A 54,665-nucleotide genomic window follows, 5' to 3' on the forward strand; every position below is an offset into this window, starting at 1 on the left:
GCCATCGCTCTGGTCGGCGTGCCGGGGCTAATCGCTGCGATGCAGGCCTGAGCGCCCCGCGCTAGCACGCGCCGCTATCAGCGCTGCTCGACCACCGTTCTCACACAGCCTCGGTGGTTAGCTGCCATTCCCGATTTGCATGTTACAAGCGTCTATATCGGCGTCCCAAGCGCCACCGCGATCCAAACACCGGTCGATTGCAACGAAGCCGCGACCAGCCCAACCTGCTGAAATGCCAACGAGCAGGATGACAAGGACAGCGATCAGAATGCGGCGCTTCATACCGCCAAAGCTGTCGATTTTCGGAAGAGCCGTCAATGTCCACACATAGGAGCTTTGGGTCCGTCGGCTTATGCCTCTCTCGTTCGACCTGACATCGGAAGTCCGCAATCAAGAAGCGGCGGCCAACCCAAACGACCTCTGACGCGGTCGTTGTCGATTAATTCTCATTAGAAGCAGTAGGCTCTCCGCGACCAAGCCGAATAGCTGCAACAGATAAGACGGCTGCGGTCACGACAACTGCCACCGCGTTAACGTCTTCCGGGAGCTGTAACGGTCCAAGTACTACTACGGCAGCACAGCCAGCTTGCGCAAGCGATACTGGGCTATTATCGCTGATATGGCGGTTTCTGGGCATTAAAGACCAGGCCAAAAACGCAAAGCTTGCCAGCACGGCGCTTAAATAAGCGGCAGTATAGATGACTGACCCCAGTACCCCAAAGAAGGCAACCGCCGAACAAACCGAGGTTAGGGCTGCTAGATAAACTAGACTCTTTGTCATCTTATTCACCTGTTCCGTGCAACAGAAAGCCGAGAACACCAAGCCACGGCCTATCGCAGGCCGCAACGTTCTTCGCCTGAGCGTGAGCGTTAACGCGTCAGGAAAAGGCTGGTAACATAACGGGGATTAGAGACAATTGAATTTGCCATTTTCCCGACAAGAGTGTCTTTTATCAGCTTTTAGTCGTTCCAGTAATCAAACTACCGATGGCCGAACCGTAATTTGCCGCTTCGGCATAGAGCCCCGCGGTCGCGGCAACTCGACCGAAAGCCTTCGCCGTCATAGGCAAGACCCGGCGAGTGACGGGCGGCTACCGACAGGCTGCTTTCCTCCAACAATAGCTGCCGGTCAGCTTTCGGGCGTGCCGACCGTCAGGCGTGCAGCTGATCGTGGCGACTTGAAGGATAGCTGCCGATCGGCGGACACCGACTAACCCCCGCTCGCTGCCGCGACGATCAGCAAGCACGTCGCTCCAGCGCCAAAAATCAAAACCTCAATCACGAGCGCCAAATTTCCTTTTCTGAACTTGCTATGGAACGCGATCCAGAGTGCGGCCGCCGTCACGACGGCAGGCACAACGACGAACGCGATAGTGACAAGGCCCACCGGGGGGTCAAAGGCAAAAGTCAGAGCGAGCATAACAACGAAAAGCAGACACCAAACCGCCCCAGCGCCTGTGCCAACAACTTTTGTAGCGGAGGTCATGAAGGCATGATGACACTGCGCAACGATGTCTGCAATTGGGCGTTAGCAGAAGGTCCGCTATTGGTGCTGCTAGCTGCTTATCTGCTCGAACAGCATGTCGAGGATCCGTGAGCGCTCGCTGTTGGTGAGGCCAAGCAGGGTTCGCCGGGCATAGCGCACAGGCTTGGCCTTCGCAGCTGGCCGGTCCTGGCCACCCTCTTGGTGGACGCTCGCGATCTCGGCGGCTCGGCCGCTGAAGCCGATCCACGCCTCGCGATCGGTCGCGTCGGCGCGCAGGTTGCGCGCCTGGCGCAGCTTGCGGAACATCGCCTTGTTGCGGATCCTGCCCTGGCGGCGAAACTTACCGGCGCCTTTGTTCTGCTCGGCCGGGTCGACCGGCAACCATTTATCGACCTGATCCCAGAAGAAGCTGCGGATGCCGCCCGCCTCGATGTCGTAGCCGGTGAGCAGCGGGCCGTCGTGCACCCAGCTTTTCATGAGCACGAGGCGGGCATTGTCGCCGCGCGGGTACAGAAATTTGACCGTATGATTGCCCGGCCGTTCTTCTTTCTTCGAGCGGCGCGCGGCGAACTTCTGCCCATCGGGATCCTGCTGCCGCCCGATGCGCGCAGACTGGCTTTTCTGAATGTCGCGCGCAATGCGGCGCAGCAGCGTGCGGCGCTCGCTCGAGCCGAGCCCGCGCAGCAGCGCGCCGGCGATAGCCTCGATCTCGGCCAGATCGTCGTTCATTCGGGAATCGTGGTGACGGACGGCTCAATTTCGTCGCGCAACAGCAGCTGCCACAAATTTGCGGTCTCTTCGACGCCGGGGAATGCATCGCACCGGCTGGGTTCCGGCACGTGCACGACGTCGAAGCCGCCGCCCGGCTTGCGCTCTACGAGCACGACCTCGGTCAACTCGATGTCGATCGACACGTCTGCGGAGTTGGCGTCCATGAGCTCGGAATCAAACGAGAAGGGTTCCCGCTCGCCCCGCTCGAGCAGATCCGGCTGGTATTGGGAAATCCAGGCGAGGATTGGCACCATGATATCGTCGATCGCGCCGGCGTAATCCTGCACGACGAGGTTGAGCTTATAGCGGTATTCGAACGCGAGCTTGCGCGTGCCGCGCGCCGCCAGCCGCCCCTGATCGATGAACATCAGGAGGCGTTCGGGATTGTCGCGCAGGTTCGGGACGGTCGATAGCAGCAGCCGTCGCAGGCCGTCGGGCTTGATCACGCTATTTTCCCTTCGCGCAGCTGCCCGGCGCATTCCAGTTGATCAGGCGATCGAGCTGGGCGGCATTGACTGCGAACGACTTAGCGAGGCGGATAATACCGCCACGAACGGGCGTGGGGATCTGCGCGAGCAGCGCGGGATCCTCGGGCAGGCCGGCAGGTCGGTCGGCGCAGCGGGTCAACTCGGCCGGGGGCGTATCCTTGATGGCGATCGCCACCGGCACCGGCTTAGCGACCTCCACTTCCACTTGGCGCGCGCAGCCCGGCAACGCCGTTGACAGCAGCAAACCACTCATGATCGACAATGTTCGTGCGTTCAGCCTGGGCATCTGCCAGCTCCATCCTAAGTGCCGCGTCGCGCGCGGTTTCCGCTGCCAGTCGGGCAGCCGCGGTGTCGGTGTTGTTCTTGGCGTCATGTGCAACGAGCGCATCGGCGAGCGTCTTGGCCGATTCCTCGACCGTGGCAGCCTTGAAGCCGGCGAGCTGGGCGACGTAGCGCTGACAGATCGCGCCGCGCGCGTGGTTGACCGTGACCGGCTTCCCGTCCGTGGTCTTCTCGATCGTTGTCGAAGGCGCGAAGTCGGCGCCGGCACCGGCGCAGATTACCTCGGCCGAGTGCAGGGCGGCATCGCGATCGGCGCTGACCTGGGCGAACTGGACATAGAGGAACGCGCCGACCGCGCCGACCGCGACCAATACCAGCCACCCGGTCTGCTCACCGATCCAACGCGCTGCGAACGAAAATAGCTTCTTGATCATGCGTCCCTCCCGGTCGCCATCATTGCCTCGAGACGCACGGCGCGATCGCCGACCTGACTGTGCCAGCGCGATGCCTTCATGCCGCGCGCAGCGGCGACGTAATCGCCGCGCTGGACCATGCCGAGCGTGTTGCGGAAGCCAAGCATGCCCTTGATGCCGAGATTGAACGTCATGTTGAGCAGCACGCGTTGGCGCACGCCGTCGAGCTTGCGCCACCAAGCCAAATCATGGTCGAGCTGCGCCTCGATGGTGTCGATATCGCTATCGAACAGGTAGTTGGCCTGCTCGCGCGTGATGCCGCGCGCGATAGCACCGGCCTTGGTGATACCGAGCGCCTTCGCTTCGTGCGGCCGGATGCCGACGTCGTCGAGGTTGCGGCCGATGCCGATGGTCAGTTTGCCAGCGGTGCAATGGTAAACCCGCAGGCGCAGGCCTTCGTCACGGGTCAGCTCGCTACGCAGCCGGGGCCGATCGTAGGTCATTGTCCATCCTTCTTTTTGGGCAGCCAGGAGATTATGCGGTCACCAATTTCGCGGGGAAGGGCGCCGACCGCGTCGACGGCGCTGCCTATGAATTTGGGCGCGGCCTTGAAAGCGATCATACCGAGGGTGAAGCTGATGCCTTGCAGCACAAAGGGATCGAGCGTGGCCAACGCGCCGATCGCGCGGGACGCGAAGAAGCTGACAACGGTACCGACCGCGAACTGCACGAAGCGTTCGCCCCAGGTGAGGCCCTTTTCGTACGCTAGGCTAACCGCAGCGCCGAGCGCAGCCGGCGACAGGCCGGCGAGCAGGCCGATCAGCGTGGCGATCAGATCTGGGATCGTATGCTTGTCCATGATCAATCCCAAAGCTGTACGAGGTCGAGCGTCCGCGGGGCGGCGCTGGCGGCGTCCGGCACGATGACCGGCGTGGAGAGCGGCAGCACCGAACCGAGCTGGGCAAGGCCCGGATTGGCCTCGAGGACGATCGGCAGCGCGGCCGGGCCGAGGCGACGCTCGCGCCACAGCAGCGCGTCGAGCGTGTCGCCCTGTTGGGCGTGAAGGGTGTCGGCCATCAGATCAGCTCGACGTTGGTGCGGGTTTGACCGAGCAGGTCGCGCACGGCGTGAAGCGCATCGCGGCGCAGCTCGCCGACCGAGATATCCAGCTCGCCGACCTGGCGTTGCCCGGCGCCGGTCGTATCCATGTCGCGATAGTGTTCGACCAGGTCGGCCTTGGCCGACGCGCTGATCGCGCGGCGATAGAGGATGACGTTGCGGCTCTCTCCGCCGAACTGGCGCGACGGCACGGCCGCGAGCATCAAGTGGCCGGCCTCGATCTGCGCCGCGCGATAGCCCTCGAGCGCAAGATTGATCTCGATCATTGCTGCCAGGACGGCTTCGCGCAGCCGCTCCAACGTTACAATGTCACGGACGCGGTTCTGCTTGCGGAAATCGGCCGGATCGACCGCGGGAAACCAACCGTCGTTCTCGATCAGCGGCTCAGCCGAGACAGCCGGAACGGTCGGCGTGCCGATGTTAAAGCCGCTCACGTGATAATCAGCCAGTGACAGAGCGACGACGCGCCGGTGATGAACAGGGCCAGGCCGAGCGCGCTTGCGCCGCTGGCAACCGCGATCCGCGCTTTGTCGACTGCAGGATCGCCGAGATCGATCGCCAGCATGACGGTGCCCGCCACGATTAGCAGGAGCCCGACGCAAAGCGCGGCCGCGAGGGCAAACAGCGATGCGACTTGGGCGAGGGCGGCGAGCATTGCGATTCCTGCAGTGGGAGTTCCCGGGGTGGGGATCGGATCAGCGACGGCCCTCAGCCTTGCGGCCCTCCCGTGCTGTGCGATCCGCCCCGAGCGCCGGGGGCGAGCTGGTTACGAGGCCGGGACCGGTGTCGCGGCGTCCTTGCGGAGCTTCTCGAGTTTCTGTTTCAGGCCGATGCGCGCATCCAACGCGACGGCGCGGGCGAAGTGCGTGATAGCTTGGTCGCGCGCGGCTGCGACATGTTCTGCCGTCGCTTCGGGATAGAGCGCCGGGTCCATCACTGCGGCGAAGTCGAGCCCTATCGCCTTGTGCAGCTTGGCGCGGACTTGGTCGGGCATGTCGTGCTCGGCCGCCAGTTCGGCCAGCCGGTCGAGGATCCCGGACGGCACGAGCTGTCCCTTCTCGAGCGACGCGATGGCATTGACGCTGATTTCTTCGATGATCAGCGTCGCGGCCTGGCGCTCGTAACGGGCGGGGATGGCGATGCCGTGCTGCAGCACATAATCGCCAAGTTCGATTGCGCGTGCCCAGTCGTTGGTGTCGATCGCCCAGACCATGATGGTTGGCAGCACTTCGCCCTGGGCACCTTCGCCGCTCGCGCGCGCCGCATCGAGCAGGCCGTCGATCCACGGCCAATATTCGGGCAGCATCTCGCGCTTCGTTTCGATCTTCTTCTCGATCGACTGGATCTGCTTCAGGCGTTGCAGATCATGCCGAAGCCGCAGGGTCATCTGCGCTTCGGCACGATTGACGGGCGTCCGTGCGATAGGCGCGCCGGCATTGTTGAGGGAAAGCCCGCCCTCGACGTCGACGGATGCCGCGGCTTGTGCGGCCAGGGTGCGTTCCCGGTGCTTGCGAGCGAGGCTCATTGCGGATCCAGACGAAGTGAGGGCGGACTAGGGGAGGGGGCGGAAGCGGGCCGATCAGGCGGCCGGCTTCTTGCCCATGACGATGTTCTCGACCAGCGCGGCCTTACCCATGTCCTCGACCACGTACGCCTGGTTGACGCTCTCGTAGTTTTCGATCTGGTCGCGCTTTGCGTTGTCCTCGATCTTGCGGCGCTCGGAGCTGATCTGCTCGTAAACCGACAGGTTCGCGAGGGTGGTGATCAGCATGGCGTTCTTCGGGAACTTCGGCACGCGAACGGCCTGCAGGCCACCCAGCTTCTTGTCGGAAAGCAGGACGTCGCGGGCAAGCTGCTCGGTTGCCGTGTCGCCCGAGGCGTTGACGATCGAGAAATACTTGTCGTGGACCAGGTCGCGGCCAACGATCACGACCAGGTCGGTATCCTCGCGATAATTTTCGTCGAGCAGCTCGATGGCGTCGTAGACCAAGGCGTCGACGTTGACGAAATCGACTTCCTCGCCAACTTCGCCGGCGCCGATATAAATCTTACCCGGCGTGGTGACGACGCCCTGGCCGTTGCGGATCGCCGGCGTCAGTTCGCCTTCGGCCAGCACGCGTTCGGGCGCGTCGTTGCGCAGGTGCTGCAGCCAGCCGATGTTGACGTCCTGCAGGAGCGGATAGGCGTCCGCGTCGGTTTCGACGGCGACGTGCGTGCCGTTGAAGCCGATCGTAATGATGTCGAGCGCCTTGGCCTTCACGATCGCGTCGCGGATCAGCACCTGGAAGTTCGGCTGGTGTGCCCAGGCGTCGAGCGTCTCGTACCGGATCAGCGTATCGAAGTCGGTCTTCTCGCAGCGGTAGCGCGTCTCGTCCAGATCACCGGGGTAACGCGGCTGGCGGTCGTGGATCTTGGTGTTGGTGCGGCTGGCAATCGTGCCCTTCACGCCAACGCCGACCTTGTCGCCTTCCTGCGCCACCACTGGAATGATATTGATCTTGCTCAGGAAGTCGCTGCTCGACTGGATCTTCGCGCGCAGGGTCTGTGCGACGGCCGGAGCGACGGTGAACGAGCGGCTCGGATCGATGACGCCGTTCAGCTTGCCGATCTTGACGGTGTAGGCATCGAACTTCAGGCGGGTGGAATTCAGCATGGGGGGCGGCTCCTGGATGGATCGAAAGGGCGGGGGGTGCTGATCTGGATCAGCAGTCGGTTTCGGGTTCGCCATCCCCGCCCGACGCCGGCGTGCGGCTGAAGCCGGGGGCCTCGGTCTTGGCGAGCTTGGCCTCGAGCGCGGTGAATCGCGCATCGGATGCTGCGGCTGCGTCGAGCGCAGGTTTTACGCCCGCGGTGATCGCCTTCGAAACGGTGTCACCCATCGCCGCGGCGAAGGCCGCAACGTCGAAATTGTCGTTCGCGGCCTTGGCCTTTGGCTCTTCCTTGGGCTTCTCGGTCGCGGCGCCCGTGAACTTGGCGGTGAGCGCAGAGAAGAAGCCGGCGATTGCGCTTTCGGCCGCAGCCGCCGGCGCAACATCGAACTCGAGCGTCACGGCATCCGGCGACGCGGCAAACACGGTGCCCGGCGCGGTGCGCGAAAACTGCAGGCGCTGGGTGCCGATCGACGCCGGCGTATCGGTGAAGGCGAGCCCGATCAGCCCGATCTTGTCGGTGCCGGCATAGCTCGGGGTCAACTCGACCGACGGGAACGGCTTCTGATCTGCCGCGGCCAGCGCGACCAGCTGATCGTTCGCTTCGACCTGGCAATACAGCGCCATGCGCTTTTCGGTCTTGCCGTCGATGGTGAAGTCGTCGGACTGCGCCTTGACCGCGATCACGTCGCCATAGCCATTGAAGGGAGGCTCGGGACTGAAGCCCGACAAGTGCTCGATATTGATCCGCGGGCTATAGGTCTCGGCGTTGAACGTCGATACGACCTGGCCGATCATGTCGTCGGTGATGACGCGACCGTCGCTGATCGTGGCACCTGCGACGAAAGCGCGGAAGAACTTGCTCTTGGCCATGGCGATACTGGTCCTCGGTCGAAATGGTGGCGGCTGGCGCGGTTGACCGGGCGAAAAGGCACCTAAGAGGCCTAACTTCTCAAGCGGGTGCTCTTGTAGAAACGGTTTCTACAAGAGCGGGCGGTCGGCCCCGGGACAGTGGCGTGGCTAGGTTCGCGGCCGATGGATCTGCTCCCGCCCGATACCGGCATGCCGTTGCCCGCCTCCACGATGCCGATCCCGGTCGACGCGTGCCGGCAGGCGCGTCGCCTGTATTGGGCGGGCTGGGGCGTGACACAGATCGCCGGCGAGCTGGGCCTCGCGCGGTCGACCGTCCAATCGTGGAAAGACCGCGACGAATGGGACAAGGCACCGTCGCTTTCGAAGATCGAGGACGCGCTCGAGTGCCGCATCAACCAGCTGATCGCCAAGGATCAGAAGACGGGCGGCGACTTCAAAGAGATCGACCTGCTGATGCGCCAGGTGGTCGCCGGTGCGCGGATCCGGCGATACGAAGCGCCGGGCGGGCATGAGGGCGACCTTAACGACAAGGTCAGCAACCGGAACGCCGGCGAGCGCAAGAAATCGGTCAAGAACCACTTCACCGAAGAGCAGGTCGATCGCCTGATCGAGATCTTCGAGGCCGAGCAGTTCGGCTATCAGCGGACGTGGTGGGACGCCAAAGATCAGCGCACACGCATGATCCTGAAATCGCGCCAGATCGGCGCGACCTGGTATTTCGCGCGTGAGGCGCTGATCGACGCGCTCACCGGGGGCGGCAACCAGATATTCCTGTCGGCGTCGAAGTCACAGGCGCACATTTTCCGCAATTACATCGTCCAATTTGCGGCGCGGGTCGGCGTCAAGCTGCAGGGCGATCCGATCGTGCTGACCTCGGACCTGATCCCCGAGGGCGAGCCCGCCGCCGAACTGATCTTCCTCGGCACCAATGCGCGCACGGCGCAGGGCTATCACGGCAATTTCTACTTCGACGAATTCTTCTGGGTCTACGGCTTCGAGGAGTTGAACAAGGTCGCCAGCGGCATGGCGATGCACAAGAAGTGGCGTCGGACCTACTTCTCGACGCCGTCGAGCGTCGCGCACCAAGCGCACCCCTATTGGACCGGCGAGCGCCGCAACCGACGGGTGAAGAAGGCCGACCGGATCGAGATCGATGTCTCGCACGACTCGCTCAAGAACGGGCGGCTATGTGAGGACAACGTCTGGCGCCAGATCGTTACGATCGAGGATGCCGCGGCGCTCGGCTGCGACCTGTTCAACGTCGACGAGCTGCGCATCGAATATGCGCCCGACGAATTCGCCAACCTGCTCATGTGCCAGTTCGTCGATGACAGCCTGTCGGCGTTCAAGTTCAACGAGCTGCAGCGCTGCGGCGTCGACACGATGTCGGAGTGGGAGTTCTTCAACCCCATCGCCAAGCAGCCGGTCGGCCGGCGCGAGGTGTGGGCGGGATACGATCCGCAGGACAGCGAAGACGGCGATAACGCAGCGCTGATCATCGCGCTGCCGCCAGGCGGGCCGGACGGCAAGTTCCGGCTGCTCGAGCGTCACCAGTTCCGCGGCCTCGACTTCGAGGCGCAGGCAAGTGCGATTATGCAGATCCTCGAGCGGTACAACTGCACCTATCTCGGCATCGATGCCAACGGCGTGGGCGCTGCGGTCTACCAGTTGCTGCGCGACCGGATGCGCAATGTCGTGAAGATCGAATATTCGGTCGAGGCCAAGACCAGCATGGTCATGAAGGCGCAGCACACGATCAGCCGCCAGCGCCTCGAGTTCGATAGCGGCTGGATCGACCTGCAATCGTCGTTCCTGTCGATCAAAAAGACGCTCACCACCAGCGGCCGCGCGGTCACCTTCAAGGCCAGTCGATCGGGCGAGACCGGCCATGCCGACTTGGCCTGGGCGGCGATGCACATTTTCATCAACGAGCCACTCGACGGGCGCGAACGCCCCAAGACCACCATGGAGATCTTCGAATGAGCAAGCGTGGTAGCAGGGCGCGCGCGATGTCGCGCGCTGAAACCGCTGTGGCGTCGCCTGGCGCGATCGTCGCGTCGAACGATAATGCGCAAAGCATGCAAGCATTCAGCTTCGGGGATCCCGAGCCGGTGCTCAATCGCCGCGAGATCATGGATCTGTTCGAATGCGTCCATAACGGCCGCTGGTACGAGCCGCCCATCTCGCTTGACGGGCTGGCGCGCGCCTTCCGCGTGTCGCCGCATCACAGCTCGGCGATCATGCTCAAGCGCAACCTGCTGACCAGGTCGTTCAAACCGACGGCCTGGCTAAGCCGAAAGGCGTTCGGCGCGGTGGTGCAGGATTATTTGGTGTTCGGCACCGGCTATCTCGAGGCGCGGTACAACGTCCTGGGCGGCGTGCTGCGCCTCGACCATGCGATGGCGAAGTATACGCGCCGCGGCCTGCAGCCCGGCCAGTATTTCTTCACGACGGCGTTCGAACGCGCGGAAGAGTTTCGCCCAGGCAGCATCGTCCAGATCGGGCAGCCCGACGTCAATCAGGAGCTGTACGGCGTTCCCGAATATCTTAGTGCGCTGCAGGCGGCTCTGCTTAATGAGGCCGCGACGCTGTTCCGTCGGCGCTACTACCTCAACGGCAGTCATGCCGGGTATATCCTCTATGCCACCGGCGATATCGACACGAACGATACCGATGCGCTCAAGGCCGCGCTTAAGGCCAGCAAGGGGCCGGGCAACTTCCGCAACCTGTTCGTCCACGCGCCGAACGGAAAGGATGGCTCGCTCAAGATCCTGCCGATCGCCGAGGTCGGGGCGAAGGATGAGTTCATCGGGATTAAGAACGCGACGCGCGACGACGTCCTCGCCGCGCACCGCGTGCCGCCACAGCTGCTCGGCATCATCCCGTCGCAGGGATCGAGCGGCTTCGGCAATCCGCTGCAGGCGATCGACGGCTTTTTCGAGCTCGAGATCGAACCGCTGCAGGCCGCATTCCTCGACGTGAACGAAGAGTTCGGCTTCGAGGCCGTGGCATTCGAGGAACGCGCCGCGCGCGCGGCATAGGCTTCACGTCCGGCCTCGGCCGGGCGGGGGATGCCGGTTGCAGCCGGCAAACCGACGAGGATCAGCTCGCCATGACAGATCGGCCAATCGGCCATCCCGCACCCCGGCGACGCCGGGGCGGGTCTCTACAAGGCGAGATTTTCCAACATGAACACCCTTAATTTCGTTCGTCCCGTCGCACCGGCTGCGGGCTATATTGGCGGCAAGCGCAATCTGGCCTCCCGCCTGGTCGCGATGATCGAAGGCGTCGACCATGACGGCTATGCCGAGCCCTTCGTCGGCATGGGCGGCATCTTCCTGCGCCGGCGATCGCGGCCGAAGGTCGAAGTCATCAACGACGTGTCGGGCGACGTCGCGACCTTTTTCCGCGTGCTGCAGCGCCACTACCCATACATGCTCGACATGCTGCGGTTCCGCGTTGCCAGCCGGGCCGAGTTTGAGAGGCTGAAGGCGGTGCCGCCCGAAAGCCTGACAGACCTCGAGCGCGCGGTGCGGTTCCTCTATCTCCAGCGCCTGGCGTTCGGGGGGAAGGTGAACGGCCGCCACTTCGGCGTGGACAAGACGCAAGGTGCCCGCTTCAACGTCAGCAAGCTCGAGCCGATCTTGGCGGATATCCACGAACGTCTCGCCGGCGTCGTGATCGAGCAGCTGGGCTATGCCGACTTCATCCGGCGCTACGATCGCGCCGGCATGCTGTTCTATCTCGATCCGCCCTATTGGGGCTGCGAGACGGACTATGGCCAGGACGTATTCGGTCGCGACGACTTCGCGCGGCTGGCCGACCAGCTCGGCGCGATCGCCGGCAAGTTCGTGCTGTCGATCAATGATACGCCCGGCGCGCGCGAAGTGTTCGCGGCGTTCAACCTGGACGAGGCCGCAACTACGTACACCGTCGGCAGCGGCCCGGCCCGCAGGGTCGGCGAGCTGATCATCCGCAACTTTTGATCGCGACGCGCGGGTGGCCTAAGCTGCTCGCGCGTCGATCGGGACCGTCCGGCGCTGGATCGAGACCGGTACGGCAAGATAATGTTCGCGACGATCTTCATCCCAAGACGCCAAGCCCCGCCTAATGGCGTCTTCCTTCGCCTCAGCGCCGGTTTCGCGCCAAGGCCCGCGAACCTGATTGGCACTGATCACCCGGTAGACCGTCGTTTCGGTTGGGGGGAAAACTCGCGGGGTAGCCATCGTCCGGCGCATCGCCGCGGTCATGCGCCCCATTGGGGTCCGTCCGGATCGGCAAAGAAATCTTCGTTGGCGGCCGCTACGGCGCGAGGCGCGGGCAGGGTGGGCCGGCCTTGGCCGAACCGGACCCGGACAATCGCCGCATAGGGCTGCACCTCCTGAAAGATCGCCACGTACTCTTCGCCAGCCGCCAGCTTGGCGCCAATCATGCCGCAGCGCTCGGCCGTCACATAGCCGAGCTGAATGCCGCGCTCGCTGAATACGGACACCGCGCGCTCATCAGCCTTATTCTTCGGCTCGAGATGCAGATGGACCCCGTCTCCAGCTTTGCACAGCGCCATTTCGAACCGACGATTGCTCTTGTCGGCATTCGGGAAGTCCAGACCAACGACCGCTAGGCTGAGCTCAAGGTGCGCGGGCGGCGCCAGATTGGGGCGCATCACGTTCACGTTCATGTATTAGCCTGCCACTCTGTCTCCGCGTCGTCGATCGCTTGGAAAGTATCGCCATCTGCCTGTTGCGCGCGAAGATGCTTGCGCGCGGCCTCGGGGTCACCGTCCTTCGGGAAGGTGCGATCGCTGCGAGCAGCAGCGGCGAGGTCGTCTATCCAGTCGCCACGATCCTTTTGCGCGAGCAGCCAGCGGCCGAACGCCTCGGTCTTCGCATGGTAGCGCGGCTGGTTGGGATCATTGTCCATCGTTTTCTCCATTGTAACCAGCGCTCGCGACTCGCCAGTATCGATAGAACATAGCAGGAACATGCGGGTCAGGTAGTCGCTGGCGTAACCGTGGCGCGCTGACGGGACAGAATATTGCGGCATCGGACACAGTCCAAACGACTAGATGGGCCGGCCAAACCCTCAGCGACATCGGACGTGCCCTCAGAGGCCTCGGACGGGCCACGACGGGCTCCGGATCGACCTGCGACCCCAGCAGGCGCGCTGAGCCCCCCGCCTCGCCCGCGCACTTTCCGTGTCTCTTTTGACGCACCTGCTAAGCCGTTTTGTATGCCCTCTGCGCGCAGGGGACGGGTAGCGCTGCTGCGGTCATTTCGAGAGACGCAAAATGACGCACGTTAAAGCCTCAGTCCATTGGGTGGCGGAACCGCGGTGCTCCGCCGAAGCGGGCAAAATCCACTCCGCGCGATCCCCCCTGTTAGCAAACAAACTAAGAGAATTTTCCCGCGTTAATAATGCAACGAGCGGTACTGGTCTGCAGTCTTCTGCATTTTTGAGAACAATTCAAGCAAGGCGCGACGGATAAGCCGGCCCTTACTAGACTCGGCGCGAGCTTCGGAAGGTGTGAACACCGATGCGTGTGCGGGTTTATCGGGCTCGGCAGTATCGTAGACGTTACACATTCTCCGTGAGCTATCTGGAAAACATAGCTTCCGGACATCTGACGTCTGTGCCTGCATAACAATCGGGATGGTCCGCTCTTTCCCTTTGAGCTGCCCGATCGACTGTATTTGATCAATAGCCAGCTGAATTTCGGCGTCGCTAGCGAGGCCCTCTCGGAAAACCGATAGGTCAATCGACACCGCGTCATTGAACGCCAATGGCGTTACTTGTCGAGTATTAGGATCATAGTGGATCGGGTGCACGATCAACCTGGTTAAGATCTCGCCGTCATCGACACTTCCATATGAGTAGCTACTAACTTGACAGTTTTCACACTCGCCATTTGGAAAGTGGCTGTGCACCGCCTCTTGCAAGGCAGCGCCCTCGAGATCAGGGTCGCTGAATAGCGCTGCGCACGTCGGCAACAAGCTAGCTACGATTCGCCAAGTACGCCGACGCCAGGGCTCGTGCCAATGGTGCTGGTAGGCCTAGGGCAGGAATGTCGTCTTCCGAGTTTATAGTTGGTTGGCCATTAACCTCAATCAGATAGCCAATTCGATCCCCGCTCAGAAACTCCACATCTGCATATATTTTGTCATCGGACCAGAAGAGGCCGGCATTGCCATCAGCGCTGACGCTGGCCATTGGCACTGGCCAAGGCGCATAGTTCATCTTCCGCAATAACGCGACGGCCGCATCGAGAGTTTCACTGTTCGGCGCAACCGAGCCTCTGCCCGCCCAACCAGGGCCGGCTTTACGAACTGAACAGAGCCTTTCAATTTGTCGTTCGGTCGGCGAGACCGGTGCGGGTCGGCAATAGGTTGCGGCGGGCGCGAATGACGATTTTGGGATCGTATCGGTTGGGGACAAAGCTGGAGCCGACAGGAACGCTTTCAAAGCGCGAGCCGCTATCGTTCGAGCAGGCTTTCGCTCGATCCCAAACTCCGCAGCCCTGGTGGGCGCGTCATACGCTTCAGTGCTGGACATCATGTTCCTCTACGATACCGATAACGGTAAGATAGTCCTTAGCGAGCACTTCTTTAAGAAGCTGCTTGTGGCGACAATGGGCACCATCAAGAAGCTCTCTTACCGCTGCAGCTGCGTCGGCCGGGTCTACGACCAACGGAGGCTGTCCCGGAATGTCGAACTGTTGGGCGACCATGAGCATGAGAGTTACGTGTCGCGTGGACGCCGCCCCCTCACCAGCGGGAGCATCTGCCACCCCGGCATTCACGTTGACCAGTTGGCGATGATGATCATTTACCGGCAAGAATATCCCGAAGTGGGAGTGCCATTCCTGCTCCGTAGTCCGATCGTGAGCCGACAACCATTTTGAATTGGGGACGAATACCTCCCCGGCAGACGGCCTCATATCCCCAACCGCTACGAATCGATCTTCATACTGAAGCGTCACATTAGAGATGGCGGGAATAATGCCCAAGTAGCTAGGCAGAATTTCTAGTACCGTCCTTCCAAGATACTTTAATAACGCCGGCCACCCGTTGTATTCGCGCAGCGTGTAGGTGATAGACCGGTCCGTGAGTACCAGTTGAGCATCGACGTTGCCGTCGGGTGCAAACCGTTGAAAGACGGCTTGAGGGATCATCTGCGGTATCGCTTGACCCAAACTGGTAAACACGCCCTGGGCAGCTCCGCCGAGCGCACTTCCGGGCAACTCATTCGCGGCCGCGATTTTGCCCGCTTGCGAAACAATCAAGGAAAACGTCTCAGGGTCAACTGGTTGAGCAAACCCAATTACAACCGAACAACGGTCGATCGCATGATGGCCCGCGGCGGGTTTGAATAACATGCTCATTTTCTCATTTTTCGTCGTTGTGATCTTTGCCACCGTTGGGGGTGGCTCTGTCAACAGATTCCTTGTCCGATCGAAACGGCAGGAAGCACGTTGGCAGGCCGCCGGAAGCCGGCGGCGAACTGCTCGGATGTCGGTCGACACGACATGTTTCAAGGTGCGTGGCGCTATGCTGGGTAGGGCAACCGGGAAAACCCCAATCGAGCTAACCCGCGTAAAAATTGTGCGTAAACCCATGTTATCAATGCATTTTCTGATTACCTCCTAACCCCAATTTCCGCCAATCCAAATCCAGGCAAGCGCCAATCCTATTGAAAACAAAAGACTTTTCGGCAACTTGAGATTGTTTAGTTTTACCTAATTCGATTATACATAAATTGGGGTTACGGTTGGCCGGAAACCCGCAGAAAACGGCGCCGATTAGCTCGATTAGGGTTTTCCCGCGTGCTACTATTCGAAGCAGGGCGGGGCCTACACTCAGCGTCCGGCGTGTGCCACAATTTGTGCCACCGCGTCGTTTCATTGTTCAGGCGGTATCGCAGCGTCGCTCGACGCGGTCCAGCGCAGCGCACGAGGCAGGACGCATGGGAGGGCGTGTACGCAAGGGGAACAGACTGTGCCCCCCATTGTGCCAACACAAACCGTAGTTCTCCGCGTGTTTCGCGTGTTGGTCATTGACCCGAGAGCCGCAGAAATCTAGGAAAACTGCCAGTGCCCCCGTAGCTCAGCCGGATAGAGCAACGGTTTCCTAAACCGTAGGCCGCGTGTTCGAATCTCGCCGGGGGCACCATCCATCATCGGCCTCAGCCCATGCAGACGGCGCCCCCGTGCGGGACAGGCTCAGGCCTTGACGTGCTGCGAGATGTACTTGTTCATCTCGAACATCGTGCACTTGTCGCGACCGAACACCTTCTTGAGCTTTTCGTCGGCCAGGATCTCGCGCTTGTTCTCCGGATTCTGGAGCTCATGCTTCTTGATATAGACCCAGACCTTGCTGATCACTTCGCTGCGCGGCAGCTTGTCGTTGCCGACGATCTCGCCGAGCTCGGGCGACGGCTGCACGGGGGCGTGGATGCCGCCGGTCTTGGGGGCCGCGTCCTTGACGGCGGCGTCCTTTTTCGGGGCTGCTGCCTTCTTCGGAGCCGTGGGAGTCTTCGCCATAAATTGTCCTTCCTGATGTGCCGTTCAAGCCGACATCGGTTCACGCCTTTTTCAGCGCCCCCTCCTTGTGCGCTGCCTTGCCGCCATTGTCACTCCTTACAATGTATTCCGGATTGTCCTTCGACGCGGCGACCTTATGGCCCTTGATCTCGGTCGGGCTGGTCTGTTTCTTCTCGACCGTGCCATGCGCGGTGCCGCCGTGCGACTTCCAGCTGACCGCGTCGCCTTTCTTGAGTGTCATATGCTTTCTCCTGGCTATGCCCGGTCAGCGCCGCAGCGCGCGATTGGTTGCATGAAAAAGCCCCCGGTGCGCGGCGCACCGAGGGCTTTTCCTGACGACCCGATCAGGATCAGAACTTGATGCGCCCGGTAATGCCGTAAGTGCGCGGCTGGCTGGGATAGCCCGAAACGCTGCCGCTCTGCGCGACGGCTGGGAAGAAGGTGATCAGATAGCGCTGGTTGTTGACGTTGCGGCCCCAGGCCGAGAGTTGCAGGCCGTTGGCGAATTCCAGCGTCGCGGCGAGGTTGATCTGGCTGACCTTGCGCGTGAGATCGAGCACGCCATTGGCGATCCGGGTCTTGCTCTGGAACTGATAGTCGCCGCGCAACAGCAGCTTCAGATCGGGATTGATTTCTTGCGTGTAGGTGGCACCGGAGGAGATCGAGAATTTCGGAATATCGCCTGGGCGCTGCCCGGTCAGGTTGGTCGGCACAACCGTCAGGGCCGGTCCGATCGCACCGCCATTGTCGAACGAGTCATATTTCGCATCGAGATAGGTGATGGCCAGATTGAGCGACAACGGGCGGATGGGCGTGACACTGCCGTCAAATTCGACGCCGAACACCGATTGCTTTTCGGCATTGAGCAGCGAGAAACCGGTGCCGGTGAAGACGTTGCTCTGGAAGCCTTTGATATATTGTTTGAACACGGCGAGGTTGAAGGCGAAATTGCTATACTGGCCCTTGAGCCCGACTTCGTAGACGCTGGACTTTTCCGGGCCGGCGAAGCGCGATCCGGTGGTCAGATTGGGCAGGGCCAGACCGGCATCGCGGATCGGCGACGCGGCCGGGTTGGTGACCGGCGATCCGGGGATGAAGTCGCTCGCGAAGGGGCGTGAATCGCGTGACAGGTTGAACGAGGATGCCTTGAAGCCGGTCGCGTGCGTTGCGTACAGGCTGAGATTGCTGTTGGCCTTGTAAGCCAGCCGCAGCGTGTAGGACAGATTGTCGTCGTCGGTCTTGCCGCTTTCCACCGCATTGGGGAAATTGAGGAAGGGCGGGGTGAATTGCAGCGCGCGCAGCGCCAGCAACGGATTGACCGCCGCATTGGACTGGTTGGCCGCGCCGAATGCCGCGGCGCCGGCCTGGATCTGCGCGAACACCGCCGGGGCGGCCTGCGCAAAGCCCTGGATCTGCGCCGCGTTGGCCAGACCGGCGAGGCCAAGCGCCTGGCCGACCGTCGTCGCGATCGCTTGCTGGGTCAGCACCTGGCGACCGATCGCGGTGAAATCGAGCGCCGAGAAGGCGTCCGTGCTGGTGACGTCGGAGGCAACCTTCTTCTTGTCGCGGGTGTAGTTGAGGCCGGCGGTGAAGGTCAGGCCGTCGGTGATCTCGTAATCGGCCTGGCCGAAGATCGAATAGGAATTGTCGCGGTAGCGGAACTTGTCGAACAACCCCGTCCCCGGCGCGAAGAACGTGCCGACGGGCACGCCGAGCAGGCCCTCAACCGTAGGGATCGCGTTGCCGCTGAGCAAATTGACATATTGGCGGAACTGCGTGCCCTGGACCAGATCGTCCTCGACGTTGATCTTCTCATGGAACAGGAAGCCACCGAGCAGGAAGTTGAACGGACCCTCGAAGTTCGAGGCGAGCCGCAATTCCTGCGTATAGGTATCGATGTCGGTGCGGTTGGCGTTGGTGCCGATAATGTCCGCGCTGGTGAAATCGGAATCCTGGTTGGTGCGCAGCTTGACCCCGCGATAGGAAGAGATCGAGGTCAAGGTCAGCGCGTCGCTAAGATCGAAATCGGCCTGCAGCGAGATACCGTAATTCTTGATGTCGTTGGTCGAGGCGCGGTTGGTGTAGACCCGGTTGGAGAACGGATTGTTCGAATCCAGCTGCCCGCCCAGGGCACGCACGGCATTGCCGGTCGGGCCGTCGATGATGTTGCCGACCGCGCAGCAATTCTCGTCGATCTTGTCGTAATCGGCGATCAGGCGGAATTTGACGCCCGAACTGGGCTGGAACAGCAATTGGCCGCGGAAGCCGTAGCGGTTGCGGTTGTTGGTGTCGTCGTCGAGCGCGAGATCCTTCACATAGCCGTCGCGGCGGTTGTAATTGCCCGCCAGGCTGAACGCGAGCGTCTCCGAAATCGGCCCGGTAATATCGGCCTTCAGCACGACCGCGTTGTAATTGCCGTAGCTCGCCTCGGCCGCGCCGCCGAATTCGAAGCTTGGCTCCGCCGTCACGACGCTGATGATGCCGGCCGAGGCATTCTTGCCGAACAGCGTCGATTGCGGCCCGCGCAACACTTCGACGCGCTTGAGATTGGGCAGATCGGTGATCTGCGCGGCCGAGCGCGACCGGTACACGCCGTCGACGAATACACCGACCGATGGCTCGATGCCTGCATTGTTGGCGCCGTTGCCGAAGCCGCGGATGATGAAGTTGGTGTTGGCCGAGCTTTGCAGCTGCGCGACGCGTAGTGATGGCACGACCGATTGGAGATCGTTGAGATCGCGGATCTGCGCTTGTTCGATGGTCTGTGCGCTGGTCACGGAAACGGCGACCGGCGTGTCGAGCAAGGTCAGTTCGCGTTTGGTCGCGGTGACGATGATGTCCTGGTCTTGATTGTCGCCGGCCTGGTCGGCGCGGCTGGTACTGTCGTCCTGCGGCGCGGCGGCAAGCGGTCGGGAAGATTCTTGCGCGTGCGCGGGCATCGCCGCAATCAACGCCAACGCGGAAACAGCGAACAAGTCACATTTCTTCATGGTCTAATCCCCTCTCTAATCGCCGCGGCTCTTATGGCCGTCTGGCGAGGTCCTATGCTGAACAACCGAAAGCTAGCGCTCGGCTGAAAGCATCGTCAATCGGAATTACGTGGAAAACTGCGGGCTTGCGGGACAGTTGCTCAAATGAGACAGGTACATTGACCACGCCAATTCAGCGAAACGATGCTTGCCGTAGCGTCAAGCTCGCGACTCTGTTCAAGGATGACCGCATGAACGATCTTTCCGATGCGCCCGCCGGCGGCGATGTAATCGCGCCACCGGCCAAGATCGTGGTGCCGGACGACGTTCAGGACGCCATTCGCACGCTGATCCGCTGGTCGGGCGACAATCCTGAGCGCGAGGGACTCGTCGATACGCCGGCGCGCGTCGCGCGGGCCTGGAAGGAATATTGCAGCGGTTATGCCGACGATCCCGCGCATCACCTGTCGCGCGTGTTCGAGGAGGTCGGCGGCTATGACGAGATCGTCTTGCTCAAGGACATTCCGTTCCAATCGCATTGCGAGCATCACATGGCGCCGATCATCGGCAAGGCGCATATCGCCTATCTGCCGCGCGATCATGTGGTCGGCATTTCCAAACTGGCGCGGGTGTTGAATGCCTTTGCCCGCCGCCTGCAGGTGCAGGAGCGGCTTACCGCGGAAGTGGCCGACTGCATCTGGGACAATCTCAAGCCACACGGCGTGGCGGTGGTGATCGAGGCGAGCCATGCCTGCATGACCGCGCGCGGCGTGCGCACGCCCGGCGTGACGATGGTCACCAGCCGTATGATGGGCGTGTTCCGCGACGACGAGCGCAGCCGTAAGGAAGTCCTCGCCTTGATGCATTGCTGACCATGCGGCGGACCATCCTGGTCACCGGCGGCGCCAAGCGGCTCGGCAGCATCATCGCGCGTGCGCTGGCGGCGAATGGGAACCGGCTGGTGATCCATTACGGATCGTCGCGGGCGGCGGCGGAAGCGCTGGCGGCGGAGATCGGGGCGTTGGGGATGGTGCAGGGCGATCTCGCCGATACCGCAGGCATTGACGATCTTTTCGCGCGCGCACGGGGCGTGGCGGGCAGGGCGATCGACGGGTTGGTCAACAGCGCCTCGGCGTTCGATTATGATACGCCGCCGGCGCTCGATCCGGTCCTGCTCGCGCGGCTATATGCGATCGGCCATTCGGCGCCGGTGCTGCTCGCCTCCGCGCTGGCGCGGCAGGACGATGTGCGCGACGGTGCGGTGGTCAATGTGCTCGACCAGAAAGTGGTCAATCTGAACCCGGATTTCTTCTCTTATACCGGCGGCAAGGTCGGGCTGGCGGGCGCGACGGTGATGCTGGCGCAGGCATTGGGGCCGCGTATCCGCGTCAACGCCGTGGCGCCCGGCCTGGCGCTGCCGAGCGGGGATCAGACCGACGCCGAGTTTCGCGCCGTGGCCAGCGAGAATATATTGCGCCGCCCGGTCGATCCGGCCGATATCGCCGCCGCCGTCGGTTTCCTGTTGGGCGCACGGGGGATCGCCGGCCAGACACTATACGTCGACTGCGGCCAGCGCCTGCTACCGCGGGCGCGCGACGTAATGTTCGAGCGTGCGCGTGGCTGAGTTCACCACGCTGCTCGATAGTCTGGCGGTGATGATCCGGCTGGGCATTTACGATCATGAGGTCGCGCCGCAGCGCGTCGTCGTATCGGTCGACATGACGGTCGATTATCCCGCGCCGCTTAGCGAGGACGCGATCGAGCAGGTGCTGGATTACGATTTCGTCCGCCACGGCATCCTGGCGCTGGCGGCCGAGCGCCGCTTCGCGCTGCAGGAGACGTTGTGCCAGACGATCGCGGCGTTGTGCCTGAGCGACGCGCGGGTCACGCGGGTGCGCGTGCGGACGATGAAGACGGACGTGTATCCGGATGCCGGCATCGGCTGCGAGATCGTGCGAGAGCGTTCTCTTTAAGCCCTCTCCCATTCTTCATGGGAGAGGGCTAAGAAGGGGCCTACGCCCGGTTGGCCGCGCTGAGCATCGCCCGCACGCTGGCGGTGGCAATGTCCGTGTCCAGCCCGACGCCGAACACGGTGCGCCCATCGACGGTGCGGCATTCGACATAGGCTGCCGCCTGCGCATCCGCTCCGTGACCGATCGCGTGCTCGTTATAATCGACCACTTCGAGCGTCACGCCGCAATCCTCGCGCAGGGCATCGAGCACGCTCGAAATCAAGCCGTTGCCGCGGCCACTGATCGAGCGTTCCTCGCCGTCCAATCGAACCTTGCCGACGAACGTGCGCGGCGGGCCGCCGGGGGCGTGGCTTTCCTGGTAATCGATCAGCGCGAAGCGATCGAGCCCGCTCGGCAGATAGGTCGCCTCGAACCGGCCCCAGATGTCGGCGGCGTTCAACTCGCGGCTGGTCTCGTCGGCCATGGCCTGAACGTGGCGGCTGAAATCGGCCTGCAGACGCTTGGGCAGTTTGAGCCCCTTGTCCTGCTCGATCACCCAGGCGACGCCGCCCTTGCCGGATTGCGAATTGACCCGGATCACCGCTTCATAGCTGCGCCCGAGATCGGCCGGGTCGATCGGCAGATACGGCACTTCCCACAAGGGGTCGTTCTTCGCCTCCTGCGCTGCGAAGCCCTTCTTGATCGCATCCTGATGGCTGCCCGAAAACGCCGTGAACACCAGATCGCCGGCGTAGGGCGTGCGCGGGTGCACCGGGATGTTAGTGCAATAGTTGATGGTGTTGACGATGCCGTCGATGTCGGAGAAATCCAGCGCCGGATCAACGCCTTGCGTGTACATGTTGAGCGCGACCGTCACCAGGTCGCAATTGCCGGTGCGTTCGCCATTGCCGAGCAAACACCCTTCCACGCGGTCGGCGCCGGCCATCAGGCCCAGTTCCGCCGCCGCCACGCCGGTGCCGCGATCATTGTGCGTGTGCAAGGAGATCACCACGCTGTCGCGGTTGGGGATATGCCGCGCGAACCATTCGATCTGGTCGGCATAGATGTTGGGCGTGGCGCATTCCACCGTCGCCGGCAGGTTGAAGATGATCGGCTTGTCCGGCGTGGGGGCCAGCACCTCCATCACCGCGGCGCACACTTCGACCGAGAAATCGAGCTCGGCGGTGGAGAAGGTCTCCGGGCTATATTCGAACGTCCACTCGGTATCGGGCTGCGCGGCGGCGCAATCGCGCAGGATCTTGGCGCCCTCGATGGCGATGCCACGCACCTCGTCGCGCGTCATGCCGAACACGATCTTGCGCCAGGCGGGGCTCACCGCATTGTAGAGATGGACGATCGCCTTGGGGCTGCCCCGCAGACTCTCGAAGCTTTTCTCGATCAGGTCGCGGCGCGACTGCGTCAGCACCTGGATGGTCACGTCGTCGGGTACGCGACCCTCACGCACCAACCCGGAGATGAAATCGAACTCGGTCGCGCCGGCGCTGGGGAAACCGACCTCGATCTCCTTCAGCCCGACCTTGACCAACAGATCGAACAGCCGCGTCTTCTTCTCCGCATCCATCGGATCGATCAGCGCCTGGTTGCCGTCGCGCAGATCGGTGGAGAGCCAGCGCGGCGGCTGGGTGATGGTCCTGGACGGCCATTGCCGATCGGGCAGGTCGATTTGCGGGAAGGGGCGATATTTAACGGAAGGGTCGCGCAGCATGATGGGTCTCGCTCGGTGCTCGTCGTCGTTCGGGAACTGTCCCTTAGGCGGGTCGCGCATGGCCGACAGGCATGCGCGAAGGTACACGCCTAAGGGCGCGTAAGTCGAAGCAGCGGAAGGAGCAGTGCATGCGTCATTGCGCGTCTGCCTAGCGCGCGCGACGGCGCGCTGTCCAGTCTTTACCCTGCACCTGGCCGCAGCATTTCAGGTTGATCTCGCGCAATTTCCAACCGAGGCGTTTTCAGTATTAGGGCGCCATGGATTCCGTCTCTGCCCCGCTCCGCCAGCTGCTCTATGTCAGCTCCAGCAACCCCAAGGGGGCCAAGATTGACGTGCCGCAGGTGGTCGAACAATCGCGCCACAACAATGCGCTGGATGGCGTGACCGGATTGCTGTGGAGCGACGGCAAGCGCTTCCTGCAGGTGCTGGAAGGGCCGGCCGACAGCGTGTCGTCGACCTTCGCGCGGATCAAGGCGGATCCCCGGCACCATGCCATCGTCGTGCTGCACGAGCGGGATATTGCCGCGCGCGAATTCGGCGGCTGGACGATGGCGCAGCGTGTGCCCGGCGACAGCGGCGAGGCGTTCGACGAACGGATGCGCCGGCTGCTGGAAAATGCCTCGGAAACGGTGCGCGGCAATTTTCTGGGGCTGATCGCCGCGCGGGGCAGCTGAAGCGCGGCAGGCATAAAAAAGCCCCTCCCCTGAAGGGGAGGGGCTTGAGCGCTCTGCTTACTTCTGGAACGCGGCGGCGATCTTCAGCTTGACCGAGTCTGAGACCATCGGGATGCCCATGTTGACGCCGAACTGGCTGCGCGTCAGCGTGGTCGTCGCCTCGAAGCCGACATTCTCCTTGCCGCCCATCGCCGCCGGCATCTTGCCCGCGCCGTAGAAGGTCACGTCGAGCGTCACCGGCTTGGTCACGCCGTTGAGCGTCAGATCGCCGGTGACCAGCGCCTTGTCCTTGCCGACCGGCTTGACCGAGGTCGACACGAAGCGCGCGTCGGCGGGGGCGGGGCCGAAGAAGTCCGGCTTGCCGCCATCCTTGCCGGCGCGCAGCAGATGCGCGGTGAGGCCGGCGCTCGCCGTGGTCACCTTGGATACGGGAATCGTGATGTCGACCTTGGCCGCCGCGGGCTTCTTGGGATCGAGCTCGAGCGTGCCGGTGATATCGCCGAATAGGCCGAAATAGGGTGTGAAGCCGAGATGATCGACTTCCCAGCTGATCAGGGTGTGGCCGGGATCGGCGGTGTAGGCGCCGCCGGTGATTGCGGCGGCGTTCTTGCTGCCCGGGGCCTGCATCGCCTGCTGGGCGATCAGCGGCGTGGCGACGAGCGCGGTAGCGGCGAATAGGATGTGAGGAAGGCGCATGGTGGTTCTCCTGTTGCTGGGAGACATGCTGGCGCAGTCGCTCGGTATGGTCAAACCTATGTGAGGCAACGCACCGTTTCAGTTCCTCCCCGGCACGGGGAGGGGGACCATTTGCCTCTTCCGGCAAATGGTGGAGGGGGGTGAGCCGGCACCGCTACGGTTGTGTTGCCGGCCCACCCCCTCCGTCAGCCTGCAGCTGCCACCTCCCCGTTCCGGGGAGGAGCGATCTTCAGTTCTTAGCCTTATCCACCAGCGCGTTCTTACCAATCCATGGCATCATCGCACGCAGCTCGCTGCCGATCTTCTCGATCGGATGCGCCAGCGCCTGTTTCCGCGAGGCCTTCAATTCCGGCTGGCCGGCGCGGTTGTCGAGGATGAAGTTCTTGACGAACCGGCCCGACTGGATGTCCTCGAGCACACGCTTCATCTCGGCCTTGGTTTCCGACGTGATGATCCGCGGGCCGGTGGTGATGTCGCCATATTCCGCAGTGTTGCTGATCGAATAGCGCATGTTGGCGATGCCGCCCTCATAGAGCAGGTCAACGATCAGCTTGGTCTCGTGCAGGCATTCGAAATAGGCCATTTCCGGCGCGTAACCCGCCTCGACCAGGGTCTCGAACCCGGCCTGGATCAGATGCGTGATGCCGCCGCACAGCACGGCCTGCTCGCCGAACAGATCGGTCTCGCACTCTTCCTTGAAGTTGGTTTCGATGATGCCGCTGCGGCCGCCGCCGACGCCCGAGGCATAGGCCAGGCCGATATCATGCGCGTTGCCGCTCTTGTCCTGGTGGATCGCGATCAGGCAGGGCACGCCGCCGCCGCGGACATATTCGGAGCGCACGGTGTGGCCGGGGCCCTTGGGCGCGATCATGATCACGTCGAGATCCTCGCGCGGCTCGATCAGCCCGAAATGGACGTTGAGGCCATGCGCGAAGGCAATGGTGGCGCCCTGCTTGAGATGATCGTGCAGGTCCTCGGCATAGATTGCCGCCTGATGCTCGTCGGGGGCCAAGATCATGACGATGTCGGCCCAGCCGGCGGCTTCCTTGTTCGATTTCACCGCAAAACCGGCGTCGATCACCTTCTTGGCGGTGGCGGAGCCTTCGCGGAGTGCAATCGCAACGTCCTTGACGCCGCTGTCGCGCAGGTTCTGCGCATGGGCGTGGCCCTGCGAACCATAGCCGACGATGGCGATCTTCTTGTCGCTGATGAGGTTCAGATCGGCGTCGCGATCGTAATAGACACGCATTCTTCTTGTTCCTTTTGCTACGTCATCCCGGCCTTGAGCCGGGATCCCGCTTCTTCTTCTGTCGACGAAGGCAGCTGGACCCCGGCTCAAGGCCGGGGCGACGGTGGTGTTTGGTTGGTCGTAAACTAAGCCGGCTCTTTCCCGCGCGCCATCGCAACGATGCCGGTGCGCGCGACCTCGATCAGCCCGACTTCGCGCATCAGCGTGATGAACGTGTCGATCTTGTCCGGACCGCCGGTGACTTCAAACACGAAGCTCGAGGTCGTCGCATCGACCACGCGGGCGCGGTAGACGTCGGCCAGGCGCAGCGCCTCGATGCGGTGATCGCCAATGCCCTTGACCTTGACCAGCGCCAGTTCGCGCTCGACATGCGGGCCGATCGCGGTGAGATCGCTGACCGAATGGACCGGGATCAGCCGATCGAGCTGCGCCAGGATCTGCTCCATCACGTGATCGGACGCGCTGGTGACGATGGTGATGCGGCTCACCGCCTTGTCGGCGGTGACGTCCGACACGGTGAGGCTCTCGATATTATAGCCGCGCGCGGTGAACAGGCCGGCAATGCGGGCGAGGATGCCCGGCTCGTTATCGACCATGATCGCCAGCGTGTGACGCTTGGCGGCTTCTTGCTGGATATGCATTAAAGCGTCATCCCAGCGAAAGCTGGGATCTCCCTGTTATCGAGCGCGCCCATGCGGCACGAGACCCCAGCTTTCGCTGGGGTGACGGAAATGAAGGCCATCACACCAGCGCCTTGGCCGAGTCGTCCATCTCGCCCGACACTTCCTCGCCCTGCAGGATCATCTCGGTATGCGCGGCGCCCGACGGGATCATCGGGAAGCAATTGGCGAGTTGGCTGACCATGCAATCGACGATCACTGGCCCGTCATAGGCCAGCATGTCGGCAATGCCGCCTTCCAGCTGGCCCATATTCTCGATCCGGATGCCCTTCCAGCCATAGGCTTCGCCGAGCTTGACAAAATCGGGCAGCGAATCCGAATAGCTTTCCGAATAGCGGCTCGAATAGGTCAGTTCCTGCCACTGGCGGACCATGCCCATATATTGGTTGTTGAGGATGAAGATCTTGACCGGCAGGCGATATTGCGTCGCCGTGCCGAGCTCCTGGATGTTCATCTGGATCGAGGCTTCGCCGGCAATGTCGATCACCAGCGCATTGGGATTGCCCATCTGCGCGCCGATCGCCGCCGGCAGCCCATAGCCCATCGTGCCCAGCCCGCCCGAGGTCAGCCATTTGTTGGGCTGCTCGAAATCGAAATGCTGCGCCGCCCACATCTGGTGCTGGCCCACCTCGGTCGTGATGATCGGGTTGCACTTATGCGTCGCCTCCCACAGCGCGCGGATCGCACGCTGCGGCATGATGTCGGACGGCAGATCGGTAAAGCCCAGGCTCTTCTTGGCGCGCCAGCCGGCGATGCGCTGCCACCAGTCGGTCAGATCGGGCTTGGGATGCTGGCGCGATTTCCAGATCTTGATCATGTCTTCCATAGCATGGCCGACATCGGCGACGATCGGCAGATCGACCCGCACCGTCTTGTTGATCGAGCTGCGATCGATATCGACATGGATCTTGATGCTTTTCGGGCTGAACGCGTCGAGCCGGCCGGTGACGCGGTCGTCGAACCGCGCGCCGAGGCAGATTACCAGATCGGCTTCGTTCATGGCGAAATTGGCTTCGTACGTGCCGTGCATGCCAAGCATGCCGAGCCATTGGTCGGACGAGGCGGGCAGCGCGCCCAGTCCCATCAGCGTCGAGGTCACCGGCGCGCCGGTGATCCGCGCCAGTTCGCGCAGCATCTGGCTCGCCGCCGGGCCGGAATTGATGATCCCGCCGCCGGTATAGAAGATCGGCCGTTCCGCCGCGGCGATCAGGTCCACCGCACGCTCGATCAGCGCACGATCCGCCTTGATCTGCGGGCGATAGGTCTTGTGCTGGATCGGGCCGGGCTTGGCATAAGCCGCGGTGGCGATCTGCACGTCCTTGGGGATGTCGACCACCACCGGGCCGGGGCGGCCCGAGGTGGCGATATGGAACGCCTCGTGGATGATCCCGCCCAATTTGGCTGGATCCTTGACCAGATAATTATGCTTCGAGCAGTGCCGCGTGATGCCGACCGTATCGGCTTCCTGGAACGCGTCCGAGCCGATCAGCGCGGTCGGCACCTGGCCGGTGATCACCACCATCGGGATCGAATCCATCAAAGCGTCGGTGATGCCGGTCACCGCGTTGGTCGCGCCGGGGCCGGACGTGACCAGCACCACGCCGCATTTGCCGGTCGAACGGGCATAGCCCTCGGCGGCATGCGTCGCGGCCTGTTCGTGGCGGACGAGCACATGCTTGATCCGCTTCGAGCGGAACAGCGCGTCGTAGATCGGCAGGACGGCACCCCCCGGATAGCCGAACACGACCTCCACGCCGAGATCGCACAGCGCCTCGACCAGGATATCGGCTCCACTTTTCTCAGGCGTCATCACGTCGTCCTCTACATTGCCGCGCCGCAATAGCGGTTGGCGAGGGGTGCGGCTACCCGTATGATTCGTACGCGTCAACCACTATTGTTGTAATAATCTATCGTAATGATCGATGTAATTGGATGTTTCGGATGGCGCCAGGCGGCGCCAGTCGCTCGGTGGCTGGTTGCGAAACCAGGTGAATTGACGCTTGGCATATTGCCGCGTGGCCAGGCGCAGCCGGTCGAGCGCCTGATCGCGGCTGTTGGTACCGGCAAGCCAGTCGGCGATCTCGGCGACGCCGATCGCGCGGCGCACCGACCAAGCGGCAGGAATATCGTCGCGCGCGAGCAGCGCTTCGACTTCAGCGACGGCACCTTGCGCCATAATCAGCGCGGCACGCTGGTCGCAGCGCGCGAGCAGCCACTCGCGCTCGGGTAGCAAGATCGCGGGGATCAGCCGGACCCGATCGGCGATCCCGCCCTCCACATGCGCCTGCCAGTCGGCCAGCGTGCGCCCGGTAGAGCGGACGACTTCCAGCGCGCGGGCGACGCGTGTCGTGTCGGCGGGGGCGAGGCGCGCTGCCGCGAGCGAGTCGGCCGCCAGCAATTGGGCATGGGCGTCAGCGACGGGCAGGGCGCGAACCTCGGCACGGATCGCCGGATCGATCTCGGGGATCGGCGCGATGCCGTCGAGCAGGGTGCGGATATACAGGCCGGTGCCGCCGACCAGGATCGGCAACTTGCCCTCGGCCTGTACCGCGGCGATCGCCGCCCGGGCATCCGCCGCCCAGCGCGCGGCGGAACAGCTTTCCGCGCCGTCGATATAGCCGAACAGGCGATGCGGCACGCGCGCTTCGTCTGCAATGCTGGGGCGGGCGGAGAGGATGCGGAGATTGCTATAGACCTGCGCGCTGTCGGCGTTGATCACCACGCCGTCATGCGCTTCGGCCAGATCCATCGCCAGCGCGGACTTGCCGCTGGCGGTCGGCCCTGCGATGAGCGCCAGTCTGGGTCGGGAGTCATCAATGTTCATCGCCACGCTGATAGCACCGGGGACGCTGGCCGGGGGCGATATTTCCGCCGCCTGCGATCGCTTGCGCGCGGCCGGTTGCGCGCCCGGCGAGAGCCAGTGGATCGACGATGGCCATGCCGCCGACATCCGGTTCGACGCCGCGCCCGAGGCCGCGCGCACCGCCCTGGAAGGGGTCTTTGCGGCGACCGATATCGTCGTCCAGCCGGCGTCTGTTCGCGGGAAAAAGCTGCTTATCGCGGACATGGATTCGACCATGATCACGGTCGAATGTATCGACGAACTGGCCGATTATGCCGGGATCAAGCCGCAGATCGCCGAGATCACCGAACGCGCGATGCGCGGTGAACTGGAGTTCGAGGCGGCGCTCGATGCGCGGGTCGCCTTGCTCGCAGGGCTGGATGAGGCGGTGATCGAGCGCTGCCTGCAGGAGCGCGTGGTGATCATGCCCGGCGCGGCGGCGCTGGTGCGCACGATGAAGGCGCGCGGCGCGCTCACCGTGTTGGTGTCGGGCGGGTTCACGCGCTTCGCCGATCCGGTCGCCGCGACGATCGGGTTCGATCGCGCGATCGCCAATCGCTTGCTGGTCGAGCGCGGCGCGTTGACCGGCACGGTAGCCAAGCCGATCGTCGGATCGGCGACCAAGCTCGAGACGTTGCTGGCCGCGCGGGCCGAGCGCGGCTTGGCGGAGCGGGAGACGCTGGCGGTGGGCGACGGGGCTAACGATCTGGCGATGATCGAGCGCGCCGGGCTGGGGGTGGCCTATCACGCCAAGCCGATCGTCGCCGCGGCGGCGGCGGCGCGGGTCGATTATGGGGATTTGACGGCGTTGCTCTACGCGCAGGGCATTGCCCGGGCGGAATGGGTGACGGAGTAAGCTTTTCGCTCACGCCTTGCAAAACCATGGCGCTTTCCGCGGCGAAGGCCGGGCCCCAGTCGCCATGGCAGACGTAACGACGCGCACCGCCCGCCAATATTCGCTTCTCAACTGGGCCCCGGCTTTCGCCGGGGAGGCGCAAAAGGGAAGGGAACTGTCTACCCCCGCGTCGGCACGCACGGCTTGACCGCAGCACAGGCCCGCGCTGCCTCCGCGCTCGACCCAAACGGCCCGACAAGCAGCCGCGTCAGCGCGCCGCTCTTGACGTAATAAGGCTGCCGCCCGGCGAACCGGCCCGACACCTGGCCCCACAATTTCCGCGCATTGCCGGGATCGCCGAACGCGCCGAGCTGGACCCGCCAGCTGCCGCTGGCCGCCACCGGCTCGGGTCGCGACGCTTGGGGGCGGGGTGGTTGCGGGCGGGGCGGTTGCGGGCGCGGCGCCTGCGTCACCACCACCGGCCGCTCCGCTACCGGGCGCTCCGCCGCCGGGCGGTTGCCGCCCGCATTGTCGTACGGCGGCGGCGGCGCGCCTGCCCCTGTGCCCTGGCCGGCAATCTCGGTCGGCAGTTCCGCGCGCTGGTTGTCGCTCTCATATTGCCGCGCCAGCACCAGGCCCTGCTGGCGCGTGTCCTGCGGGATATATTGATCCATCTGCGCCAGCACCTTGTTGGCGGCGGGCAGCCCGGCGGCCGAGGCGCGCACCAGCAGCGCATAAGCCCGGCGCCAATCCTTGGCCACGCCGTCGCCGTTGAACAGCATCGTGCCCAGCACGAGCTGCGCGCGCGGTTCGCCTCGTGCGGTGGATTTCTCCAGCCACGGCAGCGCATCGGCACGCTTGCCCTGATCGAACAGCGCCAGCCCGTAATTGGTCTCGGCTTGCGGCAGGCCCTGCAAGGCGGCCTTGCGATACCAGCCCTCGGCCATCTTCATATCGACCGGCACGCCGCGCCCGAGCTTATAGGCCTGGCCGAGATTGAACTGCGCCTGCGCGTCGCCGGCATTGGCCGCCGGGCGCCATTCGTCGACCGCCTTGCGATAATCGCCACGGCCCCATGCATCCACGCCGGCCTTCACGTCGGCCAGGGCCGGCGCCGTCAGGGCCGCCATGGTGCCGAGGCCTGCAAGAACCGCGAGCTTTACGCCGTACCGCATGATCATTCCGTCCCGCTAAACCCGACCAGAGTGTCGATAATGCCTGCTAACGCCGATTTAGCAAAGATTTCGTTAGTCATATCGCTTTGGAATAGCGCGAAAAGGCCGGCGTTAACCTGTTCTTGACGCGGCAGTGCGATTTAAACGCCTCGTATTGGGGAGTTTGGGGACACATGCGCGTTCTCGCGATGGCATCACAAAAGGGCGGGTCCGGCAAGACCACGCTATCCGGGCATCTCGCCGTGCAGGCGCAGATCGCCGGGGCAGGGCCGGTAGTGCTGATCGACATCGATCCGCAGGGCTCGCTGTCGGATTGGTGGAACGAGCGTACCGCGGAATATCCCGCCTTCGCGCAGACCACGGTGGCGCGGCTCGCCGCCGATCTCGAAGTGCTGCGTCAGCAGGGCTTCAAGCTGGCCATGATCGACACCCCACCCGCCATCACCATGGCGATCCAGAGCGTGATCGCCGTCGCCGAACTGATCGTCGTGCCCACACGCCCGTCGCCGCACGATCTGCGCGCCGTCGGCGCCACGGTCGATCTGTGCGAGCGCGCCGGCAAGCCGCTGCTGTTCGTCGTCAACGGCGCCACGCCCAAGGCACGTATCACCAGCGAGGCGGCCATCGCACTCTCGCAGCACGGCACCGTCGCGCCGATCACAGTGCACCACCGCACCGATTTCGCCGCCTCGATGATCGATGGCCGCACGGTGATGGAATGCGATCCCAAAAGCCGCTCGGCCGGCGAAGTGGCGGCTTTGTGGTCGTACATTGCCGATCGCCTGGAAAAGAATTTCCGCCGCACCGTGTTCGCCGCTCCCGGCACCAATGGCGGTTATGTGCCGCAGCGCGTTGCGTCGGGCGGCTTCGGCCGTCGCGTGGTCAGCTAAGGGCATGGCAATGATCGGCTCCAAACCGCTGGCATCCTTGTCCTCCACCTTGCTGGCGCGTAAGGGCACGGCACGCCCGGCGATGCGCCCGCAAGGCTTTGGCGGATTCGGCGCCCCTTCATCCAAGCTCGAGGCGCCGGACGATCTCGGCTGGAACGACATGGGCGAAACCGTAGCGCCGCCCGCGCCCGACGCGGCGGTGCCGCCGGTGCTGGTCCAGCGCGAGGCGCTGCGCGATCTCGTCACGCCCGTCGCCGAACCCGTCGCGCGGCCTCAGCCGGTTAAAGCGCCACGCTCGGTGTCCGTCGCCACCGCGACGCGCATTCGCCGCGAAACCAACGCCAAGCACGTGGCCAACGCCCGCTCGGCGTTCACGCTCAGGCTCGATTCCGATCGCCATCTCAAGCTGCGGCTGGCGAGCGCATTGCAGAACAGGTCGGCGCAGCTGCTCGTCACCGAGGCGCTCGACGCCTTTCTCGAAACTCTGCCCGACGTGGACCTGCTGGTCAGCCAGCTCCCCGGCCGGGCCAAGGCTTAGGATAGGGATTTCACATGAAGACCCGGACAATCGCAACACTCAGCTGTTCCGTGCTGCTGCTCGGCGGCGTGCTGGCCGGCTATACCGGTAGCGGCGGGATCGCCTTTGCCGGCGAGCAGAATGCCACCAAGATCGCCGCCAAACAGTTCGATCAGGCGCGCAAGAGCCTGGCGCGCGGCAAAGCCGATGCGGCGATCGGCCAGGCCGAAAGCGCGGTCGGCTACGATCCGCAGGTCGCGGCGTATCGCGTGCTGCTCGGCCAGGCCTATCTCAAGGCGGGCCGCTTCGGCTCGGCGCGCGCGGCCTTTGCCGATGCGCTGACGCTCGAGCCCGGCAATGGCAAGGCCGCGCTCAATCTCGCGCTGGCAGAAATCGCCGAAGGCAATTGGGACGGCGCCCGCCGCACGCTCGATGCCAATGCGGCGACCATCCCGATCAGCGATCGCGGCCTCGCCGTGGCGCTGGCGGGCGATCCGGCCACGGCGGTCGAATTGCTCGAAAGCGCGGCGCGCGCGCCCGAGGCGGATGCCAAGACGCGGCAGAATTTCGCGCTCGCTTTGGCCCTGGCCGGGCGCTGGGCGGATGCCAAGACCGTCGTCGCGATGGATCTCGCGCCGGACCAGGTCGATGCCCGCATCCTGGAATGGGCGAGCTTCGCCAAGCCCAGTTCGGCCTCGGACCAGGTTGCCAGCCTGCTCGGCGTGACGCCGGTCGCCGATCCCGGCCAGCCGGTGCGGCTCGCGCTCAACGGCGGCGCACCGGTCGGCCTCGCCGCGGCCCCGGTAGATGATTTCATGCCGGGCAATCCGGTCGAGCCGGTGGCCGTGGCCAGCGCGGCGCTGACGCCGGTGATCGAACCGACGCCGGTGGTGGCGTCGGTCTCCAATGTCAGTTTCGGACCACGCTACGAAGTCGTCCAGGCGCAGCCGCCGCGGGCGATGCGCGCCGGGGCGGACCAGCGCAACAGTGCGTTCGGGGTGGCCAGCGCCCAGAAGGCGGTGTTCGACAAGGCCAAGCCGATGATGGGCGCCGCCGTCGCTCCGAAGCCGCAGTCGAAGGGTAATTATTTCGTGCAATTGGGCGCGTTCGACAATGCCGCGGTGGCCCGCGATGCCTGGGGCCGGCTGGCGCGCGCGCATAGCGCCCTTGCCGGGCACAATCCGTCGGGCGCTGCGGTACAGACCAAGGCCGGCAATTTCTACCGCCTGTCGCTTGGCGGCTTCGCGCGCGGCGATGCGGCGGCGCTGTGCCAGAGCTACAAGGCGCGCGGCGGCAATTGCTTCGTGCGCGCCGCGGCGGGCGACAAGATGGCGGCCTGGGTCAAGCAAGGCGCACAACTGGCGTCGCGCTAAAGGCAGAACCACGCTCTACCGTTCCCCGGCGCCGGTCGGGGCCCAGTAGCGACGGTGGAGGTAACTGAGCGCAGCGCCTGCCAACCCTTGTTGCGCTGCTGGGCCCCGGCCTTCGCCGGGGAAGGGATTAAGGGTTGGGAAAGCGCTCCTAAACCAGCGCCGTCCCGCCCTTCCACAGCCTGAGCACCTTGCCCTGCACGGGCAGCCCGTCGAACGGCGTGTTGCCGGCGATCGCAACCATCTTGTCGGCATCGATCAGCCACGGCGCGCCATCGTCGAACAGCATCAGATCGGCTGGCGCCCCGACCGTCAGCGTGCCCGTGTCGAGTCCGAGGATCGCCGCCGGCCCGGCCGACAACATGGTGATCAGCCGCTGGAGCGTAATGCGCTCGTCGCGCACCATGCCGAGCGACAGCGCCAGCAACGTCTCCGCCCCGGCCATGCCGTGCGCCGAATCGGCGAAGGGCAGGCGCTTTTCCTCCGGCCCGCGCGGATCGTGGCCCGAACATAAGATGTCGATCGTGCCGTCGGCGAGCGCCGCCAGGCAGGCCTGGCGATCGCTCTCGTCGCGCAAGGGGGGCGAGAGATGGGTGAAGGTGCGGAAATCGCTCATCGCAATGTCCGACAGCATGAGATGCGCCGGGGTGATGCCGCAGGTGACGCGCACGCCGCGGCGCTTGGCGGCGCGGACCAGCTCGAACCCGGCAGCGGTGGTGACGGCGCGGAAATGGATTTTGGCGCCGGTTTCCTCGGCCAGCATCAGATCGCGCGCGATCGCCAGCGGCTCGGCGATCGACGGCGCGGACGGGAGGCCCATGCGCGTCGCGGTTTCGCCGGCGGTGGCGACGGCGGTGCCGACCACGCCGCCATCCTGCGCCTCGGCGACCAAGGTCAGCCCGAGATCGCCGGCATAAGCGAGGACTTTGCGCATCACGCCCGAATCGGCGATCCAGCGCTCGCCGGTGCCGACCGCGACCGCGCCGGCATCACGGTTGATGGCCATTTCGGCCAGATCCTTGCCGGCAAGACCGCGCGTGGCGGCGGCGATCGGGTGGATCCACAGACCGGGGCGGCCGATCAAGGCGGCGCGCTGGACGATGCCGGGATCGTCGAGCACCGGCGTTTGATCGGGCATCAGCCCGACCCGGACGATGCCGCCGGCATGGCAGGCCGGCACGTCGATCGTGAACACGCCGAGATCGACGATCGCGGGGGCCAGGATCTTGCCACGGCAGTCGATCACCTCGGCGCCATCGGGTACGGCAAAGGTGCCGACCGCGGCAATATCCTTGCCCTCGATCAGCACGCCGCCGCTCGCCAGGCCGGCGATCGGGCAGACCAGCTGCGCGTTGAGAAGCGCGATCGTCATGCCCAGCCCTTCACACCGCGCGAGCGGCGCGTCAGCACGTCGAGGCACGCCATGCGCACTGCGACGCCCATCTCGACCTGCTCGGTGATGGCCGATTGATCGACATGATCGGCGACCGCCGAATCGATCTCGACGCCGCGATTCATCGGTCCCGGATGCATCACCAATGCGCCCGGCTGCGCCTTGGCCAGGCGCTTGAGCGTCAGGCCGTAGCGCAGGTGGAATTCGCGGTTGGAGGGGACGAAGCCACCGGCCATGCGCTCGTTCTGCAGGCGCAGCATCATCACCACGTCGGCGCCTTCCAGCGCGGCGTCGAAATCGGTGAACGGGGTGACGCCCATGCGTTCGATCCCGGCCGGCATCAGCGTCGATGGCGCGCACACGCGGACATCGGCGGAGAGCGAGGTCAGCGCGAGGATGTTCGATCGCGCCACGCGGCTGTGCAGTACATCGCCGCAAATCACCACGCGCTGGTTGTGGATCGTGCCGCGGCGGCGGCGGATGGTCAGCGCGTCGAGCAAGGCCTGGGTGGGATGTTCGTGGCTGCCGTCGCCGGCGTTGAGCACTGGGCAATCGACCTTGTCGGCGATCAACCGCACCGCGCCCGACGACCCATGGCGGATGACGATGACGTCGGCGCGCATTGCGTTCAGCGTCATCGCCGTATCGATCAGCGTCTCGCCTTTCTTCACGCTCGATTGCGCGGCATGCATGTTGACGACATCGGCGCGCAGCCGTTTGCCGGCGATCTCGAACGACAGCAGGGTACGCGTGCTGTTCTCGAAAAAGGCGTTGATCTGGGTGAGCCCGCGCAGGCGCTTGTCGTTCTTCTTATGCCCGCGATTGGCCTCGACCCACTGCTCGGCTTCGTCGAGCAGGAAGGTGATCTCATGCGGCTTCAATCCCGCAATGCCGGTCAGGTGCCGGTGCGGGAAAACGGCGCTGCCGGGCAGCGAGGCAGCGGGGCTGTGGTCTGACGGATGCATTAAAGGGGTGCGGTAATGCGCTGCGCGGTGCGGCGCAAGGCAGGAGGCAGTCGATCCCCGATCATGCCGCGACCAGCGCGTCGATCGCGCCTTGCAGGATATAGGCGGCGGCCATCTTGTCGACCAGCTCGGCGCGTTTGGCGCGGCTGGCGTCCTGCTCGATCAGCGTCCGCGTCACCGCCTGGGTGGAAAAGCGCTCGTCCCATAGCAGGATCGGCAGTTCCAGATCCTCCATGTTGCGGGCGAAGGCGCGGCTCGATTGGCTGCGCGGGCTTTCCTGGCCGTCGAGATGGAGCGGCAGGCCGATGACGATGCCGGCAATGCGCTGCTCGGTGATCAGGGCGATGAGCGCCAGCTTGTCCTTCTGGAATTTGGTGCGGCGGATCAGCAAAGCAGGGGAAGCGAAGCTCCAGCCGGCGTCGCAAATGGCGGTGCCGATCGTCTTGGTGCCGACGTCGAGCCCGATCAGCCGGCCGGCGGCGGGCAGCGCGTCGCGATAGACGGTGCGGTCGGTGGTGATCATCGCGCGGAGTACGCCGCTAGCCGGCGCGCGGCGTCGGCGCGGACATTGGCCCAGAACAGGCCGTAATCGTAGACGTGATAATTGTTGCCCGGCAGCACGTAACTGCCGATCGTCGGCGGCTCGCCGATCAACAGGAAGCCTTGCGGGTCACAGCGCGCCGGCACGCTACCGGCGACGATCGTCGCGCTGGCCAGATCGGCCGACGGCACGAGCGTGCCGAGATTGGCGGTGGCCGGGGCGACGGCGTTCGGCGTGCCGGTCAGCGGGTTGGTGCAGACCATCGGCGTGTCGCGACGCGGCTGGCCATTGAGGCCACTGGTCTCGTTATAATGATCGACGACCATCGCCGGATCGGCCGGTTCGGCGAAGCTCTGCCACGAGAGGAGGCAGCCGGCCTGATCGGCGCGCGCGCATTCGGGGAGCCCCAGCGCGGCGAGATCGGTGCTGCGCGAGACCGGCCAGCCGATGACATAGGCGGCAACGATGCGCTTGGCGATCGGCTTGCCGGCGATGCGATCGCGCAGCAGCCCGGTGAGGTGCAGCGCGCCCTGGCTGTGGCCGGCGAGGATGATCGGGCGATCGCCGGCTTCGTGCACGAACTGGTCGAACGCCGCGAGCACGTCGCCATAGGCCAGATCGAGCGCCTGTTTGGATGCCGTGATGTCGGTCAGGAACGCGCCGAACGTCGCCTGGCGGTAGCGCGGCGCCCAGATCGCGCCGACCTCGTTAAAGGCGCTGGCCTGGCCGCGCAGGAACAGTTCCGCGCGCGCATTGCTCTCCGCATCGTCGAGCGCGGCGTTCCAGCGCGCGGTGCCGAGGAACGAGGTCGGGTGGATATAGAAGACGGCGGCGGTCGGCGTCGTGGCCGCGGTGAAGCCGGGCGGGGTCCAGCGCGCCGGATCGGTCGCGCGGCCGGGATGCGCGATCCACATCTTAGGATCGGCATAGGCGTTGGCGGCGATCTTGGGCAGCGGCTGGAACTGCGTATTCGGTACCGCCCACCAACGGATGATCTGCACGCCCCAGATGCGGTAGGCAAAGGCGGCGGCGATCGCGAGCACGATCAGCGCGGCGATGACGTAGATAAACTTACGGGCCACGCGACACTCCAGGGCGGCCGCGCAGCCTCGTCGCTGGCCGTGCCGGTGCGGCGTGCCTGCACGATCATCACGCGCTGCGCAATCGACACGAACCTTGCGCCGGTGCCGGGCGCTCTGCTAGCCGCGGGCCATGCCAGTAGACATCCCCACCGTGAAGAAGATCGCGAGCCTAGCCCGCATCGCCATTACCGAAGACGAGGCCGCGCGCATCGCGCCCGAGCTCGATAATATCATGGGCTGGATCGAGCAATTGGGCGAGGTCGACACGACCGGCGTCGCACCGATGACCGCAGTGATCCCCAATCATCTGCGGCTGCGCGACGATGTCGTGACGGACGGCGGCGTGCGCGATGCGGTGCTGTCCAATGCGCCGCAGGCCGAGCACGGCTTCTTCACTGTGCCGAAGGTGATCGAATGATGATCGTCGATCAGCATTCGATCATCCCCGCACCGGCGGGGATCCAGAAACAAAGACTCTTGCGCGCGCGGCCCTGGACCCCCGCTTTCGCGGGGGAACTGATGGGAAGCGTGCGATGACCGACCTCACCAACCTCGGCGTCGCCGCGATCCGCGATGGCGTGCGCGACGGCAGCTTTTCCGCGCGTGAAGTCGCGGAAGCGTTCGTCGCCAACGTGGCCCAGGCCAAGACGCTCAACGCCTTCCTGGTCGAGACGCCCGAGCATGCACTGGCCGCCGCCGACGCGGCCGATGCGGCGCGCGCCGCAGGCGAGACGCTCAAGCCGCTGGCCGGCGTGCCGATCGGCATGAAGGACCTGTTCTGCACCAAGGGCGTGCCGGCGACCGCGGCCAGCCTGATCCTCGAAGGCTTCACCCCGCCGTACGAATCCACCGTCTCGGGCAAGCTGTGGGAGGCCGGCGCGGGCATGCTCGGCAAGCTCAACATGGATCAGTTCGCCATGGGCTCGTCCAACGAGACCAGCGCGTTCGGCAACGTCATCTCGCCGTGGCGGCGCAATGACGGCGGCAATGCCGCGCTCACCCCGGGCGGCTCCTCGGGTGGTTCGTCGGCGGCGATCGCCGCCCGGCTGTGCCCGGCGGCGACCGGCACCGATACCGGCGGCTCGATCCGCCAGCCCGCCGCCTTTACCGGCATTGCCGGGATCAAGCCGACCTATGGCCGCTGTTCGCGCTGGGGCACGATCGCCTTCGCCTCGTCGCTCGACCAGGCCGGGCCGATGGCGCGCGACGTGCGCGACTGTGCGATCATGCTCGAGAACATGGCCGGCTTCGATGCCAAGGATGCCACGTCGCTGCAGCTCGACGTGCCGCAGTGGGAAGCGGGTTTGTCGGGCGATCTCAAGGGCAAGCGCGTTGGTATTCCCAAGGAATATCGCGTCGACAACATGCCGGCCGAAATCGATGCCTTGTGGCAGCAGGGCATCGCCTGGCTGAAGGACGCCGGCGCGGAGATCGTCGAGGTGTCGCTGCCGCACACCAAATATGCCCTGCCGGCCTATTACATCATTGCCCCGGCCGAAGCCTCGTCCAACCTCGCGCGCTATGACGGCGTACGCTACGGCCTGCGCGATCTGCCCGAGGGCGCGGGGCTGCAGGACATGTACGCGGCGACGCGCGCGGCTGGGTTCGGGCCGGAAGTGAAGCGTCGCATCATGATCGGCACCTATGTGTTGTCGGCGGGCTTTTACGACGCCTATTTTACCCAGGCGTCGAAGATTCGCACGCTGATCGCGCGCGATTTCGATCGCGCCTGGGAAAGCTGCGACCTGCTGCTCACCCCGACCGCCCCGTCCTCGGCCTTCGCGCTGGGCGACAAATCGGCCGATCCGATCGCCATGTATCTCAACGACGTGTTCACCGTGCCCTCGTCGCTCGCCGGGCTGCCGGCGATGTCGGTGCCGGGCGGCGTGGATGCGGGCGGCCTGCCGCTGGGCTTGCAGATCATCGGCAAGGCGCTCGACGAGCAAGGCGTGCTGAACGCTGGCCTGGCGCTCGAACAGCGCGCCGGCTTCACCGCGCGCGCCGAGCCCTGGTGGTGAGTTGGATCGGCGAAACCTTGTTCCAGTTTGCTGGGGAAGGGCTCGCCGAAGTGTTCAAGCGTGTCAGGTTCGGTCGATCGGCGTCCAAGAAGCTGACCCGCGAGCGGCAGAAGATCCTGAACCGGCGCGCCCGGGAGCGTGCGAACAGACGGAAAGGCAGATGACGGAGGGTCTCGAGTAAGCCGCCGTGTCGAATGGGCGCTGGTGCTGAAAATGGCGGGCTGGGGCACCGTACGCTAAGTGGCGATAGACAGTATTACCGCATTTTGGTAATACCCCGGGCATGACGAAGCTCACCAATCTGACGGTCAAAGGCCAGGTGACGATCCCGAAGGACGTGCGTGACGCGCTCGGCCTGGTAGCGAACGAGCCGGTCGAGATCGCCATGCTCGGTCCGGATGCGGCAGTGATCCGCAAGCCGAGTCGCAATCTCGATGCCGAGATCGAGCGGTTGAGGGCACGCGTGCGGGAAACGATGCAGCGTTTTCCGCATCTGCGCGAAGGCCGGCCGACGGATGACATCATGCGCGATATCCGCGGGGATGACCCTTTCCCGCCATGATGCTCGATACGAATGTCGTGATCGATTTGCGTGAGGAGGATCCGCGCTGGTTAGATTGGGCGATGCACTCGATCGTCCGCGCGCGCGCGCCGGTGTCCGTCAGCGCCATTGTCGTCGGGGAACTCGCCATCCGCGGCGGCACTGAGCGGGATATCCTCGCTATGTTGGCTGGGATCGGCTTGGGCGTGACGATGTTCGATGCCCGCGCCAGTCATCGTGCCGGCGCGGCGCAGTATGCCTATCGGGCTGCCGGTGGCGGCCGCGACAAACTGCTGGGCGATTTTCTCATCGGCGCACATGCCGAAACGGCGGGTCAGCCACTTCTCACACGCGATCCCCGACATTACCGTAGCTATTTTCCCGACCTCACCCTCATCACACCCGAGACCGACGCATGACTGATGCCTCCACCTACACTATCCGCGGCGAAACCGGCGACTGGGAGGTCGTGGTCGGCCTCGAAGTGCACGCGCAGGTCACGTCCAACGCCAAATTGTTCTCCGGCGCCGCCGCCACCTTCGGGGCCGAGCCCAACACGCAGGTGTCGCTGGTCGACGCGGCGATGCCGGGCATGCTCCCCGTGCCCAACCGCGAGTGCATCCGCCAGGCGGTGCGCACCGGCATGGCGATCGAGGCGCAGATCAACAAATGGTCGCGGTTCGACCGCAAGAATTATTTCTATGCCGATCTGCCGCAGGGCTATCAGATCAGCCAGTTGTACCACCCGCTGGTCGGCGAAGGCGCGATCGATATCAGCCTGGATGACAAGAACCCCGATGCCAGCGGCAAGCGCATCGGCGTCGAGCGCATCCATGTCGAGCAGGATGCCGGCAAATTGATGCACGATCAGCATCCGACGCGCTCCTATGTCGATCTCAACCGCTCGGGCGTCGCGCTGATGGAGATCGTGTCCAAGCCCGATCTGGCCTCGCCGGCCGAGGCGGGCGCGTATCTGCGCAAGCTGCGCTCGATCCTGCGCTATGTCGGCAGTTGCGACGGCAATATGGAAGAAGGCTCGATGCGCGCCGACGTGAACGTCAGCGTGCGCAAGGCGGGCGATCCGCTGGGCACGCGGACCGAGACGAAGAACGTCAATTCGGTGCGCTTCGTGATGGCGGTGGTCGAGCAGGAGGCCAAGCGCCAGGTCGAAGTGCTCGAGGAGGGCGGCCGCATCGTGCAGGAAACGCGGCTGTACGATCCCGACCGCAACGAGACGCGCTCGATGCGCTCGAAGGAAGACGCCCACGATTACCGCTACTTCCCCGATCCCGATCTGCTGCCGCTCGAACTGGACGAGGCGTTCCTGGCCGAATGCCGCGCCAGCCTGCCCGAACTGCCCGACGCCAAACGCAAGCGCTACGAGGCGCTCGGCATCACCGCTTACGGCGCGGCGGTGCTGACGGCGGAGGTCGAGAGCGCACGCTGGTTCGATGCATTGCTCGATACCGGCGCCAAGCCGGTGGCGGCGGCGAACTGGGTGACGTCGGAATTGTTCGGCGCGCTCAACCGGCTGGGCAAGGATATCGCGACCTCGCCCGTCACGCCCGACGGTGCGGCGGAATTGCTGGCGCTCGTGGCCGACGGCACCCTGTCCAACACGCTGGCCAAGCAGGTGTTCGAGATCATGCTCGAAACCGGGCAGGGCGCGGGAGGCATCGTCGAAGAGCGTGGACTCAAGCAGACCAGCGACACCGGGGAGATCGAGAAGATCATCGCCGACGTGATGGCCGCCAACGCCGACAAGGTCGCCGATTATCGCGGCGGCAAGGACAAGTTGTTCGGCTTCTTCGTCGGCCAGACGATGAAGGCGATGGGCGGCAAGGCCAATCCGGGCGTGGTCAATGATCTGCTGAAGAAGGCACTGAACTGATCGTGATCGCGCTTGCCGCAGATGGCGGCAGCGTTAATCTCCCTGCCCATAAGCGGCCGATTCGGCGTCGTTTTACGGGGGGATACAATGAGGGTAGGGGGACGCGCCGCCGCGCTTGCGGTGCTGGCGCTTGTCATGAGCGAGGCATCGGTTTCGGCGCAAAGTGTGCGCTATCTGGCGGATAGCACGTCGCCGTTCGGGCCGCCCAGCGCCGAGCTGAGCGACACGACCGGCGTGACGATGCCGGTATTGGCCTTCACGTCGGACGGCACAGAAGCGGCCGATTTCGACAAATACTATGTCTTCCGTCGGGCGGATGTGGATTTCGCCACCGCCTATGCCGACATCGCCGAATGCGATGGCTATGCGCGCGGGTTGCAAAGCGGGATCGGCTATACGCAGACGCCATATCCTTACGCCGGCACGATGGCCGGCGCGGTTGGTGGGGCGATCGGCAACGTTATGGCGATGATGATTTTCGGCTCGGCGGAGAAGCGTCGTCTGCGCCGCGTCAACATGCGCACCTGCATGCATTTCAAAGGCTATCAGCGCTACGGCCTGCCCAAAGATTTGTGGGACAAGTTCAATTTCGAGGAGGGTCTGTCGGGCGTCAGCGAAGAGAAACGCCAGGCGTATCTCAAGCAGCAGGCGCTGGTCGCGTCGTCCGCTACGCTTCAGGGCAAGGAGTTGGGCCTGTGAAGAAGCATCTGCTCGCAGCGCTCGCAGCGCTCGGTGCGGTCGTGGCCGCCGTGCCGGCGGCCGCGAAGGAAAAGCCTCCCGTGTTCGTGGTTGCATCGGCGGTAAAGGACAAGCCTGCGGTCGCGCTGGATCCGACGAAGGCCTATATTCTGTTGCGCACAGCCAACGCTGCGCCCTTGTATCTGATGAAGGTGCCAACGGCCGAGGATCAGGCGACCTATGACCGCGTTCGCGCTGCTGCCTTGGCCGAGGCGCGCGAAAAATATGGCAAAAAGGCCGCGAGCTACGAACGCGCCCGGGCAGCCGCCGCGAAAAGTCCCGGCCTGTCCGTGCCGGAAAAGCCGGTTGAGCCGACCGAGGCAAATTTCGAGTTCGTCCAGTTCGGCATGATGGCCAGCGTCGGTATCGGCCCGATGAACCGCTTCGCCAAATCGAAGGAGCTTTCGACCTACCTGCATGAAGTGACGGCCGGCACATACCGCGTCTATGGCCAGCTTGCCGCTCCCGCCGGCGCGGCGGCAATCGGCAGCTGCTTTTGCATGGGCAGCGTCAAATTCGACGCACCCGCAGGTGCGATCGTCGATCTCGGCGTGATCGATCCGCCAGTCGTTCAAGAGCCAACCCCGGGCGATTCTTCGCAGCCGGCAGTCGCCGACACCAAGCCGCTATTCCGCCCAGCGGGCACCGACATGCCGATCGATCCGAGGCTGTCAGCCGCCAAGATCGTATCGGCGGCGTTCAAGGCGGTCGGCAAATTGCCGAATTATTATGGCGTTACCATCAGCCGCATCCCAGAAATGCCCGGCGTGATGCGGTATGATCGCGATCGCATCGTCGATCTGACGGCCCAATAAGGCAGAAGAGGGACGGCTGGTGCCGTCCCTCGATCACTGTGCCGTATCGTCCTGGTTCTTAACCACGCCGCCGGTGCCGCCGACGCCGTCATGTTCTCCGGTCGAGGCGAAGGTGTCCGGCTCTTCGCCGCCTTCACCACGCTCGACCGCGTCTTTGCGCGCTTCGACGATCTGCTCGAGATCGCTGCGCGGATCTTCATCGCTATCCAAATTCGGGTCGTTGGCCATCGATCGGCTCCTTCAGGAATAGGTCGTGCCGCCGATCGGCTGGCCGGGGGCGATGTCGGGACCGGTGTCTGGCCCAGTGTCCGGCGTCGTATCGGGGAAATCGACGTCGGGCTGCGGCGACGGCAGTTCAGTGGGGGCCGGATCGGGCTGCGCTGGTTGGCTAGGCTGGGGGGGAAGTTCGGGGGGCGTGGATGCCATCATCTTTCTCCTGTGAACTGCTCCAACGCGCGACGACGGGGGCGGTTGCGCTTGTGGCGCACGGCTTGCGTGCAACGTGGCTTGCCCCGGGGGCCGTGACTGGTATAGACGCCGCCGACCTGCGGTGTCCTAAGTGCGGGCGTGGCGGAATTGGTAGACGCGCTTGGTTTAGGTCCAAGTATCGCAAGATGTGGGGGTTCGAGTCCCTTCGCCCGCACCAGTCCTTCGCGCTTGCCGCGAGGGCGGCCGCGAACAAGATAGATTCCTGAAAAGGCGTGAGTTGAAATGCAGACTGTCGAAACGTTGAACGAAGGCCTGAAGCGCGCTTATACGCTGATGATCACCGCCAAGGACATCGATTCCAAGGTCGATGCCGAGCTCAAGCGCGTCGCGCCGCAAGTGCGCATGCCCGGCTTCCGCCCCGGCAAGGTGCCGGCCAATCTGGTACGCAAGATGCACGGCGATTCGCTGCTGCAGGACGCGCTCAACAGCTCGATCCAGGAAGGCGTGCAGCAGCTCATCGCCGAACAGCGCATCCGCCCGGCGATGCAGCCCTCGGTCAGCCTTGGCGAGGGCTATGCCCCCGGCCAGGACGCTAGCGTCACGGTCGAGCTCGAAGTGCTCCCCGACGTGCCCACCCCGGCGATCGATAGCCTCAAGCTGGAGCGCCTGACGGTGCCGGCCGACGAGGCCAAGGTGCAGGAGCAGCTGCAGAAGTTCGCCGACCAGCAGAAGCGTTTCGAAGACGCGCCTGAGGGCCATGCCGCGGCGACCGGCGATCTGGTCGAGATGGATTTCGTCGGCAAGGTGGCAGGCGTCCCGTTCGACGGCGGCACCGGCGAGGACATGTCGGTCGAAATTGGCACCGGTCGTCTGATCCCGGGCTTCGAGGACCAGCTCGTCGGCGTCAACGTCGGCGACGAGACCCAGATCGAGGTTACCTTCCCGGAGGATTATCAGGTCAAGGAACTGGCCGGCCAGCCCGCCACGTTCGATCTCAAGATCAAGGCCGTGAAGGTCGCCGGCGACACGGTGATCGACGACACGCTCGCCACTTCGCTTGGGCTCGAGAGCCTTGAGCAGCTGTCCGGTCTGCTCAAGGGGCAGATCGAGCAGGAACTGAACGGCCTGACGCGCACCTATATGAAGCGCAAATTGCTCGATCAGCTCGCTGAGGGGCATGATTTCCCCGTGCCGCCGTCGATGGTCGAAGCCGAATTCGGCCAGATCTGGTCGCAGCTCGAGCATGAAGCGACGCATGAAGCCGATCCGGAAGCGGCGTTGGCCGAGATGGAATCGGAGCGCGAAGACTATCAGAAGATCGCCGAGCGTCGCGTGCGCCTCGGCCTGCTCCTGTCGGAAATCGGCCAGGCCAACGGCATCGAAGTATCCAACCAGGAAATGCAGCGCCTCGTCGCCCAGGCCGCGCAGCAATATGGCCCGGAAGATCGCAAGCGCTTCATGGACTATGTCCAGCAGGAGCCGATGGCCGCCGCCCAGCTGCGTGCGCCGTTGTACGAGGACAAGGTGGTCGATTTCCTGTTCGAGAAGGCGGAGATCAGCGATCGCGAAGTGACGCGCGAGGAACTGGAAGCGGCGATCGAGAGCGACGAAGGCTTCTCCACCGGTACGCACACGCACGATCATGACAATCACAAGCCCAAGGCGAAGAAGGCCAAGAAGGCGGACGCGGTCGACGGTGAAACGGAAGCCAGCGCCGAGACGGCCAAGCCCAAGCCGGCCAAGAAGGCTGCCGCCAAGAAGCTGGAAGACGCCGATATCGAGCCCGCCGCGCCCGGCGACGAGCTGGTCCAGGCCGAGCCGGTGAAGAAGGCCGCGACCAAGAAGGCCAAGGCCGCGCCGGTCGAGGCGGCAACCGAACTGACGACGTCGTCGCCGGTCGCGGCGGAAGCCGCCGAAGGCACGCAGGCCGCAGACGCACCGGCGAAGAAGCCGCGCGCCAAGAAGCCGGCGGCGGATCAGGCGTAAACTACCCCGTCATCCCCGCGGAGGCGGGGATCCCGCTTCTTCTCGAATGTCGTAAAGAAGCGGGATCCCCGCGTTCGCGGGGATGACGGATAGGCGTTATGACGAACGAGGGCAGGGGGTGAACGATGACTGACACCGTACCCAGCATCGCCATCCTGTTGCCCTGCTACAATGAGGAAGCCGCCATCGCGCAGACGGTGGCCGGCTTTCGTGGCGCGCTGCCGAGCGCGCGGATCTACGTCTACGACAATAATTCCAGCGATCGCACGATCGAGGTCGCGCGCGCGGCCGGCGCGATCGTGCGGATCGAGCGCATCCAGGGCAAGGGCGCGGTCGTGCGGCGCATGTTCGCCGATGTCGATGCCGACATCTACGTCATGGCCGATGGCGACGCGACCTATGACGCAGACGCCGCGCCTGCACTGATCGCGCGCATGCTGGGTGAGCAGCTCGACATGGTCGTCGGCAGCCGCGTGACCGAGGTCAGCGCGGCCTATCGCCGCGGGCATCAGCTCGGCAACAAGGCGATGACCGGACTGCTCGCGCGTCTGTTCGGCCGCAGTTTCACCGATATCTTTTCCGGTTACCGGGTCTTCTCCCGCCGCTTCGTAAAGAGCTTTCCGGTGCTGTCGGAAGGGTTCGAAATCGAGACCGAGATCAGCGTCCATGCGCTGGAGCTCAAGATGCCCGTCGGCGAAGTCGAGACACGCTATTTCGCGCGGCTGGAGGGTTCGGAGTCCAAGCTCAACACCTATCGCGACGGTTTCCGCATCCTCAATACCATCGCCACGCTCTATCGGATCGAGCGGCCGATCCTGTTCTTCGGCGTGATCGCCGGCCTGCTCGCCGCCCTGGCGGTGATCCTGGCGATCCCGTTGGCGATCACCTATATGCAGACCCACACCGTGCCGCGTTTCCCGACCGCGATCCTGATTACCGGGCTCGGCATCCTTGCCGCGCTCAACATGTTTACCGGATTGATCCTCGATACGGTGGTGCGCGGCCGGCGCGAGATGCGGCGGCTGGCCTATCTGGCCCATCGGGCTCCCGGCAACGGGGCTTGAACTCGTTTCCCCCAAGGCCGATGTATAGCCATCACTGGGGCATAAGGACTGAATACTCCCATGCATAATCCGTTCGAGACCGGTAATTTCGCTCCTCCGGGGTTCCGCGCAGACCCGATCACCGGTGGCCTCGTGCCGATCGTGATCGAGCAGTCGAACCGCGGCGAGCGCAGCTTCGACATCTATTCGCGCCTGCTGCGCGAGCGCATCATCTTCATCACCGGCGGTGTCGAGGACCATATGGCCTCGGTCATCACCGCGCAGCTGCTCTTCCTGGAGTCGGAAAACCCCAAGAAGGACATCTTCATGTACATCAACTCGCCGGGCGGCGTCGTCACGGCGGGCATGGCGATCCATGACACGATGCAATATATCCGCCCGCGCGTCGGCACGGTGTGCATCGGCCAGGCCGCGTCGATGGGCAGCTTCCTGCTCGCCGCCGGCGAGCCGGGCATGCGGGTCGCGCTGACCAATGCGCGCATCATGATTCACCAGCCATCGGGCGGCGCGCAGGGCATGGCCAGCGACATCCAGATCCAGGCGCAGGAAATCCAGCGCATCAAGAACCGGATGAACGCATTGTATGCGCAATATACCGGCAAGCCGATCGAGGAGATCGAGAAGGCGATGGACCGCGATACGTTCCTCGAATCGCACGAAGCCAAGGCGTTCGGCCTGATCGACGAAGTGTTCGACAAGCGGCCTGCCGTCACCGACGAAACCGGCGGCGCTCCCGCATTGCCGGCTTCTTAAGAGGGAGGCCGGCATCGTAAGGCCGATTGCTATTGTACGATTGAAGGCGGGCGGCCTAAGGTGGCTGCCCGCACTAGCGCGCGTATCGGCGCGAAGGATGGATTGAATGACCAAGTTGAGCGGCGGCGATTCGAAGAGCACCCTGTATTGCTCGTTCTGCGGGAAGTCGCAGCACGAGGTGCGCAAGCTGATTGCCGGGCCGACCGTGTTCATCTGTGACGAATGCGTCGAGCTGTGCAACGACATCATCCGCGAGGAAACCAAGTCCGCCTTGGTCTCCAAGAAGGATGGCGGCGTGCCGACCCCGCAGGAAATCTGCGACGTGCTCGATGATTATGTGATCGGCCAGAAGCGCGCCAAGCGCGTGCTGTCGGTGGCGGTGCACAATCATTACAAGCGCCTCAACCACGGCCAGAAGGGCGCCGATGTCGAGCTCGCCAAGTCGAACATCCTGCTCGTCGGGCCGACCGGTTGCGGCAAGACCTTGCTCGCCCAGACCCTCGCTAGAATCCTCGATGTGCCGTTCACCATGGCCGATGCGACGACGCTGACCGAAGCGGGCTATGTTGGCGAGGATGTCGAGAACATCATCCTCAAGCTGCTCCAGGCCTCGGATTACAACGTCGAGCGGGCGCAGCGCGGCATCGTCTATATCGACGAAATCGACAAGATTTCACGGAAAGCCGAGAACCCCTCGATCACGCGCGACGTGTCAGGCGAGGGCGTGCAGCAGGCGCTGCTCAAGCTGATGGAAGGCACCACCGCGTCGGTGCCGCCGCAGGGCGGGCGCAAGCATCCGCAGCAGGAATTCCTGCAGGTCGACACGACCAACATCCTGTTCATCTGCGGCGGCGCCTTCTCGGGGCTTGAGAAGATCATCGGCGATCGTCTGCAGGGCAAGTCGATCGGCTTTGGCGCGTACGTCGCCTCGCCGGAAGAGCGCCGCACGGGCGAGACGTTGAAGTCGGTCGAGCCGGAGGATCTGCTCAAGTTCGGCCTGATCCCGGAATTCGTCGGCCGTCTGCCGGTCATCGCGACGCTGGAAGATCTCGACGTGCCGGCACTGGTGACGATCCTGACCGAGCCGAAGAATGCGCTCGTGAAACAGTATCAGAAGCTGTTCGACATGGAGGACGTCAAGCTCGGCTTCACCGACGACGCGTTGGTCACGGTGGCCAAGAAGGCGATCGATCGCAAGACCGGCGCGCGGGGCCTGCGCTCGATCCTGGAGAGCATTTTGCTCGATACGATGTTCGATCTGCCGGGAATGGATTCGGTCGACGAAGTGATGATCGACGGCGATGTGATCGAGGGCCGCAAGGAACCGATCCGCGTCTACGCCAAGAAGGAAAAGTCGGGCGCGGCGTAAGCCGTTGGCGGGGGCCTTGGCCTCCGCCATTTGCACCCTGCTATTTCCGTCACCCCAGCGCACGCTGGGGTTTCATGGGGCTCCTGTCCCGCGCCCGCCGCTTGAGATCCCAGCTTCCGCTGGGATGACAAAATGTCGGCGGACCTCAGTCCGCCGCCCGAGCCGCCAGCCGCTCCAGCCACGCCTTAGCCTGTTTCGGCTCCCCCACTGCGCTCGGGCTCGCCAGCCCGCGCGAGGCGATAAACTCGCTGTGTAGCGTGAACGGTGCGAGATCGAGCTGGTCGCGCATCTTGTCGATCGCGAAGGCCAGTTCGTCCAGCTCCTCGATCAGCGGTTCGAACTTGGCGATATTCTGCTTGTCGGGCCGGTGGCCGAACAGGCCCCATTTGCCCGACGCGCAGGTTTCCAGCGCAGCGGTGAGGGTGGCAAGGTATTCCGCTTCTAGCTCCGTGCGGCGGATATCGGTTTGGGCGAGACGATCGGCTTTGGCCATATGGGATTCCTTTGCGGCTCCTGTGGCACGGATGGCATGGTCACCCCGCGTATAATCGTGACGGCATGGTGACGGCTATCGCCCCAAAGTATCCGGCCAGCGTAGTGCCGCGATCACCCGCGCCACGTCGACGTCGGCGTCGACGCTCGCCGGCGAGGTGACGCGGTAAGAGACCAGCCACTTGCCACCGGGGATGCAGAACAGGCGCGCCTCTTCGCGCACCGCTTGCTCTTTGCCAGCGAACGGCATGGTGCCGCCTCGATAGACGATCCGCCGTCCGCTCGGGCGGATCGTTGCGGAGGACGTCGCCTCGATCCGCTCCTCGACCTGCACGGTGGCGTCCGGTTCGCGGGCGAGAATATCGTGCTTCATGCCCTCGAACGTCGCCGCGCACGCGCGTTCGCGCGCCGCGCCGTCGCTCGCGGTGGCGCCGGCCGGAGGTCCCTGCGTCGGATAGACGAAGATCGACAGATAGGCGACCATGCCGTCATTGTCCGGCTCGCCGACCCGAGCGATCTGATAGCCGACGCCACTGTCGGCGCCGTCATCGTTATAGCGGACGACCTGATGTCGGATGGCCGATCCTACACGGGCGGGAAAGGCCATGCCGGTCTGCCGGTGGATGTAAGGATCGGCCGGGTTGGGGACGTCGCCGCGCTGCGCCGATACCGGGGCTGCCAGGGCCAACCCGAAGGCGAAGAGCATTTTACGGCGCGGCGTCATCGCGCTTCCTTCCGTTGCCGTGCGGCAAGCGCGATGCCGACGCCGATCTGGACCAGCGCATAGGCGCGGCGGCGCCCCGGTCGGTCGCGAAACGGCGCGACCAGGACTTCCGAACCAAGTGCCTCATCTTCCCACAAGGCGACGTGGCGCCGCGGCTGGAGCAGCCCGAGCAACCCGTCGCCGATCATGAACATCGCCGCCATTTCAGCGCCGCGCTTCGTCCACTGGCTCATTTCGTCGCTCCGCTCATGGCGGCCTGTGCCGCTTGCCAGGCTTGATATTCCTCGACCGCTTTGGACCTGCGGAGCACGCGCGCGAACGGGTCGAGCACGACATGCGCATTATCTGCTAACTCGAGCGTGCCGCGCCCATCGGTCATCGCCAGTCGCTCGATCCGGCCATCGACCTGCACCTCGACCGGCATGGGAAAGGCCAGCCCATCCGGTGCCGCCCAGCGCAACGCCAGCGTCCCGTTGCCGCGCGTCTCGATCAGTTCGGGCAGCGCTGCCTTGCGCAGATAGGTGTCGAAGAACCAGCCATAATCCCGGCCCGTCACCGACCTGACCAATGCCTCATATTCGGTCGTCGAGCCGAAGCGCGGGCGGAAGCTGCCAGGCGTCGGCTTGGCCTGGCCGAACACGGCGCGCCGCGTCACTTCGTAAAACGCCGCATCGCCGATCAGCCCGCGCAGCGTGTGCAGGATCCACGAACCCTTGTAATAGATGTCCGTGCCCGGCCCGCCCGATTTGGTCTCGTACACTTCCTCCTCGGTACGGATCCTGCCCGACACGATCGGCTGGGCATTGGCGATCTTGCCCCGCTGGTCGTCGAGCATCGCCGCATAGCGCGCCTCGCCCTCCCGCCAGCGACCGTAGAGCGGTTGCATGTAGCTGGCATAGCCTTCGTGCAGCCAGTAATCGTCCCAATTCTCGGCGGTGAGCTGGTTGCCGAAATATTCGTGGGAAAATTCGTGGTGGAACAGCCAATCGAATCCCTCCGGCGCCTTGGCATAGTCGTTGCCGTAAGCGTTGATCGTCTGGTGCTCCATGCCCTTATGCGGCGTTTCGACCACGCCGACTTTCTCGTCGCCGAACGGGTAGGGGCCGATCACGCTTTCGAAGAACTCCAGCGTCGGCGCGAATTCGGCGAACAGTGCGCGCGCCTGGCGCTCTTCGCCCGGCAAATACCAATAATGCATCGGGATGCGATTGCCGAAGCGGCTGCGATAGGTTTCGCTGAGTTCCTCATACGGCCCGACATTCAGCGCGATGCCGTAGGTGTTGGGTTGGCGCGCGCGCCAATGCCACGTCGTGCGACCGTCGGGCAGCGTGTCGACGCCGAGCAATTTGCCGTTGCTCGGCGCCTTGAGCCCCGCCGGCACGGTGATGTGCAGATTGACCAACGCCGGCTCGCCAGTGGGGAAATCGAGGCACGGCCAGAACAGATCGCAGCCATAGCCCTCCGCCGTGGTGGCGAACCACAGCCGCCCGTCGGGCGTCTTCGACCACACCACGCCGTCATCCCACGGCGCGCGCACCGCGATATGCGGCGTGCCGCCATAGCGGATCGTGGCCACCAGCGTGCGACCGGCCGGCACGGCGTGGGGCAGGGTGATGGTCAGCCGCCCTTGCGGATTGCGCCACGCGGCGCGCTGGAGCGGGTGGCCGTCGATGGCCACCGCGCTGACCGGCAGGTTGCGATCGAGATCGATCGCCAGCACGGTCAGCCGCGCTTTGGCGGTGAATCGGAGCGTGGCGGTGCCGTCGAGCCGCTGCGTCTCGGGCCGCACTTCGAGCGCCAAGTCCACATGATCGAAGCGCAATTTGGCCTGTCCGGGGTCGATCGGCCCGCCCGAGCGCATGGTCTGCGCGGTCAGCGGCGGTTCGCCTTTCTTGAGCGGGGCGGCGGCGATCAGCAGCAGCGCGGGGAGAGTCGCCAGCACGGTTCGCCGTGTCCTGCGCTTCCGCCGATTGATGGAATGGCAAGCATCACCATATAAGGATGGCAACGCACCGCGTTCTGGTGCTCCCGGAGTATTCATGACCCAATCTTACCCCGTACTGCCGCTGCGTGATATCGTCGTGTTCCCACACATGATCGTGCCGCTGTTCGTCGGTCGCGACAAGTCGGTCGCGGCGCTGGAAGCGGCGATGAACGCCGATAAGGAAATCTTCCTCGTCGCGCAGCTCGATCCGGCCGAAGACGATCCCGAGCGTGACGATCTCTACGATCTCGGCGTGACTGCTACCGTGCTGCAATTGCTCAAGCTGCCGGACGGCACGGTCCGCGTGCTGGTCGAGGGCAAGGCGCGCGCTACGCTTGACGTGATCGCCGAAACCGATGGCTATCTCAGCGCCACCGTGCTGCCGGTCGAGGATCTCGCTGCCGAGGGCAATGAGGTCGAGGCGTTGATGCGCTCGGTGATCGGCCAGTTCGAGAATTACGCCAAATTGAACCGCAAGCTGCCGGCCGAGACCGCGGTGCAGTTCAACGAGATCGAAGATGCCTCGCGCCTGTCGGATGCGGTCGCCGCCAACATCTCGGTCAAGGTGTCGGATAAGCAGACCCTGCTGGTCGAGCTTGATCCCGCCAAGCGGCTCGAAATGGCCTTTGCCTTCATGGAAGGCGAGCTCGGCGTGTTGCAGGTCGAGAAGAAGATCAAGAGCCGCGTCAAGCGTCAGATGGAGAAGACGCAGCGCGAATATTATCTCAACGAGCAGTTGAAGGCGATCCAGCGCGAACTCGGTAATGAGGGCGAGGAAGGCGAGGGCGACGAGATCGCCGAGCTGACGCAGAAGATCGCCTCGCTCAAGATGTCGAAGGAAGCGCGCGGCAAGGCGCTGGGCGAGCTCAAGAAGCTCAAGACCATGGCGCCGATGAGCGCCGAGGCGACGGTGATCCGCAACTATCTCGATGTGCTGTTGGGCCTGCCCTGGGGCAAGAAGAGCAAGGTCAAGAAGGACATCGCCGCCGCGCAGGTCACGCTCGACGAGGATCATTATGCGCTCGAGAAGGTCAAGGACCGCATCGTCGAATATCTCGCGGTGCAGGCGCGCACCAACAAGCTGAAGGGGCCGATCCTGTGCCTGGTCGGTCCTCCCGGCGTGGGCAAGACCAGCCTCGGCAAGTCGATCGCCAAGGCCACCGGCCGCGAGTTCATCCGCCAGTCGCTGGGCGGCGTGCGCGACGAAGCCGAGATCCGTGGGCATCGCCGCACCTATATCGGCTCGCTGCCGGGCAAGATTGTGACGAACCTCAAAAAGGCCGGCACCAGCAACCCGCTGTTTCTGCTCGACGAGATTGACAAGCTCGGCCAGGATTTCCGCGGCGATCCGGCGTCGGCATTGCTCGAAGTGCTCGATCCGGAACAAAACGCCAAGTTCCAGGATCATTATCTCGAGGTCGATTACGACCTGTCGGACGTGATGTTCGTGTGCACGGCCAATTCGCTCAACCTGCCCCAGGCGTTGCTCGATCGCATGGAGATCATCCGGCTCGAAGGCTATACCGAGGACGAGAAGGTCGAGATCGCGCAGCGCCATCTGATCGAGAAGCAGATCGAGGCGCATGGCCTGAAGGCCGGCGAGTTCGAGCTGACCACCGAGGGCCTGCGCGCGCTGATCCAATTCTACACGCGCGAAGCCGGCGTGCGCACGCTGGAACGCGAGATTGC

59 protein-coding genes and 2 tRNA genes (1 of these 61 running past the window's edge) are annotated in these 54,665 nt (G+C 64.3%); 26 read left to right on the forward strand and 35 right to left on the reverse strand.

What is annotated here, in order from left to right; genetic code table 11:
- Positions 1-1,312: 1,312 nt before the first annotated feature.
- Positions 1,313-1,597, forward strand: coding sequence for a hypothetical protein (locus U1739_RS00005; RefSeq protein WP_332702701.1), 285 nt, complete (start codon positions 1,313-1,315; stop codon positions 1,595-1,597).
- On the opposite strand, the gene U1739_RS00010 is transcribed toward U1739_RS00005, so the two are convergent.
- The 12 genes from U1739_RS00010 to U1739_RS00065 form a co-directional block, all read right to left on the reverse strand.
- Positions 1,556-2,215, reverse strand: coding sequence for a phage virion morphogenesis protein (locus tag U1739_RS00010; protein ID WP_332702704.1), 660 nt, complete (start codon positions 2,213-2,215; stop codon positions 1,556-1,558). The two genes, U1739_RS00005 and U1739_RS00010, sit on opposite strands and share 42 nt — an antisense overlap.
- Positions 2,212-2,703, reverse strand: a complete 492-nt coding sequence (locus U1739_RS00015; RefSeq protein WP_332702707.1) for a phage tail protein — start codon at positions 2,701-2,703, stop codon at positions 2,212-2,214. Before U1739_RS00015 ends, U1739_RS00010 begins: the two co-directional genes overlap by 4 nt.
- 1 nt (position 2,704) lies before the next feature.
- Positions 2,705-2,920: a hypothetical protein gene (locus U1739_RS00020; protein WP_332702710.1), complete on the reverse strand. Its 216-nt coding sequence runs from the start codon at positions 2,918-2,920 to the stop codon at positions 2,705-2,707.
- 10 nt (positions 2,921-2,930) lie between these two features.
- Positions 2,931-3,461: a hypothetical protein gene (locus tag U1739_RS00025; protein WP_332702713.1), complete on the reverse strand. Its 531-nt coding sequence runs from the start codon at positions 3,459-3,461 to the stop codon at positions 2,931-2,933.
- Complete coding sequence (locus U1739_RS00030) at positions 3,458-3,943, reverse strand: glycoside hydrolase family protein (RefSeq protein ID WP_332702716.1); 486 nt, start codon at positions 3,941-3,943, stop codon at positions 3,458-3,460. The genes U1739_RS00025 and U1739_RS00030 overlap by 4 nt, the downstream gene beginning before the upstream one ends.
- A complete protein-coding gene (locus tag U1739_RS00035) occupies positions 3,940-4,299 on the reverse strand; it encodes a hypothetical protein (RefSeq protein ID WP_332704793.1) in 360 nt (119 codons plus the stop codon). Before U1739_RS00035 ends, U1739_RS00030 begins: the two co-directional genes overlap by 4 nt.
- Positions 4,300-4,301: 2 nt before the next feature.
- Positions 4,302-4,517: a tail protein X gene (locus tag U1739_RS00040; RefSeq protein WP_332702718.1), complete on the reverse strand. Its 216-nt coding sequence runs from the start codon at positions 4,515-4,517 to the stop codon at positions 4,302-4,304.
- Positions 4,517-4,993, reverse strand: coding sequence for a head completion/stabilization protein (locus U1739_RS00045; RefSeq protein WP_332702721.1), 477 nt, complete (start codon positions 4,991-4,993; stop codon positions 4,517-4,519). The genes U1739_RS00040 and U1739_RS00045 overlap by 1 nt, the downstream gene beginning before the upstream one ends.
- Positions 4,990-5,214: a hypothetical protein gene (locus U1739_RS00050; protein ID WP_332702724.1), complete on the reverse strand. Its 225-nt coding sequence runs from the start codon at positions 5,212-5,214 to the stop codon at positions 4,990-4,992. Before U1739_RS00050 ends, U1739_RS00045 begins: the two co-directional genes overlap by 4 nt.
- A gap of 111 nt (positions 5,215-5,325) precedes the next feature.
- Positions 5,326-6,084, reverse strand: a complete 759-nt coding sequence (gpM, locus tag U1739_RS00055) for a phage terminase small subunit (RefSeq protein WP_332702727.1) — start codon at positions 6,082-6,084, stop codon at positions 5,326-5,328.
- Positions 6,085-6,138: 54 nt separating this feature from the next.
- Positions 6,139-7,212: a phage major capsid protein, P2 family gene (locus tag U1739_RS00060; RefSeq protein WP_332702730.1), complete on the reverse strand. Its 1,074-nt coding sequence runs from the start codon at positions 7,210-7,212 to the stop codon at positions 6,139-6,141.
- 49 nt (positions 7,213-7,261) lie between these two features.
- A complete protein-coding gene (locus U1739_RS00065) occupies positions 7,262-8,080 on the reverse strand; it encodes a GPO family capsid scaffolding protein (RefSeq protein WP_332702733.1) in 819 nt (272 codons plus the stop codon).
- Positions 8,081-8,242: 162 nt separating this feature from the next.
- Between U1739_RS00065 and U1739_RS00070 the strand changes: the two genes are divergently transcribed.
- The 3 genes from U1739_RS00070 (at position 8,243) to U1739_RS00080 (ending at position 12,066) form a co-directional block, all read left to right on the forward strand.
- The gene (locus U1739_RS00070) at positions 8,243-10,063 is read left to right on the forward strand and encodes a terminase large subunit domain-containing protein (protein ID WP_443025474.1); all 1,821 of its coding nucleotides are present in this window, start codon (positions 8,243-8,245) and stop codon (positions 10,061-10,063) included.
- Positions 10,060-11,121: a phage portal protein gene (locus tag U1739_RS00075; protein WP_332702736.1), complete on the forward strand. Its 1,062-nt coding sequence runs from the start codon at positions 10,060-10,062 to the stop codon at positions 11,119-11,121. Before U1739_RS00070 ends, U1739_RS00075 begins: the two co-directional genes overlap by 4 nt.
- A 147-nt stretch (positions 11,122-11,268) precedes the next feature.
- Positions 11,269-12,066 (forward strand): DNA adenine methylase, encoded by a 798-nt coding sequence (locus U1739_RS00080; protein ID WP_332702739.1) that lies wholly within the window; start codon positions 11,269-11,271, stop codon positions 12,064-12,066.
- A 260-nt stretch (positions 12,067-12,326) separates the two neighbouring features.
- On the opposite strand, the gene U1739_RS00085 is transcribed toward U1739_RS00080, so the two are convergent.
- The 3 genes from U1739_RS00085 to U1739_RS00095 all read right to left on the reverse strand — a co-directional run bounded on the left by U1739_RS00085 (position 12,327) and on the right by U1739_RS00095 (position 15,491).
- Positions 12,327-12,758 (reverse strand): HIRAN domain-containing protein, encoded by a 432-nt coding sequence (locus tag U1739_RS00085; RefSeq protein ID WP_332702742.1) that lies wholly within the window; start codon positions 12,756-12,758, stop codon positions 12,327-12,329.
- A complete protein-coding gene (locus tag U1739_RS00090) occupies positions 12,755-13,000 on the reverse strand; it encodes a YozE family protein (protein ID WP_332702745.1) in 246 nt (81 codons plus the stop codon). Before U1739_RS00090 ends, U1739_RS00085 begins: the two co-directional genes overlap by 4 nt.
- A 1,615-nt stretch (positions 13,001-14,615) precedes the next feature.
- Positions 14,616-15,491, reverse strand: a complete 876-nt coding sequence (locus U1739_RS00095) for a hypothetical protein (protein WP_332702748.1) — start codon at positions 15,489-15,491, stop codon at positions 14,616-14,618.
- A gap of 677 nt (positions 15,492-16,168) precedes the next feature.
- Between U1739_RS00095 and U1739_RS00100 the strand changes: the two genes are divergently transcribed.
- Positions 16,169-16,245 (forward strand) — tRNA-Arg (locus tag U1739_RS00100).
- Between the two features lie 50 nt (positions 16,246-16,295).
- Here U1739_RS00100 and U1739_RS00105 read toward each other — a convergent pair.
- The 3 genes from U1739_RS00105 to U1739_RS00115 all read right to left on the reverse strand — a co-directional run bounded on the left by U1739_RS00105 (position 16,296) and on the right by U1739_RS00115 (position 19,606).
- A complete protein-coding gene (locus tag U1739_RS00105; RefSeq protein ID WP_332702751.1) occupies positions 16,296-16,616 on the reverse strand; it encodes an SWIB/MDM2 domain-containing protein in 321 nt (106 codons plus the stop codon).
- 40 nt (positions 16,617-16,656) lie between these two features.
- Positions 16,657-16,857 (reverse strand): hypervirulence associated TUDOR domain-containing protein, encoded by a 201-nt coding sequence (locus tag U1739_RS00110; protein WP_332702754.1) that lies wholly within the window; start codon positions 16,855-16,857, stop codon positions 16,657-16,659.
- 109 nt (positions 16,858-16,966) lie between these two features.
- Complete coding sequence (locus U1739_RS00115; RefSeq protein ID WP_332702757.1) at positions 16,967-19,606, reverse strand: TonB-dependent receptor; 2,640 nt, start codon at positions 19,604-19,606, stop codon at positions 16,967-16,969.
- 230 nt (positions 19,607-19,836) lie between these two features.
- Between U1739_RS00115 and folE the strand changes: the two genes are divergently transcribed.
- Genes folE through U1739_RS00130 form a run of 3 tightly spaced genes read left to right on the forward strand, consistent with a single transcriptional unit; the run spans position 19,837 to position 21,558 of the window.
- A complete protein-coding gene (gene folE / locus U1739_RS00120) occupies positions 19,837-20,457 on the forward strand; it encodes a GTP cyclohydrolase I FolE (RefSeq protein WP_332702762.1) in 621 nt (206 codons plus the stop codon).
- A 2-nt stretch (positions 20,458-20,459) separates the two neighbouring features.
- Complete coding sequence (locus U1739_RS00125) at positions 20,460-21,209, forward strand: SDR family oxidoreductase (RefSeq protein WP_332702765.1); 750 nt, start codon at positions 20,460-20,462, stop codon at positions 21,207-21,209.
- Entirely contained in the window at positions 21,196-21,558 is a 363-nt protein-coding gene (locus U1739_RS00130) for a dihydroneopterin aldolase (protein ID WP_443025475.1), read from the forward strand. The genes U1739_RS00125 and U1739_RS00130 overlap by 14 nt, the downstream gene beginning before the upstream one ends.
- Positions 21,559-21,598: 40 nt before the next feature.
- Here the strand turns inward: U1739_RS00130 and leuA are convergent, their stop codons facing one another.
- A complete protein-coding gene (gene leuA, locus U1739_RS00135) occupies positions 21,599-23,263 on the reverse strand; it encodes a 2-isopropylmalate synthase (RefSeq protein WP_332702771.1) in 1,665 nt (554 codons plus the stop codon).
- Between the two features lie 257 nt (positions 23,264-23,520).
- Here leuA and U1739_RS00140 point away from each other — a divergent pair, with 257 nt between their 5' ends.
- A complete protein-coding gene (locus U1739_RS00140) occupies positions 23,521-23,937 on the forward strand; it encodes a BLUF domain-containing protein (RefSeq protein WP_332702774.1) in 417 nt (138 codons plus the stop codon).
- Between the two features lie 57 nt (positions 23,938-23,994).
- On the opposite strand, the gene U1739_RS00145 is transcribed toward U1739_RS00140, so the two are convergent.
- The 5 genes from U1739_RS00145 to miaA all read right to left on the reverse strand — a co-directional run bounded on the left by U1739_RS00145 (position 23,995) and on the right by miaA (position 29,386).
- Positions 23,995-24,633, reverse strand: coding sequence for a YceI family protein (locus U1739_RS00145; RefSeq protein ID WP_332702777.1), 639 nt, complete (start codon positions 24,631-24,633; stop codon positions 23,995-23,997).
- Between the two features lie 229 nt (positions 24,634-24,862).
- On the reverse strand, positions 24,863-25,882 hold the full coding sequence (gene ilvC, locus U1739_RS00150; protein WP_332702780.1) for a ketol-acid reductoisomerase: 1,020 nt from the start codon (positions 25,880-25,882) through the stop codon (positions 24,863-24,865).
- Positions 25,883-26,007: 125 nt separating this feature from the next.
- Positions 26,008-26,523, reverse strand: a complete 516-nt coding sequence (gene ilvN / locus U1739_RS00155; protein ID WP_332702783.1) for an acetolactate synthase small subunit — start codon at positions 26,521-26,523, stop codon at positions 26,008-26,010.
- A 100-nt stretch (positions 26,524-26,623) separates the two neighbouring features.
- Positions 26,624-28,372 (reverse strand): acetolactate synthase 3 large subunit, encoded by a 1,749-nt coding sequence (locus tag U1739_RS00160; RefSeq protein ID WP_332702786.1) that lies wholly within the window; start codon positions 28,370-28,372, stop codon positions 26,624-26,626.
- Positions 28,373-28,453: 81 nt separating this feature from the next.
- A complete protein-coding gene (gene miaA / locus U1739_RS00165; RefSeq protein WP_332702789.1) occupies positions 28,454-29,386 on the reverse strand; it encodes a tRNA (adenosine(37)-N6)-dimethylallyltransferase MiaA in 933 nt (310 codons plus the stop codon).
- On the opposite strand from miaA, the gene serB reads away from it, so the two are divergent.
- A complete protein-coding gene (gene serB, locus U1739_RS00170) occupies positions 29,379-30,260 on the forward strand; it encodes a phosphoserine phosphatase SerB (protein ID WP_332702792.1) in 882 nt (293 codons plus the stop codon). The two genes, miaA and serB, sit on opposite strands and share 8 nt — an antisense overlap.
- Before the next feature lie 158 nt (positions 30,261-30,418).
- On the opposite strand, the gene U1739_RS00175 is transcribed toward serB, so the two are convergent.
- Positions 30,419-31,369 (reverse strand): SPOR domain-containing protein, encoded by a 951-nt coding sequence (locus U1739_RS00175; protein ID WP_332702795.1) that lies wholly within the window; start codon positions 31,367-31,369, stop codon positions 30,419-30,421.
- 218 nt (positions 31,370-31,587) lie between these two features.
- Here U1739_RS00175 and U1739_RS00180 point away from each other — a divergent pair, with 218 nt between their 5' ends.
- The 3 genes from U1739_RS00180 to U1739_RS00190 are packed head-to-tail and all read left to right on the forward strand — an operon-like array spanning position 31,588 to position 34,194.
- Positions 31,588-32,304, forward strand: a complete 717-nt coding sequence (locus U1739_RS00180) for an AAA family ATPase (RefSeq protein WP_332702798.1) — start codon at positions 31,588-31,590, stop codon at positions 32,302-32,304.
- Between the two features lie 10 nt (positions 32,305-32,314).
- Positions 32,315-32,842, forward strand: coding sequence for a hypothetical protein (locus U1739_RS00185; RefSeq protein ID WP_332702801.1), 528 nt, complete (start codon positions 32,315-32,317; stop codon positions 32,840-32,842).
- A 14-nt stretch (positions 32,843-32,856) separates the two neighbouring features.
- Positions 32,857-34,194, forward strand: coding sequence for an SPOR domain-containing protein (locus U1739_RS00190; protein ID WP_332702804.1), 1,338 nt, complete (start codon positions 32,857-32,859; stop codon positions 34,192-34,194).
- Between the two features lie 148 nt (positions 34,195-34,342).
- Here U1739_RS00190 and U1739_RS00195 read toward each other — a convergent pair whose 3' ends face one another.
- The 4 genes from U1739_RS00195 to U1739_RS00210 all read right to left on the reverse strand — a co-directional run bounded on the left by U1739_RS00195 (position 34,343) and on the right by U1739_RS00210 (position 38,172).
- Positions 34,343-35,563 carry a dihydroorotase gene (locus tag U1739_RS00195; RefSeq protein WP_332702807.1) on the reverse strand — a complete coding sequence of 407 codons (1,221 nt, stop codon included), beginning with the start codon at positions 35,561-35,563 and terminating at the stop codon, positions 34,343-34,345.
- The gene (locus U1739_RS00200; protein WP_332702810.1) at positions 35,560-36,549 is read right to left on the reverse strand and encodes an aspartate carbamoyltransferase catalytic subunit; all 990 of its coding nucleotides are present in this window, start codon (positions 36,547-36,549) and stop codon (positions 35,560-35,562) included. Before U1739_RS00200 ends, U1739_RS00195 begins: the two co-directional genes overlap by 4 nt.
- 61 nt (positions 36,550-36,610) lie before the next feature.
- Positions 36,611-37,072 carry a Holliday junction resolvase RuvX gene (gene ruvX / locus U1739_RS00205; RefSeq protein WP_332702813.1) on the reverse strand — a complete coding sequence of 154 codons (462 nt, stop codon included), beginning with the start codon at positions 37,070-37,072 and terminating at the stop codon, positions 36,611-36,613.
- Positions 37,069-38,172 (reverse strand): DUF3089 domain-containing protein, encoded by a 1,104-nt coding sequence (locus U1739_RS00210; RefSeq protein WP_332702816.1) that lies wholly within the window; start codon positions 38,170-38,172, stop codon positions 37,069-37,071. Before U1739_RS00210 ends, ruvX begins: the two co-directional genes overlap by 4 nt.
- A 130-nt stretch (positions 38,173-38,302) precedes the next feature.
- Between U1739_RS00210 and gatC the strand changes: the two genes are divergently transcribed.
- From gatC to U1739_RS00245, 7 genes are all read left to right on the forward strand, one after another.
- Entirely contained in the window at positions 38,303-38,590 is a 288-nt protein-coding gene (gatC, locus tag U1739_RS00215) for an Asp-tRNA(Asn)/Glu-tRNA(Gln) amidotransferase subunit GatC (RefSeq protein ID WP_332702819.1), read from the forward strand.
- A 115-nt stretch (positions 38,591-38,705) separates the two neighbouring features.
- Positions 38,706-40,190 carry an Asp-tRNA(Asn)/Glu-tRNA(Gln) amidotransferase subunit GatA gene (gene gatA, locus U1739_RS00220; RefSeq protein WP_332702822.1) on the forward strand — a complete coding sequence of 495 codons (1,485 nt, stop codon included), beginning with the start codon at positions 38,706-38,708 and terminating at the stop codon, positions 40,188-40,190.
- 283 nt (positions 40,191-40,473) lie between these two features.
- Entirely contained in the window at positions 40,474-40,752 is a 279-nt protein-coding gene (locus U1739_RS00225) for an AbrB/MazE/SpoVT family DNA-binding domain-containing protein (protein WP_332702825.1), read from the forward strand.
- Positions 40,749-41,150, forward strand: a complete 402-nt coding sequence (locus U1739_RS00230) for a type II toxin-antitoxin system VapC family toxin (RefSeq protein ID WP_332702828.1) — start codon at positions 40,749-40,751, stop codon at positions 41,148-41,150. The genes U1739_RS00225 and U1739_RS00230 overlap by 4 nt, the downstream gene beginning before the upstream one ends.
- A complete protein-coding gene (gene gatB / locus U1739_RS00235; protein ID WP_332702830.1) occupies positions 41,147-42,622 on the forward strand; it encodes an Asp-tRNA(Asn)/Glu-tRNA(Gln) amidotransferase subunit GatB in 1,476 nt (491 codons plus the stop codon). Before U1739_RS00230 ends, gatB begins: the two co-directional genes overlap by 4 nt.
- Positions 42,623-42,709: 87 nt before the next feature.
- Positions 42,710-43,321: a hypothetical protein gene (locus U1739_RS00240; RefSeq protein ID WP_332702832.1), complete on the forward strand. Its 612-nt coding sequence runs from the start codon at positions 42,710-42,712 to the stop codon at positions 43,319-43,321.
- Positions 43,318-44,175: a hypothetical protein gene (locus tag U1739_RS00245; protein WP_332702834.1), complete on the forward strand. Its 858-nt coding sequence runs from the start codon at positions 43,318-43,320 to the stop codon at positions 44,173-44,175. Before U1739_RS00240 ends, U1739_RS00245 begins: the two co-directional genes overlap by 4 nt.
- 33 nt (positions 44,176-44,208) lie before the next feature.
- On the opposite strand, the gene U1739_RS00250 is transcribed toward U1739_RS00245, so the two are convergent.
- The gene (locus tag U1739_RS00250; RefSeq protein WP_332702836.1) at positions 44,209-44,403 is read right to left on the reverse strand and encodes a hypothetical protein; all 195 of its coding nucleotides are present in this window, start codon (positions 44,401-44,403) and stop codon (positions 44,209-44,211) included.
- Positions 44,404-44,415: 12 nt separating this feature from the next.
- On the reverse strand, positions 44,416-44,601 hold the full coding sequence (locus U1739_RS00255; protein WP_332702838.1) for a hypothetical protein: 186 nt from the start codon (positions 44,599-44,601) through the stop codon (positions 44,416-44,418).
- Between the two features lie 135 nt (positions 44,602-44,736).
- Here U1739_RS00255 and U1739_RS00260 point away from each other — a divergent pair.
- The 5 genes from U1739_RS00260 to clpX all read left to right on the forward strand — a co-directional run bounded on the left by U1739_RS00260 (position 44,737) and on the right by clpX (position 49,776).
- Positions 44,737-44,821 (forward strand) — tRNA-Leu (locus tag U1739_RS00260).
- Between the two features lie 65 nt (positions 44,822-44,886).
- A complete protein-coding gene (gene tig, locus U1739_RS00265; RefSeq protein ID WP_332702840.1) occupies positions 44,887-46,590 on the forward strand; it encodes a trigger factor in 1,704 nt (567 codons plus the stop codon).
- Positions 46,591-46,715: 125 nt separating this feature from the next.
- On the forward strand, positions 46,716-47,654 hold the full coding sequence (locus tag U1739_RS00270) for a glycosyltransferase family 2 protein (protein ID WP_332702842.1): 939 nt from the start codon (positions 46,716-46,718) through the stop codon (positions 47,652-47,654).
- 60 nt (positions 47,655-47,714) lie between these two features.
- Positions 47,715-48,407, forward strand: coding sequence for an ATP-dependent Clp protease proteolytic subunit (locus tag U1739_RS00275; protein WP_332702844.1), 693 nt, complete (start codon positions 47,715-47,717; stop codon positions 48,405-48,407).
- Positions 48,408-48,513: 106 nt separating this feature from the next.
- Positions 48,514-49,776 carry an ATP-dependent Clp protease ATP-binding subunit ClpX gene (gene clpX, locus U1739_RS00280; RefSeq protein WP_260598664.1) on the forward strand — a complete coding sequence of 421 codons (1,263 nt, stop codon included), beginning with the start codon at positions 48,514-48,516 and terminating at the stop codon, positions 49,774-49,776.
- A 145-nt stretch (positions 49,777-49,921) separates the two neighbouring features.
- Here the strand turns inward: clpX and U1739_RS00285 are convergent, their stop codons facing one another.
- The 4 genes from U1739_RS00285 to U1739_RS00300 form a co-directional block, all read right to left on the reverse strand.
- Entirely contained in the window at positions 49,922-50,269 is a 348-nt protein-coding gene (locus tag U1739_RS00285; protein WP_332702846.1) for a hypothetical protein, read from the reverse strand.
- 75 nt (positions 50,270-50,344) lie between these two features.
- Entirely contained in the window at positions 50,345-50,992 is a 648-nt protein-coding gene (locus U1739_RS00290; RefSeq protein ID WP_332702848.1) for a hypothetical protein, read from the reverse strand.
- On the reverse strand, positions 50,989-51,225 hold the full coding sequence (locus U1739_RS00295) for a hypothetical protein (protein WP_332702850.1): 237 nt from the start codon (positions 51,223-51,225) through the stop codon (positions 50,989-50,991). Before U1739_RS00295 ends, U1739_RS00290 begins: the two co-directional genes overlap by 4 nt.
- The gene (locus U1739_RS00300; protein ID WP_332704798.1) at positions 51,222-52,853 is read right to left on the reverse strand and encodes a M1 family metallopeptidase; all 1,632 of its coding nucleotides are present in this window, start codon (positions 52,851-52,853) and stop codon (positions 51,222-51,224) included. Before U1739_RS00300 ends, U1739_RS00295 begins: the two co-directional genes overlap by 4 nt.
- 178 nt (positions 52,854-53,031) lie before the next feature.
- Between U1739_RS00300 and lon the strand changes: the two genes are divergently transcribed.
- Positions 53,032-54,665, forward strand: the 5' portion of a protein-coding gene (gene lon, locus U1739_RS00305) for an endopeptidase La (RefSeq protein WP_332702852.1). 763 nt of this gene lie beyond the right edge of the window; only the first 1,634 of its 2,397 coding nucleotides appear in the window; the start codon lies at positions 53,032-53,034; the stop codon falls past the right edge of the window.

Origin of the sequence: Parasphingomonas puruogangriensis (genome assembly GCF_036663635.1) — a bacterium.
Lineage (GTDB): Bacteria > Pseudomonadota > Alphaproteobacteria > Sphingomonadales > Sphingomonadaceae > Sphingomonas.

Excerpts from the sequence above, each read along its gene's own strand:
- U1739_RS00005 (WP_332702701.1), top strand. The coding sequence starts at position 1,313 with ATGGAACGCGATCCAGAGTGCGGCCGCCGTCACGACGGCAGGCACAAC.
- U1739_RS00010 (WP_332702704.1), bottom strand. The coding sequence starts at position 2,215 with ATGAACGACGATCTGGCCGAGATCGAGGCTATCGCCGGCGCGCTGCTG.
- U1739_RS00025 (WP_332702713.1), bottom strand. The coding sequence starts at position 3,461 with ATGATCAAGAAGCTATTTTCGTTCGCAGCGCGTTGGATCGGTGAGCAG.
- U1739_RS00030 (WP_332702716.1), bottom strand. The coding sequence starts at position 3,943 with ATGACCTACGATCGGCCCCGGCTGCGTAGCGAGCTGACCCGTGACGAA.
- U1739_RS00035 (WP_332704793.1), bottom strand. The coding sequence starts at position 4,299 with ATGGACAAGCATACGATCCCAGATCTGATCGCCACGCTGATCGGCCTG.
- U1739_RS00040 (WP_332702718.1), bottom strand. The coding sequence starts at position 4,517 with ATGGCCGACACCCTTCACGCCCAACAGGGCGACACGCTCGACGCGCTG.
- U1739_RS00050 (WP_332702724.1), bottom strand. The coding sequence starts at position 5,214 with ATGCTCGCCGCCCTCGCCCAAGTCGCATCGCTGTTTGCCCTCGCGGCC.
- gpM (WP_332702727.1), bottom strand. The coding sequence starts at position 6,084 with ATGAGCCTCGCTCGCAAGCACCGGGAACGCACCCTGGCCGCACAAGCC.
- U1739_RS00060 (WP_332702730.1), bottom strand. The coding sequence starts at position 7,212 with ATGCTGAATTCCACCCGCCTGAAGTTCGATGCCTACACCGTCAAGATC.
- U1739_RS00065 (WP_332702733.1), bottom strand. The coding sequence starts at position 8,080 with ATGGCCAAGAGCAAGTTCTTCCGCGCTTTCGTCGCAGGTGCCACGATC.
- U1739_RS00070 (WP_443025474.1), top strand. The coding sequence starts at position 8,243 with ATGGATCTGCTCCCGCCCGATACCGGCATGCCGTTGCCCGCCTCCACG.
- U1739_RS00075 (WP_332702736.1), top strand. The coding sequence starts at position 10,060 with ATGAGCAAGCGTGGTAGCAGGGCGCGCGCGATGTCGCGCGCTGAAACC.
- U1739_RS00080 (WP_332702739.1), top strand. The coding sequence starts at position 11,269 with ATGAACACCCTTAATTTCGTTCGTCCCGTCGCACCGGCTGCGGGCTAT.
- U1739_RS00085 (WP_332702742.1), bottom strand. The coding sequence starts at position 12,758 with ATGAACGTGAACGTGATGCGCCCCAATCTGGCGCCGCCCGCGCACCTT.
- U1739_RS00090 (WP_332702745.1), bottom strand. The coding sequence starts at position 13,000 with ATGGACAATGATCCCAACCAGCCGCGCTACCATGCGAAGACCGAGGCG.
- U1739_RS00105 (WP_332702751.1), bottom strand. The coding sequence starts at position 16,616 with ATGGCGAAGACTCCCACGGCTCCGAAGAAGGCAGCAGCCCCGAAAAAG.
- U1739_RS00110 (WP_332702754.1), bottom strand. The coding sequence starts at position 16,857 with ATGACACTCAAGAAAGGCGACGCGGTCAGCTGGAAGTCGCACGGCGGC.
- U1739_RS00115 (WP_332702757.1), bottom strand. The coding sequence starts at position 19,606 with ATGAAGAAATGTGACTTGTTCGCTGTTTCCGCGTTGGCGTTGATTGCG.
- folE (WP_332702762.1), top strand. The coding sequence starts at position 19,837 with ATGAACGATCTTTCCGATGCGCCCGCCGGCGGCGATGTAATCGCGCCA.
- U1739_RS00125 (WP_332702765.1), top strand. The coding sequence starts at position 20,460 with ATGCGGCGGACCATCCTGGTCACCGGCGGCGCCAAGCGGCTCGGCAGC.
- leuA (WP_332702771.1), bottom strand. The coding sequence starts at position 23,263 with ATGCTGCGCGACCCTTCCGTTAAATATCGCCCCTTCCCGCAAATCGAC.
- U1739_RS00140 (WP_332702774.1), top strand. The coding sequence starts at position 23,521 with ATGGATTCCGTCTCTGCCCCGCTCCGCCAGCTGCTCTATGTCAGCTCC.
- U1739_RS00145 (WP_332702777.1), bottom strand. The coding sequence starts at position 24,633 with ATGCGCCTTCCTCACATCCTATTCGCCGCTACCGCGCTCGTCGCCACG.
- ilvC (WP_332702780.1), bottom strand. The coding sequence starts at position 25,882 with ATGCGTGTCTATTACGATCGCGACGCCGATCTGAACCTCATCAGCGAC.
- ilvN (WP_332702783.1), bottom strand. The coding sequence starts at position 26,523 with ATGCATATCCAGCAAGAAGCCGCCAAGCGTCACACGCTGGCGATCATG.
- U1739_RS00160 (WP_332702786.1), bottom strand. The coding sequence starts at position 28,372 with ATGACGCCTGAGAAAAGTGGAGCCGATATCCTGGTCGAGGCGCTGTGC.
- serB (WP_332702792.1), top strand. The coding sequence starts at position 29,379 with ATGTTCATCGCCACGCTGATAGCACCGGGGACGCTGGCCGGGGGCGAT.
- miaA (WP_332702789.1), bottom strand. The coding sequence starts at position 29,386 with ATGAACATTGATGACTCCCGACCCAGACTGGCGCTCATCGCAGGGCCG.
- U1739_RS00175 (WP_332702795.1), bottom strand. The coding sequence starts at position 31,369 with ATGGCGGCCCTGACGGCGCCGGCCCTGGCCGACGTGAAGGCCGGCGTG.
- U1739_RS00180 (WP_332702798.1), top strand. The coding sequence starts at position 31,588 with ATGCGCGTTCTCGCGATGGCATCACAAAAGGGCGGGTCCGGCAAGACC.
- U1739_RS00185 (WP_332702801.1), top strand. The coding sequence starts at position 32,315 with ATGATCGGCTCCAAACCGCTGGCATCCTTGTCCTCCACCTTGCTGGCG.
- U1739_RS00190 (WP_332702804.1), top strand. The coding sequence starts at position 32,857 with ATGAAGACCCGGACAATCGCAACACTCAGCTGTTCCGTGCTGCTGCTC.
- U1739_RS00195 (WP_332702807.1), bottom strand. The coding sequence starts at position 35,563 with ATGACGATCGCGCTTCTCAACGCGCAGCTGGTCTGCCCGATCGCCGGC.
- U1739_RS00200 (WP_332702810.1), bottom strand. The coding sequence starts at position 36,549 with ATGCATCCGTCAGACCACAGCCCCGCTGCCTCGCTGCCCGGCAGCGCC.
- ruvX (WP_332702813.1), bottom strand. The coding sequence starts at position 37,072 with ATGATCACCACCGACCGCACCGTCTATCGCGACGCGCTGCCCGCCGCC.
- gatC (WP_332702819.1), top strand. The coding sequence starts at position 38,303 with ATGCCAGTAGACATCCCCACCGTGAAGAAGATCGCGAGCCTAGCCCGC.
- gatA (WP_332702822.1), top strand. The coding sequence starts at position 38,706 with ATGACCGACCTCACCAACCTCGGCGTCGCCGCGATCCGCGATGGCGTG.
- U1739_RS00225 (WP_332702825.1), top strand. The coding sequence starts at position 40,474 with ATGACGAAGCTCACCAATCTGACGGTCAAAGGCCAGGTGACGATCCCG.
- U1739_RS00230 (WP_332702828.1), top strand. The coding sequence starts at position 40,749 with ATGATGCTCGATACGAATGTCGTGATCGATTTGCGTGAGGAGGATCCG.
- gatB (WP_332702830.1), top strand. The coding sequence starts at position 41,147 with ATGACTGATGCCTCCACCTACACTATCCGCGGCGAAACCGGCGACTGG.
- U1739_RS00240 (WP_332702832.1), top strand. The coding sequence starts at position 42,710 with ATGAGGGTAGGGGGACGCGCCGCCGCGCTTGCGGTGCTGGCGCTTGTC.
- U1739_RS00250 (WP_332702836.1), bottom strand. The coding sequence starts at position 44,403 with ATGGCCAACGACCCGAATTTGGATAGCGATGAAGATCCGCGCAGCGAT.
- U1739_RS00255 (WP_332702838.1), bottom strand. The coding sequence starts at position 44,601 with ATGGCATCCACGCCCCCCGAACTTCCCCCCCAGCCTAGCCAACCAGCG.
- tig (WP_332702840.1), top strand. The coding sequence starts at position 44,887 with ATGCAGACTGTCGAAACGTTGAACGAAGGCCTGAAGCGCGCTTATACG.
- U1739_RS00270 (WP_332702842.1), top strand. The coding sequence starts at position 46,716 with ATGACTGACACCGTACCCAGCATCGCCATCCTGTTGCCCTGCTACAAT.
- U1739_RS00275 (WP_332702844.1), top strand. The coding sequence starts at position 47,715 with ATGCATAATCCGTTCGAGACCGGTAATTTCGCTCCTCCGGGGTTCCGC.
- clpX (WP_260598664.1), top strand. The coding sequence starts at position 48,514 with ATGACCAAGTTGAGCGGCGGCGATTCGAAGAGCACCCTGTATTGCTCG.
- U1739_RS00285 (WP_332702846.1), bottom strand. The coding sequence starts at position 50,269 with ATGGCCAAAGCCGATCGTCTCGCCCAAACCGATATCCGCCGCACGGAG.
- U1739_RS00290 (WP_332702848.1), bottom strand. The coding sequence starts at position 50,992 with ATGACGCCGCGCCGTAAAATGCTCTTCGCCTTCGGGTTGGCCCTGGCA.
- U1739_RS00295 (WP_332702850.1), bottom strand. The coding sequence starts at position 51,225 with ATGAGCCAGTGGACGAAGCGCGGCGCTGAAATGGCGGCGATGTTCATG.
- U1739_RS00300 (WP_332704798.1), bottom strand. The coding sequence starts at position 52,853 with ATGCGCTCGGGCGGGCCGATCGACCCCGGACAGGCCAAATTGCGCTTC.